This is a genomic window from Pandoraea cepalis (assembly GCF_902459665.1).
Lineage (GTDB): Bacteria > Pseudomonadota > Gammaproteobacteria > Burkholderiales > Burkholderiaceae > Pandoraea > Pandoraea cepalis.
Map to the genome: position 1 here is coordinate 280741 of NZ_CABPSL010000002.1, position 57671 is coordinate 338411.

The window sequence follows — 57671 nt, forward strand, 5'->3', positions numbered from 1 at the left end:
CGTTGAGCACCATCATCATCAGGCAGGCGAAGCTCACGAGCGACGCGCGATAGCCATAGATCACGAGCATCGACAGACCGAACGTCAGGGTCAGCGACGTGATCCAGAGCTGCCACGGTTGCGCGGCGGTGGCCATGCCGGTGATCAGTACCGTAAGGGCGCCGAGCAGAGTGCAACTGAGCAGCTCCGCGTGCTTGTGACGCAGCGGTCCGTTGATGTCGACCACGCTCGCGCACAGCGCCCCCGAGGCGACCTCAATGCCGAGCAGGTGCTGGTCCATCCCCCAGAACAGCACGAGCGCCGGCAACACGACCCCCAACGCCTGACGGGTGCCGGTGAAAAAATAATGGCTGAAGAGGAATTTCTTGATATCGGTCTGGTAGTCCATGCGTCGGGTGCGAGGGTTCCGCAGCAAAGCCGGCCGCGCGGCGGGGGGAGGGCGCGGTGCAGACAGAGTCTAGCCGAAGCCCCGCGTGGCGCGAAGAGGGGATGCCGCCGGTGACGGCCCCCATGCCGACGGACTGGTAACGGCGCCTGACGCTGCCGTCACTCATGTCGGGGCAAGTTTTCGGATCTGCCCGATGGGCTTCGCGAGGAGGCTTTTGTTATGCTTGCGAACAGACTCGCTCAGCCGCCACGCCCGCATGCTCCACCTATTCTTTTCCAACCGGTTCACCACCCTTGAAGCCGCCCTGTTGCGCGATCTCGCCCAGGCGCCCGGCAGCACGGGGAAAGCCGGTCATCCGTTCGAGACGGAAACCATCGTCGTGCCAAGTGTGGCCGTGCGGCGCCGGCTCGAACTGGACTATGCCGATGTGTTCGGCGTGTGTGCCAACGTTCGTCTGACCTATCTCGCCCAGTGGCTGTGGGACATGGCGGGGCAACTGGTCACGGTGCCCGAGAGTTCGCCGTTTGCGCCGGACCGGCTTGTCTGGCCGCTGTATCAGTGCCTCGCCCAGCCGTGGGGGGACGCCTCGCCGCGACTGGCGGGCTATCTGACGGGCGCGGACGATGTCATGCGCTTCGAATTGGCCGACCGACTGGCGCATCTCTACGACCAATATCTGACCTATCGGCCGAACTGGCTTGAGCGGTGGCAATCCGGGGAGACGATCGACCCGGGCGCCGCCACGGGCTGGGGTGAGACGCAGCGTGCCGACGAAGTGTGGCAGAGCACCTTGTGGCGGCAGGTGTTGGCGCATCTGGAGATTCGCGAGCGTCACCCGACGTTGCGGGCCATCGACCGGATCGAGGCATTGACGCCGCAGACGGTGCCTGCCGGATGGCCGTCACGTGTGTCGGTGTTCGCGCTGTCGTCGATGCCGCCGCTTTCGATGGCGCTGCTCAAGGCGATGTCTCGTCTGATCGAGGTGCACCTGTACGTCCTGAATCCGTGTGAGAGCTATTGGTTTGACATCGTGCCGCCGTCACGGCTGTCGTATCTGGCGCGGCGCGATGGGGGGGCGCATCGGGAAGTGGGGCATCCGTTGCTCGCCGAATGGGGGCGCCAGACGCAATCGCATATCGATGCGCTGTATGCCGACCTCGCACCGCAGGCGGTGGAGGACCGGGCGCTTTTCCAGCCCAATCCCGCACCGACGCTGCTCGCCGCCCTGCAAAACGGCATTCTCACGTTGGACGATGGCCGTCACGGCGCGCCCGATGGCGTGAGCGTCGACGGGTCGGTGCAGGTGCATGTGTGCCACAGCCTGGCGCGTCAGATCGAAGTGCTGCATGACCGGTTGTTGGCGTGCTTCGACGAGATTCCCGATTTGCGTCCCGATGATGTGCTCGTGACCGTGCCGGATCTGGGGCGCGCGGCCCCGCTGATCGACGCCGTGTTTGGTACCGCGACACCTCGCATTCCTTATCTGGTGACGGGGTTGCCGCCGACGCGGACCAACCCCGTCGCGCGGGCGTTCGCCGCCATCCTGGCCTTGGCGCAGCAGCGGGTGGCGGTGTCGAGTCTGGTGGAACTGGCACGCACGGAGGCCATCGCACAACGCTACGATCTCGGCGGCAATGCGCTCGACACCGTTCAAAACTGGTTGCATGCCGCCGGTGCACGACGCGGCTGGCGCGGTGATGCCCTGCTGCGGCTCGACGCGCCGCAGGCGTACGCGCCGACCGGGGCCGATGTCTCGCCGGCGTTGGAGCGGCACACCCTGGGCGATGCGATGATGCGGCTGTTTCTCGGCTACGCCTTGCCTGATGACGCCTTGCCGGTCGACGATTGGCTACCGGTTGGGGGAATCGAGGGCGGCCGTGCCGAATGGCTCGGGCAGCTGGCGCGGCTCGTCGACGATCTCGATGCCACCGCCGTCACGCTGCAAACGATGCGCACGGGGCTCGCGTGGCGCGATCAGCTGCTGGCGATGCTGGAACAGTTCTTTTCCGACGAGCCTCGTTTTGCCGACGATGTTGCCGAGGTGCGCGTGGCCATCGAACAGATCGGCTCGGCTATCGCTGATGGAGCGCCCGAAGTGCGGGTACCGGTTGACGTGGTGGCGCGCGTGCTGGCCAATGCCCTCGACGATCCGACGCGTGGCGGCGTGCCATCGGGGCGTGTGACGTTTGCGGCGATCCCCAGCCTGCGCCTGCTGCCGTACCGCGTGGTGTGCATGATCGGCATGGACGACGGGGTGCTGCCGGGACGCGTGCGCGCCGACGAATTCGACCTCATGCGCGCGTTGCCGCAACGTGGCGATCGCCAGCGGCGCGACGACGAGCGCAATCTTTTCCTCGATCTGATGTTGAGTGCGCAGGACCGGTTCCTGGTCACCTACACGGGCCGAAGCGTGCGCGACAATGCGCCGCTGCCGCCATCGACGGCTGTGGACGAATTGCTCGACTTCGCCGGGCAGTTGCTCGCACCGGTGTCCCAGGGGTACTGCCTCGACGATCAGCGCGAAGCCCGCGAGCGGCTTGCGGTGTCGCATCCGCTTCAACCGTTTTCTCCTGCGTATTTCGATGGGCACGACCCGTCGCTCTATAGCTACGACGTGGCCAATGCCGAGGCGGCGCAGCAATTGGCGGATCAACTGGCGTCCCCCACACCGAATGCCCGCGCCGCGCCATTCGTGCGTGAACCGTTGCCCGCTGTCGTACAAACCCATTTGACGTTGGACGACCTGCTGCGTTTCTGGCGTCATCCCGGCAGAGCGTGGGCGCGTGACCGGCTGGGACTCTCGCTCGGCGAACTGCTCACGGAGGTCGACGACGAAGAGCCGTTCGTGCTCGACTGGGCCGGACGCGATGCGCTGGCGGCGCGTCTGCTGCCGCGCCTGATGCGCCACGACGCACGCGACGCCCGCGCGCATGCCGACGCCATTGAGCGTATTGCGAAGGTCAGTCACGAGTTGCCGGGCGGGGCGACCGGTGCCGTCTGGCGCCGCAGAGCGTTGGGCGGCCTGCGCGCGCTGGCGTCGCAGGTGCGAGACGCGCAGGCGGAAGGCACGCAGGAGCTGCTGGTGACGCTGCCTTTGACGCCGGCGCTGCCGCCGTCATGGCGCGAATCGACGCAGGCCGCCTGGCATGGCGATGCCACGTTGCGCGCAGCCTGCCTGTTGCAGGGACGCTTGGCCCCGGTGTCGCGCTATGGACTGGTCATGTATCGATTCGGCAGCCAGCGTCCGAGCGATCTGCTTGCCGCATGGCTGGCCCATCTGGCGCTTTGTGCGCATCTCCAGCAGCCCGAGCACGCAGGACTGGACGTAGCCGCCAGAACGCTCTGGTACGGCGAAGACGAGACATTCGCGTTGCGGCCGGTGGAAGACGCGGCGACGCTGTTGGGGCAATGGGTGGCGCTGTACCGCCTCGGGCAGACGCGGCCGTTGCCATTCTTTACGCGAAGCGCGTGGAAGTTGGCGAGCACCGGCAAGCCGGGCGAGGCGCAAGGTGCGTGGCTCGGTTCGGCATTCGCTCGGGGCGACGCGGACGACCCGTACACGCGACTGATCTGGCGCGGCGTGGACGATCCGCTGGCGCCGCCGTTCGATGCGCTCGCCAATCTACTGCTCGGCCCTCTGGTGCAACACCTTGACGTGGCGGAGGGCGCATGACGCAGCTCATCGACCTCGACGTCTTCAGTTGCGATCTCGACGGCGTTTGCCTGATCGAAGCGTCGGCTGGCACTGGCAAGACCTGGAACATCTGCGCGCTGTACGTGCGGTTGCTGCTCGAGAAGCGATTGACGGTCGAGCAGATTCTTGTCGTCACCTTCACCAACGCGGCCACGGCCGAGCTGCGTGAGCGGATTCGCGCGCGGCTGGCTGCGTTGGTGGCTGCGATGGCGCCGGTCTTCGAGGAGGAGGACGAGAACGACGATATCGTCGACTTCGATCCGGACGCCAGCGACGATCCGTTGTTCAACGTCATGATCGCGGGGTTGATCGAGCGCGGTGACATGACACCGAAGGCCATTCGCGATTGCTTGCAAACGGCATTGCGCGGCTTCGATCAGGCCTCGATTCACACCATTCACGGGTTTTGCCAACGTGCTCTGGCGGAGGTGCCGTTTGCGGCCGGATTGCCGTTCGCCTATGAGCTGGTGCCGGACGACAATGGCGTGCGGCACGATCTCGCGGTCGAATTCTGGCGCCGTGTGGTCGAACCGCTGGCAGCGCAGGACGACGGCTTCGCCGCGTGGCTGGTCGATGCGAAGCGCTCGCCCGGCACGCTCACCGACCAGTTGGCGCGTCGGCTGAAGAAACCCATGTCGGAATTGCGCTGGCCGTCGTCGGTCGAGTCAGACGCTCAAGCGTCGTCGGACCCGGGATGGTTCGCGACCTACGCAGCGGCCTGCGAGTGCTGGGACGCCGAGGCCGCGGCAATTACCGATCTGATGCGCGCGGCGTTGCCGTCGTACAAGAAAAACATTTACGACGCGGTATCGCTTGCGCAAGCCGTATCGGCCTGGGCACGCTATCTTGGCGCGCGCGATGCCGGGGCGCCGTTGAGTTCGAAGGCGGAATTGCTGACCACCACGCGCCTCGCCAAGGACATCAAAAAGGGCGAAACGCCGCCCGATCACCGGTTTTTCGGCATGGCCGATGCGCTGGTGCAAGCGCGCGCCGACGCGCACGAGCGTTACGCGATGCAGTGGCTGCGGATGCTGCGCGAGTGGCTGATGCAAGCCCCGGACCAGTTGGCGCTTCGCAAGCGCGAGTTGCGGGTGGTGTCGTTCGACGACCTGCTTGGCAATATTGCACGGGCACTGAACCAGCACCCCGATCTGGCCGAGGCCCTGCGCGAGCGATACCCCTGCGCACTGATCGACGAGTTCCAGGACACGGATCCGCTGCAGTTCGACATTTTCAGTGCCGTGTACGGTCGGCGGGAGACGGCCGCATCGAACGTCGGGCGGGGGCCGATGTTCATGGTGGGTGACCCGAAGCAGGCGATCTACAGCTTCCGGGCGGCGGATCTGCATACGTATCTGGCCGCGCGCGAGAACGCCGACGCGGCGTACACACTGGCGGTGAATCAACGCTCGACACCGGCCATCATCGAGGCGGGCAATCGCCTGTTCGGGGCCAACGACCGGGCGTTCGTGCTCGACGGGCTCGAGTACCCGCCGGTGCGCCCGGGGGCGCGGCAGCGAGCGCCGTTCACCGACGCTCGCGAAGTGGCCGACTTCACTGTCTGGTGGCTTCCGGACGATGACGAGCCGCTGTCGAAGGACGACGCGCAGCAGGCGTGTGCGCGGGCGACGGCGGCCGAGGTGGCGCGCTTGCTCGCGGGCGCGGCGCGCGGTGACGTGCGCGTGGGCGAGCGACCGCTCGCGCCGGGCGATATTGCCGTGATCGTGCAGACGCACCGGCAGGGCGCGCTGATGAAATCGATGCTTGCCGAGCACGCGGTGGGCAGCGTGGAGCTGACGCAGGACTCGGTGTTTGCCAGTGACGAGGCACAAACGCTGTTGCGGGTGTTGCGTGCAGTGGAGTCTCCCGGCGACGTGCGGGCGCTGCGCGCTGCGCTGGCGACCGAGCTGTTCGGGCTCGATGCCACGGCGTTGTATCGCATGCAGACCAGCGAAGCCTCCGATGCCGAGGCGATCGCGTGGATCGAGCGACTACAACGCTATCGTCAGTTATGGATCGACCGCGGCTTCTCGGCGATGTGGCGCACGTTGATGCGCGAGTTGGGCCTCGCGGCACGTCTGGTCGCTCAGGCCGGCGGCGAGCGGCGTCTGACGAACTTCATGCACTTGGCAGAGCTTGCACAGGCCCGCTGGGCCGAGCAGCCCGGCATGCCGGCGCTGCTGCGCTGGCTGGCCTCGCAGCGCAATGCGAGCGGCGGTGAAGACGCGCAGTTGCGTCTCGAGTCGGATCAGAATCTGGTGCAGATCGTGACCGTTCACAAGTCGAAGGGGCTTGAGTATGGCGTGGTGTTCTGCCCGTTTCTTTGGGACGGCGCAGTGCGCGACGGTGGGCGTCTCGACGGACTCGAGTATCACGATGGTTCCACGGCCGTCATCGACTTCACCGATGCGGCGGGCAAGGGGTCGCCCGCCGCCGCCGCGCTGCGGCAGGAGCAATCGGCAGAGCAGGCACGACTGCTGTACGTAGCGCTGACGCGCGCGGTCTACCGTTGCTACCTGGCGGCCGGCATTTATGCGTCGCGACGCAGCGTGAAGGAAGCGTGCGGCGGCATGCTCAACTGGCTCGCGGCAGGGCAAGGCAATACGTTCGATACGTGGGTTTCGTCGACGCTCGATACCGACGAGCGGGTGGCCACGATCCGGTCGGCATGGAAGGCGCTGGTCGGTGGCCCACTGGCGGTGGTGCCGTTGCCAATGGGCGATGCGTTGGATGCCGACATGCGTGTCGTCCACGACGCGGCGCCGCAACTCACCCCGCGCGCGAGTGCTCGCGCGTTGCGCGAAGTCTGGCGGATCGGGAGCTTCTCGGGGCTGTTGGCGGGGATGCACGCCGGTCCGCAACTGGGCGGCGGCCAACTCAGTGCGCCGGAGCGTACGCGTCCCGATTACGACGCGCAGGCCAATGCCGGGCCGACGTTCGCCCTGCCGCCGGAGGGAGACGATGCCTGGCCGCCCGCCGATGACATTCTTCGTTTTCCGCGCGGACCGGCGGCCGGCGAGAGTTTGCACCGTGTGTTCGAACTGGCTGATTTTCGGGCGCGCGCGCAATGGCCACATGCGGTCGCTAGAGCCTTGCGCGAACGACCGCCCGGGCGCGGAGCCGAGCACAACGATACGTGGCGCGCCATGATGATGAGCATGCTGGCCGATACGCTCGCTACACCGTTGCGACCGGGTATGCAACTGGCTGACGTGGCGATGACCGAACGGCTCACCGAAATGGAATTCACGTATCCGGCCGATGCCGTGTCGCTCGAGGCGCTGCGCGGCGTGTTGCGCCAGTTCGGTTACCCGGACTTGCCGCTCGACGCCACGGTGCTGCGCGGCTACCTCAAGGGGTTCATCGATCTGGTGTTCCGGCACGGCGGCCAGTGGTGGATCCTCGACTGGAAGTCGAACTATCTCGGCACTGCCCCGGAAAACTACGGCGCCGACGGCCTGCGCGAAGCGATGGCCGAGCACGGCTATCACCTCCAATACCTCCTCTACACATTGGCGTTGCATCGCTACTTGCAACGCCGATTACCCGACTACCGATACGACCGCGATATGGGCGGCAGCCTCTACTTGTTTGTCCGGGGCGTTCGGCCCGACTGGGCGCGTGCGCATCTGGCCGGTGACGATGTGCCGGGTGTCTTCTTCGACAAGCCGTCGCGTGAGATGGTCGACGCGCTCGATCGGCTCTTCGCCTCGGGCGACAACGCTGCGCTGGCGCAAGCGTTGTCGCCGGACGTTCAAGGTGACGACGCGGGCGCTGCCGACCGGGAGGGCGCATGAGCGATCGACGAGATCGGGGGGACGTGGCCGGGGCACCGTTGGCCGACAGCGGCGTGGTGCGATTGGCGCAGGGGTTCGCGCGTCGAATGGCACTGCTCGCGCGCGGTCACGGGGCGGACGAGCCAACGTGCCGCTATGTGTGGCGTGCCGCCCTCGCGGTGAGCCTCGCCACGGCCGAGGGGCACGTCTGCGTGCCGCTCGATAACCTGCTCGACGGGCAAGCCAGCGGCGAACTGTTTCCGGGTGACGCCCCCGCCTTGTCCGTCTGGCGCGAGGCACTCTTTGCCAGCGGCTTGTGTGCCCCCGCCAGCTTGGCGCTGGCGCGCACCGGCGACGTGCAGGCCGACGCCTTCCCGCTTTTGCTCGACGACCACGATCGCCTCTATCTCGCACGTTATTACAGCTATGAGGCGCGGCTGGCGACGGCGCTCGGACGTAAGTTGTCGCTGACCGAACGCACACCGGTCACCGCGGCGGATCGCGCTCGTCTGCATCGTTACTTTGGCGAAGGCGCGCTTGTGTCGTCCGAGGGGCAGCAGGAACCGAACTGGCAGATGGCGGCGGCGGCGCTGGCGCTGCAACGCTCGTTGGTTGTGCTCAGCGGCGGTCCCGGCACCGGCAAGACGACCACCGTGGTGGGCTTGCTCGCCTGTCTGCTCGAGCGAGACGCCAACCTGCGCGTGGCGCTGGCCGCGCCCACGGGGAAGGCGGCGCAGCGCATGCAGGAGGCGTTGACGGCCCGTCGGGATCTCCCGGAAGCGGTGCGCAGGGCATTGCCCGAGGCGGCGGTCACGTTGCATCGCCTGCTGGGTGTCTTGCCGGAGTCGGCCGAGCAAGCGGGGCGGCGTTTTCGACATCACGCGGCCAACCCGCTGCCCTACGATCTGATCGTCGTGGACGAGGCGTCGATGATCGATCTGTCGATGGCGACACAATTGCTCGAAGCCGTGCCGGAAAGCGCACGCCTGATCCTGTTGGGCGACAAGGATCAGTTGGCGGCGGTTGAAGCGGGGGCCGTCTTCGGAGAGTTGAGCGCGCAACGCAGGTTCTCACCGGACATGCGTAGGCGATTGTTGTCCGCGCTCGAATGGCCCGTCGATGCGCCGCCCCGGTCGGGACCGTTGGCGGCCGCCGTAGGGAACGGCGCGCCGGATGCCGCCGCAGGAAGCGCCCGAGTGTCGCAAGGGCTGGAAGACACCGTCGTCTGGTTGGAGCGTACTTATCGCTTCGGAGAGAATTCTGCGATTGGTCGCCTGGCAACCGCCATCAAGTCGGGCAAAGTGATTGAGGCGCGCAAGGCCTGCACCCTTGCGGACGACGGGGCGTTCGCCGGCATCGGTTCGACTTCAGCACCAGCGGCAAGCGACGCCGACCGCGTGATGTTCAGTGAGGACGGCGGCGTGCAGTTGTCGCCCGTCAGTCTGCACGCGCTGGCGGACGGGTATTCGGCCTATCTCGCCGCGCTGGCCGAAGCGGTCGCGACGATCGAGCAACTGGGCGATCCGGCGACGGTAACCGCCGCCGATGTCGCCATGGTCGCGCAGCCGGTATTTGCGGCGTTCGGTCAGTTTCGCGTGCTGTGCGCGACACGTGGCGGGCGACGCGGCGTCGAGTTGCTCGGCGCGCAACTGACGGCGGTACTTGCGCGTCGAGCCGGTATGGCGCTCGGGGCTGGCGGGGGCGCCTGGTTTGCCGGGCGCCCGGTGTTGGTCACGCAGAACGAATACGCACTGAACCTGTTCAACGGCGACATTGGCATCGCGTTGCCGCTCGGACCGTCCGGCACACTACGCGTCGCGTTTGCCACGCCGGATGGGGGATACCGCCTTTATTCCCCGGCCAGTCTGCCGGCGCACGAGACCGCATTTGCCATGACGATCCACAAGTCGCAGGGATCGGAATTCGAACGCGTGGCGATGGTGCTGCCAGAACAGGCGAGCCGGGTGCTGTCGAGGGAGCTGATCTATACGGGGGTGACGCGAGCGCGCCGTCAGGTATGGCTTTACGCGCCGTGGCAGGTCGTCGCGTCGGCCATCGCGCGGCCCACGCAGCGCGACGGCGGCTTGACCGACCGGTTGATGGAGGTGCTGGCTACGATGCCTCCTTCGGTGCCTGCGCCGCCGCCGTCGCTGCCGCGATAGCGGCCTCGGCCACCGAGCCCAGCCGCGTGACGAGCAACTGGTCGATCTTGTAGTTGTCGATGTCGACCACTTCGAACTTGTAGCCCGCGGCCTCGGTGGCTTCCGATTTCTTCGGAATGCGCTTGAGCTGATAGATCATGAATCCCGCAATGGTCTCGAACTCGCCTTCACCAGGAAGCTCGTCGATATCGAGTGCTTTCTTCACGTCTTCGACGGACGTGACACCGTCCACGAGCCATGAGTGCTCGTCGCGCTGCACGATCTGATCTTCGTCCGCCGGGTGAATCACGTTGCCCATGAGCGCGCCCACAATGTCGTTGAGCGTCACCACACCGACCACCAGACCGTACTCGTTGATGATGACGGCAAAGCCTTCGCGGGTTTCCTTGAAGCGGGCCAGCGCTTCCGAAAGATTCAGGGTGTCGGGGATCACCAGCAGCTTCTTCGCATACAGGCGGTCGAGATTGCGAATCACGCTCGACAGGTCTTCGCTCGCAATGCGCTGGAGCAAATCTTTCGAGTCGACGTAGCCGAGCACGTTGTCGATTTCGTCCCGGCACACGAGATACTTCGAATGCGGGCTTTGGATGATCTTTTCGCGAATACTGCGCTCGTCCTCGGCGATGGTGAAGTACACCACGTCGTCGCGAAAGGTCATGACCGAGCCGACGGTGCGCGATTCCAGCTCGAAAACGTTCTCGATCAAATGGAGTTCCTGCTTGCGCACCACGCCGGCTTGCGCGCCCGCGCCGACCATCGCCGCGACATCTTCGGACGTAATGTTCTCGATGGCATGCGTCGGCAGCTTGAACAGACGCAGAAACAGGTTCGCCACGCCGTTGAAGAGGTAGACGAGGGGCCGAAGCACCTTCAGGCACAGCAGCATCGGATCGATGATGGCCATGGCAACGCGCTCGGGGTTGACCATTGCGAGACGCTTGGGAATCAGGTCGGCGAACTGAATGAAAGCGATCGTGATGAACAGGAACGAGCCAATGCCTGCCAGGCGCAACGCCAGCGCCTGATCGGTGAGCGGCGAGAGCCACGCGAACAGATAGCCGGTCAGGAAACTCTCGCCAAGCACGCCGCCGAGCACGGCGACCGCGTTCACGCCGATCTGCACAACGGTGAAGAAATTGCCTGGCTGCCCCTTGAGGGCGAGCACCTTGATTGCCTGCGGGTTGCCCTTTTCCATGAGCACGTGCAGCTTGGTGCGCTTGGCGGCGGTCAACGAGATTTCGGCGGCGGAGAAGAATGCGCTGGCCAGAACCAGCACGAAGATACTGAAAAGAAAGCCGTAACCACTCATGTTGTCATCCCTGTAAATGCGAAGGCGGGTACACAGCCGCGACGCTGGCCGGACCGATGAGCTAGGGAGCGGGTCCGGTGGGCAGGGAGACATTTCAAAACAAGCCCGGCGGGCCGTCATTTTGAGATGCCTTCAGGCGGGTGCGCGGAAGGCGCGTACCCGGTGCGGTGTCATCTGCGAGCCAAAAATGCCGCCGACGCCATTTTTGCGGGCCGCGTCAGCCGCGTAGGCTGTGCCGCTGTCCGATAGCATGCCATAAGTTCGGGGCTTGCCGACACCCATGCCCCAACGATTGGGCGAGCGCTGGGGCGCCGTTGTCTACTTTCGGACGGTGGCTTGCGCGAGCTGCGCGACACCGCGTTCAGAACCGACAATGGGCGCACGCCGCCTCGGGCATCGTGAACTTTGCCGCGACACCTTGTCGAGGCCGTGGCGACCGGTCACGTATCTCCCTACTGAGGATCTCACGATGATGAACGGCATCCAGGCATTCCACTATTCGCCGGGGTTGGGCAACGTTGCGGCAGCAGCCCCCATTACGCTGACGCCAGGAGCAGGGCTCGCCAACGCCGCCGGCATTCCGCTGGTGCGCATCGCCAACGCTCGCGCCGACAGCCTGACGCACCCTTGGACCGCGAGCGCGGTGCGTGCCGTGCCAGTGTCCCGCGGCATGGACAAGGCCTTCGGCGGCGATTTCCTGGGCGCATCGGCGGAAGTCGAGGCGTCGGGCGAAGTCGCTGCCGGCCGGTTTATACCCGAGGGGGGCGGCATTGACAGCGGCGAACTGGCCGCACTTGCGCTCGACGTTCCCACGAATGGTGCAACGCGTGGCGCGCAACCGGTCCTGAGCGCTTCCGCCGTGCAAACGCTTCATGTGTGCGCCAGTGCACAGGACACCGGCACACGAGGCGTATCGCCGGACGGTCGCAATCATCCTGTGGTCATGCCCGACGGGCGCAGCGAGCGGGCACAGATCTGCCGGGAGATTGTGAGCGGCTCGCTGCTCGGCACGGGCGGTCGCAACGGAACGGTGGCGTTCGATACCCGTCGCGACAACGTGGCGACGATCGTCGCGGATACCGCGCGCCGATGGACGGGCAAGCCGGCGCTGGCAGGGAGAAAGGAGTGGTCGAAGGCGTGCGAGGAACTGGAGTCGCCCGCCACGTTCATCGGGAAAGTGAACGATCGGCTGCACCAGGGATCGCGGGTCCTGCCGTCGCGCGAGAGCACCGAATGGATGCTTCGCGTGGGGTTCGCCGACGGCTTGCCGATGCATCAGGCCATGGTGCGCGCCGATCTGCCGCCGTCCGTCGGACTGGGCACGGACGAGTGGGTCAAACTCGCCCTCGGGGTCGAGCAACTGGGCGAGCGTCACTGGGCGCTTCGTCACACGGAGGTGATGAACGCGGCGGCGCTGCCCGCGACGAACACGAAGGCCTTCACGGCACTGGCGACGACGCTGTCGTCGCGGCCACCGCATATCGCGACGCAGCGCCTGCGCAATCAACTGGCGATGCGCGGTGTGCCGACGGTTCCGGCCAGCACCACGATCGACCCGTCTGCGCACGGCTAAGCGCGCTCGCCGCCTGATGGCCAGGCGTCATCCATGAAAAAACGCGCCCGGTTTGACCCGGGCGCGTTAGCGGCCATCGTTGACGACGGGCAACCGTGCGGCGGCGCGAGGCGAAATCCTTGCCGCCGCGTGCGTATCGTCAGGTACGACGATAGATTTCGGCGCCGTTCTTGACGAACTCCACGGCCTTGACTTCCATGCCTTGCTTGAGGGCCGCTTCGTCGGAAATGCCTTGCTTCGCGGCGTAATCGCGCACGTCCTGCGTGATCTTCATCGAGCAGAAGTGCGGTCCGCACATCGAGCAGAAGTGGGCAACCTTGGCGGAGTCCTTCGGCAGCGTTTCGTCGTGGAATTCGCGCGCCTTGTCCGGATCGAGACCCAGATTGAACTGGTCTTCCCAACGGAACTCGAAACGCGCCTTCGACAATGCATTGTCGCGAATCTGCGCGCCGGGGTGGCCCTTGGCGAGATCGGCGGCGTGCGCGGCGAGCTTGTACGTGATGATGCCTTCCTTCACGTCGTCCTTGTTCGGCAAGCCGAGGTGTTCCTTCGGCGTGACGTAGCACAGCATGGCGGTGCCGTACCAGCCGATGGTCGCCGCCCCGATGCCCGACGTAATGTGGTCGTAGCCGGGGGCGATGTCCGTCGTCAGCGGTCCGAGCGTGTAGAACGGGGCTTCGTCGCAATACTCGAGCTGGAGATCCATGTTCTCCTTGATGAGCTGCATCGGCACGTGGCCCGGGCCTTCGATCATCACCTGGACATCGTGCTTCCACGCGATCTGTGTCAACTCGCCCAGCGTCTTCAGCTCGGAGAGTTGTGCTTCGTCGTTGGCGTCGTAGATCGAGCCCGGACGCAGGCCGTCGCCCAGCGAGAACGCGACGTCATAGGCCTTCATGATTTCGCAGATCTCTTCGAAGTGCGTGTACAGGAAGCTTTCCTTATGGTGCGCGAGGCACCACTTGGCCATGATCGAGCCGCCGCGGCTCACGATGCCAGTCATGCGGTTGGCGGTCATCGGTACGTACGCGAGGCGCACGCCGGCGTGAATCGTGAAGTAGTCGACGCCTTGCTCGGCCTGCTCGATGAGCGTGTCGCGGAACATTTCCCACGTCAGGTCTTCGGCCTTGCCATTCACCTTCTCGAGCGCCTGATAGATCGGCACCGTGCCGATGGGTACCGGGCTGTTGCGCAGGATCCATTCACGCGTCTCGTGGATGTGCTTGCCGGTCGACAGATCCATCACCGTGTCGCCGCCCCAGCGGATCGCCCACGTCATCTTGTCCACTTCCTCGCCGATCGACGAGGTCACGGCCGAGTTGCCGATGTTCGCGTTGATCTTCACGAGGAAGTTGCGGCCGATGATCATCGGCTCCGATTCCGGGTGGTTGATGTTGTTCGGGATGATGGCGCGACCGCGTGCGATTTCGCTGCGCACGAATTCCGGCGTGATTTCGGCGGGGAGGCTCGCGCCGAAATGCTGACCCGGATGCTGGCGCGAGAGCAGCTTGGCCAGACGCTCGCCCTGCGGGCCGGCGTTGCGCACGCTCTCGATGTATTCCTGACGGCGCAGGTTTTCGCGAATGGCGATGTATTCCATCTCGGGCGTGATGATGCCCTGACGCGCGTAGTGCATCTGCGTCACGTTCTTGCCGGCCTTGGCGCGGCGCGGCGTGCGATGCAGGCCCGGGAAACGCAGCTCGGCGGTGGCGTCGTCGGCGGCGCGCTCGCGGCCGTAGGCGGACGTCATGCCCGGCAGCGCTTCGGTGTCGCCGCGCTCCTCGATCCATGCCGCGCGCAGGGCGGGCAGGCCCGAGCGGATGTCGATTTGGGCGTCCGGATCGGTGTACGGACCGGAGGTGTCGTATACGAAGATCGGCGGATTCTTTTCACCGCCAAAGCTTGTCGGCGTGTCGGCTTGCGAGATTTCGCGCATCGGGACACGGAGGTCGGGGCGCGAGCCTTCGACGTAGATCTTGCGGGAATTCGGCAGCGGTGCGATCGCGGCTTCGTCCACGCGCGCATTGGCTGAGAGGAACTTCGGATTGGCGTTCATGCAATGTCTCCTGGCGGGGCACGTGTTGACGCCGACAATTTCGGCGAAAAGCGGCTCAGGAGCATGAACGGGGGCGAGGAATTTCTACGCTCCCTGCGCTGGCATTATCCAGATCAGGTTCTAAGGGTATTTCTCACCCACAACTCACGTTGCAGGACCCCTGCGCTAGCTTTGCGGCAACAATACACTGACATGCCCGGCAAACACAAGCACGATACGTCCCGAAAAACGTGAACGGCCAATGCTGCGATGCGGCATAACACATGCGGGCGGACGCAAACGCTGGTTGGGCGGCGGCGTCAGGCGAGGGCGAGGGCGCTGACGTCGCCGAGCGTGCGCGCCAGTCGTTGTGCGATGTCACCGGCCGGCGCCTTGGGCACCGCATTCCCAAATGTGCGGCTTGGCTCACTTTGGCCTGACAATTTTCGCCGGTCTTGGCCCTTCCGGGGGCGACAAGGGGTGCGTATCGTCGAAGGCGTGGAGGCATGGCAAGCGTGACAACGGCATGCCACCGGTGGGTGAAGCCTATTCTGAACGGAATTGAACGGAACGGAGAATCGATTCATGCTACGACTGAACTACATCAAGGCCGCGCCGCGCCCCTACGAACAAATGAGCGTGCTGAGCCAGTATTTCCATGACTGCGGCCTGCCGGGCGGCCTGGTCGAGCTGGTTTGGCTGCGAGCTTCGCAACTCAACGGCTGCGCGTTCTGCATCGACATGCACGTGGTCGACGCCCTGAAAACGGGCATCGAACCGCGCCGTCTGCATTTGCTCGACGCCTGGCGTGAAACCGAGCTGTACTCGCCGGCCGAGCGTGCGGCGCTGGCATGGACGGAAGCCGTCACCAACGTCCAGGACGGGCATGTGCCGGACCCCCTGTTCGCCGAGCTGCGTGCGCATTACGACGACAAGCAGATCGCCGATCTGACGTTCGCCGTCGCCACCATCAATGCGTGGAACCGTATGGCGATCGCGTTTCGCGCGCCGCTGCCCAAGACGCCGCACGGCGTGCGGTGAGGGCGGGCCCGGCGCCACGTACGTCCTGACGCCATCGCTACTGCGCCAGGCGCACTTCGCGCTGAAACTCGCGCGGCATCAGCCGTAACGCGTCGCGGAAGAACCGCCGGTCGGGCGGGGGCAGGAGTGGCAGCACGCGGCCCAGCGACTGGGCGGCATGCACCGCCTGCGGCGAGTCGCCGTCCTGGTGCAGCGCGAACCACAACATCTCGAACCACAAGTTGGCGAGCTGCAACGGCTCGAAGCAGACGCGCCCCTCTTCATGATCGGCGAGCGTCGTCGCCAGGACATCGGTCCAGCGCTGGAAACCCTTCGCCCGCGAGAAGGGCGCGCCGAATGGCTGCACGGCGTCGAGAAAGGCGTCGACAGTCAACGGCGTGCTCGCGCGCAGCGTCGCCAGATCGGGATCGCGCCGCGCCGGCACGGCACCGCGCGCAATGCGTAACAGGAAGACTGTGTTCCAGACGGAATTGCCACCGACACCGAACCGGTCGCAGATCCACTCCGAGAGGCCGATCCAGCGCAGCGCCTGCCGCTGAACGTCCGTGGCGGCGAGCCGTCGGCCGGGATCGATGAGCGCGCCTTGCCAAAACAGCCACAACGACAGCCCGATGTTGGCCGCGACATGCTGCGCGAGTTCAATGGAGTCGGCTTCGAACGCGGCTTGCAGGGCGTCGGAAAAGGCGGCCAGCGCGTTCGCCGCCGACTGCTCCCGCGCGGGCATCGGGCCGCCGCGCGCGGCGTGCGACTTGTGCAGCAACGCCTGCAGGTTGCGGCTCTCGAAGCGAATGCGCGGGTTGTAGACGAGGCAGGGGGCGAGCGAGGCATCGTCGGCGATGCGTTGCAGGTGGGCGAACGCGCCGGCCTCGTCGCGTGACCCGTAGGCTTGCCAAGCTTGCACGATCCAGTGCATGGCGCGCAACGTGGGCGAGCCCGGCGGGTTCGCGCCAAAGGTCGCGGCGAGCGTTGCCAGCGTTCGATTCGTGCGTGCCGCGTCGCCCATGCGACGCCAGGCGATCGTCTCGGCAAGCAGGGCGATGCCGCGTTGCACGTCGTCAACGGCACACACCTGCGCTGCATGAAACGATGGAATCGCGCCGGTGCGCGGCTGGCGGCGTACCTCGCTCTGCGATGGCGCTTGGGGCGGCGCGAAGAACACGCCATCCTGCATATCGCGCTTGCCCAGCGTCAGGTGATGCCAGAACGCAATGTCCTGCATGACGTAATCGAGCGCCGGCGATGGGGTATCCGACGCCGCATCCTGTGCAAGCCCGAGAAACGAGGCGATCGCGCGACGCGGGTCGGCGGGCGTCGAGTCCCCGATCGTCACGGCGATACGCGACATCTCATCGCGGGCGAGCCAGAATGGCCCTTTGCCCCGTCCGCGCGTCGGCAGCAGACGCGCATCGGCGAGTACATCGTCGCCCCAGCCCACGGCAACGCCCCAACGTGCAAAGTCGGAGAACGCGCGGCTGACCAGCATACGCAGATCGCCCGCCGCGCCGGCTTGACTGAACCGGATCTTCAACGAGGCAAGCGAGACCGACGACATCTCGTAATGCGCCGCATAGTAGACCCGCATTAACAACCAGAGGCTCTGATATCGCACCGGTTGGCCGTCGATATGCTGGGGGGCGTCGAGGCGGACGACGAGCGTAGGTGCGCCCGTGGCGCAGGCCGACGTGACGGGCGTTGTGCTGCGCGAGGGAGGGGTGTCGGACATGGCGTCGAGGCGAGTCGAGTGGCGTCGGGCCACGGACGACGGCCGCACACGCGACGGAATCTACGAATGGGGTGCACCGATGATACGGCGGTTACGACGGTTACGGTAGCGTTGCTTTGTGCCTGCCGAAACGCAGACTATGCTGCAAACGCTCCCGGAAGCGGGCGCCTGGCCGGCGCCACCGAAGTTCTTCCTACCACCCAGATGGCACGCATTGAAATCAGGACAACGAAATGAAAATGAAGATCTCTCGCTGGCGACGCGGTGTTGTTGCCCTACCGGCGGCTGCGGCTGCGGCTGCCGCACTCGTCTCGGCGACTTTGTTCACCCCGCCGGCACAGGCAGAGGAAACCAAGGCATCGGCGCAGGCGGCACCGGTGCGCATTATCGAGCGTGCCGACTGGGGCGAACGTTTCGCGGCGGAAGGCGTGAAGGGCACGATCATCGTGCTCGACGGTGACACGCGAACGTATCAGGCGTTCGATACCGCGCGTGCCGAGCGACGGGTGTCGCCCGCATCAACTTACAAGGTCTTCAACAGTCTGCTCGCGCTGGAGTCGGGCGCGCTCGAGAACGAGCGCGAGATCATTCCCTGGGATGGCAAGCCGCGTCAGGTGAAGACCTGGAATGCCGCGATGGATCTGCGCAGTGCGTTCCGGGTGTCGTGTCTGCCGTGCTATCAGGTCGTCTCACACAAGATCGCGCGTGAATACGCGCAGGCAAAGCTGGACGAAACCGGCTACGGCAATCGCACCATCGGCCGCGCCGCCGACGCCTACTGGGTCGACGACAGCCTGCGGATCTCGGCCCGCGAACAGGTCGACTTCTTGCAACGGCTCGCACGCGGCACACTGCCGTTTTCGGCGCACACGCAGGACGTCGTGCGTCAGATCTCGATTGTCGAAGCCACGCCGGACTATGTGCTGCACGCCAAGACGGGCTGGTTCGACGAGAAGACGCCCAATATCGGCTGGTGGGTCGGCTGGATCGAGCGCGAAGGCAATATCACGAGCGTGGCGCTGCACATCGATATGGCGGGGGCCGCGGATGCGCCGAAGCGCGCGCGCATCGTGCGGGCCGTGTTGCAGGATCTGAAGCTGATCTGAGGACGGCGGGCGCCGTGGTAAGCCTCGCGCGGTGCGTACGCCAACCGGCGGCGCGCCGCGCGACGAAAGCGGGCTACAGCGCGCGTCCGTGCTTAAGTGCGGACGCGATTTCCGCCACGTGACGGCCTTGGGTCCTCGCGATCTTCAACTCGTTCTCGCTGGGTTTGCGAGACCCATCGGCCGCGGCGAGCGTGGTCGCCCCGTAAGGCGTGCCGCCGGTGATTTCGCCCATGTTGGTGAGGCCAGGCTCGGTGTAGGGCACGCCGACGATGACCATGCCGTGGTGGAGCAGCGTGGTGTGAAAGCTCGTGATCGTCGTTTCCTGTCCGCCATGCTGCGTGCCTGTGCTGGCGAACACGCTGCCGACCTTGCCGACGAGCGCGCCCTTGGCCCATAGGCCACCGGTCTGATCCAGGAAGTTGCGCATCTGTGCGGTCATGTTGCCGAAGCGGGTCGGGGTGCCGAACAGGATCGCGTCGTAGTCGGCCAGTTGGTCGACGCGGGCGACGGGCACGTTCGCGAAGGCGGCGCGTGCCGCTTTCGCGCCGCTCTTTTCGAGCACTTCGTCGGGTACCAGCTCAGGGACTTGCATGACGGTGACATCGGTGCCGGCGACGCTGCGTGCGCCGTCGGCGACAGCTTCGGCCATCGTGTGGATATGCCCGAACATGCTGTAGAACACCACCAGGATCTTGGCGTTGGCCATGTGAATCTCCTTAGGGGTCGAGAGAGGCCGGCGTCACGGGCAATTCGCCGCGCGAGGCGAGCCGTTCCATGATAGTCGACGCTCGGGACGAAACACTGAATTCGTTGGGGCCAGCCGCGCTTAACGCAGGCGTGCGCCGATGAGGCAACCGAGCGCGAGCGCCGCGATGAGCACGGTCACGCTCGCCGATACCCCGCCCGCCAGCGCGAGCCCAGTGGCCGCCATGCCATGCGCCATGACTGCGGCCGGCACGAGCAACATGGCGCTCACGACACACCAACGCATCACATATCGCCACATGAAGCGACTGATGACATGCATGCGCGCGTCGAGTTGATGCCGTTGCCAGAATGACAGATCGGCCGCCGCGTGGAAGAGCCACAGCGGACTGAAGTATTTGATGAACAAGTCCATGACGCCATACCGGAAACATAATGCCCGCAGGGCGCGGGCATGTCGTCGAGGCACGATGGCGGGGCAAACGCCGGATGGCACAGTCATGCGCTTTGTGGGAGTCGACGCTCGATAATTGTAGCAGGCACTCACTCACTTTGTGGCACCGGCGTGCGGTGGGATAAGAGAAAATTTCCCCGAAGTTCGCGTAATTCTGCTCGAAATCTCGGCATCATGTCGCATCTCCCATCATGTCAGGGTCAAGCTGGGCTGTCGTGTGCCTCCCCACGTTTTCCCGGCGGGGCAGTCAGCGCGTGCGACGTCTTGGCCGTGATTTCCTGGATCAACGCCCAGACCGACTGGGCGGCGGGCGAGAGCGTGCGGTTCTTGCGGCGCACGAGCATGATGGTGCGGTCGAGTTGCGGCACGAGCGGCAGGGCGACAAGGCGGTCCCCATGCGCCGGTAGTCCCGGCATCGCGGGAAGTGCCAGGGCCGGCATGATGCTGATGCCGATGCCCGCTTCGATCATTCGGAAGACCGTGATCGCATGCCCGACTTCCTGCGCCACCTGGCAATAGGCGCCATGTTCGGCCAACGCCCGGTCGATCAGCGGCCGGCTACCCGACGCGTAGTCGAGCAGTACGAGCTTTTCGCCATTGAGTTCCTCCCACGTCACCTGTGTCTGTGTCGCAAAACGATGTGAGCGGTCGCACACGACGAGAAACGGTTCCACCATGATGGGCTCGCCGACCAGATCCTCGGTTCCTTCCGACGCGACGATGACGCCGAAATCCACTTCACCGTGTCGCACGCTGTCGCTCGCGAGCGTCTGCACCTGATCGCGCAGCAAGAGCGTGATGTCCGGGTAGCGGGCCGCACAGGCGGAGATGCATTCGGGCATCAGATTCGCGGAAATCGTGGGCGCGCTGGCGACACGTACCCGGCCTCGCCGCTCTTCGGCCAAACCATGGGTGTCGCGCAGGGCACTCTCCAGCTCGTCGAGCACCCGGGCGAGCGTTGCCGAGAGGCTAGCGCCCACTTCGGTCAGGGTGACCTCCCGCGTGGTCCGGTCCACCAACTTGAGTCCGAGTTCTTGCTCCAATTCACGGATACATCGGCTGACGGCAGGCTGGGTCAGGCCGATGTCCTCGCCGGCACGGCTGAAACTCCCGTGGTTGGCCACTGCGAGGAACACTTTGAGCTGGCGCAGCGAAATATTCATGCGTGTTTGGTATGAATAATTTTTTTAAATGAATTTGTATTTTAACTGCCCTTGCGCTCTAATACGTAAAAACCCGTATCGCGAGCGCACACTTCCGGTCATCCTCGATCGTTTGTCGATCGACTGACCGACGATCGCTGGCGGCCGCCGCGCCGTCGCGTCCTGTGTGCTGGCGGACGGGCTTTGTCTTTTCCGACGGATTCGAGATCGACGATGGCCAGACCGCGTTACCTTCCCGACAATTTCACGCTGATGCTTGTGGCGACTGTCGCGCTTGCCAGCTTCCTGCCAGCACACGGCGAAGGGCGAGTCGCTTTCAACCTGCTCACCAACGTGGCGATTGCCGCCCTGTTCTTCCTGCACGGCGCCAAGCTCTCGCGCGAGGCGGTGCTCGCCGGTGCGACGCACTGGCGTCTGCACCTGCTGGTGTTCGCCAGCACGTTCGCCGTCTTCCCGATCGTCGGCCTGGCGCTCAAGCCGATGCTCTCGTGGATGGTGACGCCGGATCTGTATCTGGGCATCCTCTTTCTGTGTACGCTGCCGGCAACGGTGCAGTCCGCCATCGCATTCACCTCGATCGCCCGGGGCAATGTACCGGCGGCGGTGTGCAGCGCGTCGGCGTCGAGCCTGTTCGGTATATTCATCACGCCAGTGCTCGTCGGCCTGGTGGTCATCCATCACAACGGTGCGAACGGCGCGTCGCCGTTCGCCTCCATCGGCAACATCATGTTGCAACTGCTCGCGCCATTCATCGCGGGGCAAGTGTCACGCAAGGCCATCGGCAAGTGGGTCGAGCGCAATCGCGGATTGCTCAAGATCGTCGATCAGGGCTCGATTCTGCTGGTGGTCTACACGGCGTTCAGCGAAGCGGTGAACACGGGCTTGTGGCACCAGGTTTCGCCGCTGGCGTTGCTTGGCCTGCTGGGTTGCTGCGCGGTGATTCTGGCGATCATGCTCGCCTTCACCACCTATTCCGCCCGCTGGCTCGGGTTCTCCCGCGAGGACGAGATCACTATTGTCTTCTGCGGATCGAAGAAGAGCCTTGCGAGCGGTATTCCGATGGCAAAGGTGCTGTTCGCGACCGGGCCGCTCGGTGCCATCGTGTTGCCGCTGATGCTGTTTCACCAGATGCAGCTGATGGTGTGCGCCGTACTCGCGCAGCGCTACGCCAATCGCCAGCGCGCGGCCCAGGCGGGCAGGACGATCAAGGCAGGCGCGGCGAAGCCGGCCTTGCGTGACGGCAAGTCCGACAATAGCGCCAACGCCGGCGCGGGCCGCTGAGCGCGGAATCCGGGCAGAACACAGCCCGTCAACGGCGACTGTCACACGTTGGTCGTGCGCAAGTGCTAGAATTGCGCTTGTTTTGCTTCTTCATGACCTCCCTGGTCCGGCGGCGCCCGACGCATCTGTCCCTCGACAGGCCCCTCTCGCGCCAGCCCCGAGCATGGCGCGCAGCGCCCCTTGAATCTTCGCGAGTGAGCTTTGATGCGGAATCCTTCCGCGTGGCGGCCCCCGTTTTTTAAAAGAGATGTCCCTCCACCATGGCTGATGTAAATGCTGTTCCGACCCCCGGCTTCGATAGCTTTGGGCTGCATGCGGACATCTTGCGGGCCATCGCCGAGCAGGGCTACACCCAGCCGACGCCGATCCAGGCGCAGGCCATCCCGGTGGTGCTGTCCGGACGTGACGTCATGGGCGCCGCGCAAACGGGAACGGGCAAGACCGCCAGCTTTTCGCTGCCGATCATCCAGCGCTTGCTGCCCGAAGCCAACACGAGTGCATCGCCTGCCCGTCACCCGGTGCGTGCGCTGATTCTTACGCCGACGCGCGAACTTGCCGATCAGGTTGCCGAGAACGTGCGCGCGTACGCGGGGCACACGCCGTTGCGCAATACGGTGGTGTTCGGCGGCGTCGACATGAATCCGCAGAAGGATGCGTTGCGACGCGGCGTTGAGATCCTGATCGCCACGCCAGGTCGCTTGCTCGATCACGTCGAACAAAAGACGGTGAATCTGAGCCAGGTGAAGATGCTCGTGCTCGACGAGGCCGACCGCATGCTGGACATGGGCTTCCTGCCCGACCTTCAGCGCATTCTGAATTTGCTGCCGAAGCAGCGCCAGACGCTACTGTTTTCGGCCACGTTCTCGAACGAGATCAAAAAACTCGCGTCGAGCTATCTCACGAATCCGCTCACGATCGAAGTCGCCCGCCGCAATGCCACGGCCGACAATGTCGAGCAGGTTGTCTATCAAGTGGATGAAGACGACAAGCGCGCCGCCGTGGTGCAGATTCTGAAGGAGCGCGATCTCAAGCAGGTCATCGTGTTCGTCAACAGCAAGGTCGGTGCGAGCCGACTGGCGCGCCAGTTGGAGCGCGAGGGCATCGTAACGGCCGCGATTCACGGCGACAAGTCGCAGAACGAGCGTATGCAAGCGCTCGAAGCGTTCAAGCAAGGCGGTATTCAGGCGCTTGTGGCCACCGACGTTGCAGCGCGCGGGCTGGACATCTCGGATCTGCCGGGCGTGATCAACTACGATTTGCCGTACAACCCGGAAGACTATGTGCACCGTATCGGTCGCACGGGCCGCGCGGGTGCGTCGGGTGAGGCAATCTCGCTGTGCGCCCCCGACGAACGCAAGCAAATCGTGGAAATCGAAAAGCTGATCAAGCACGAACTCAAGCGTGGAGAGTTGGTGCTGGAGCGTCGTAGCCGGTCGCGCGACGACCGCAGCGAGCGCGTTGTTGACCGCGGCGATCGCGGTGACCGTAGTGAGCGCGGTGAGCGTAGTGACCGTAGCGAGCGCCACAGTCGCCACGACGGCCTGCGGGCCAGCCGTAGCGGCGGCAGTGCCGCACCGCGCCGTGTTCGTCCGGAAGACGAGTTCTTCTACAAGCCGTACGAGCCGTCGCCGTCGGCGAGTGAGCCGCAGCATGATGCTCGTTCGTCGCAGGAGTCCGCTGTGCCGACGTCGTTTGGTGGGTTGCCTGACAAGGCGCCGAAGCGTCAGGTGGCGGCGTTGCTTGCCGGCTTCCCGCGCAAGGCGAGCCACTGAGCCGATGATGGATGGCGGCGCGCATTGACGATGCGTGTTGAAGTTGAAAAGCCAGCGTAGTTGCGCTGGCTTTTTTCATGTTGGGGAACGGTAACGAAGGCGGGTGCGGGATTCATTGCCCGTGCTGAACCCGCCAAGCCTGTGTCGCTGCGGCGTAGAAGTCTTCACGATGGGACACGTGGGCGAGCGTCGCCGGTAATCCCAGATGTGCCGCGGCGTCCTTGAGCGCGCAGAGCGTCGCGTCTGCCGTGTCGAGGACAAGCGGGGCCGCGCCATTCTGTTTGCTCAGCTTTTCGCCGTCGTCGGCCATGACCAACGGTACGTGCAGATAGCGCGGCGTGGGGGCATCGAGACACGCCTGCAGATAGATCTGGCGCGCCGTCGAATCCAGCAAATCCGCGCCGCGCACGATATCGGTCATGCCTTGTGTCTGATCGTCGACGACCACGGCCAACTGATAGGCCCATTGGCCGTCGGCACGTTTGAGCACGAAGTCGCCGACCTCGGTCGCCAGATCCTGCGTCTGCGGGCCCATCCAGCGATCCTCGAAACGGATGCGAGCGGCCCCGCCGTCCGGGACTCGCAAGCGCCAGGCGCGCGGCGTTTTGCCGTGAAGGCCGTGGCGGCACGTGCCCGGATACGCGAGCGTGCTGTGGCGCGCGTGCACGCGAGTGAGCGAATCGGCGATTTCGCGTCGCGTGCAGCCGCAGGGGTAAACGAGTCCGCGCGCGATGAGCGAGGCGAGCGCCTGTTCATACTGCGCGTGTCGCTGACTTTGCCAGACGACCGGCTCGTCCGAATGCAGGCCCAGACGCGTCAGCGTCGCGAGAATGGCGTCGGCCGCCCCCGGCTCACACCGCGGTTCGTCAAGATCTTCCATACGGACGATCCAGACGCCGTCATGCGCGCGGGCATCGAGCCAACTGGCCAGGGCGGTGACGAGCGAGCCACGGTGCAGCGGCCCGGTTGGGGAGGGCGCGAAGCGGCCCCGGTAACGCGTACCCCGGTAGCACGCATCAGGGCTGGCGGGCGGCGCGGCGTCGTGCGGGCAAGCGTGAGCCACCGGCGCGCTCAGGCAGACGGGGCAGATGGCGCTGACGGGGCGGCAGCGATGGCCTTCTCAAGCGTGTTGGCCGCCGTGCGGCTACCCACACACGCAGGACAATGCTCGCCTTCGACGTAAGCCGGGCTGCGCTGATCCTCGGCGGTGACCACGGCGCGACAGGCGAAGCACTGCTGGGTCGTCGACGGCGTGAGGTCGGGCGTGAGCGCCGTGCGGTAATCGAACACGAAGCAGTCGCCTTGATAGTGCGCGCCGCCAACGTCCTCGAAGTATTTGAGAATGCCGCCGTCGAGCTGATAGGTATGCTCGAGGCCGATGTCGCGCATGTAGATCGCGGCCTTTTCGCACCGAATGCCACCGGTGCAGAACGACACGATGGTCTTGCCTTCGAAGTCATCGCGGTGAGCGGCAACGACGTCGGGGAATTCCGAGAATTTGGTCAGACGATAGTCGACGGCGTTGTCGAACGTACCGACATCGACTTCGAAGTCGTTGCGCGTGTCGAGCATTACCACCGGGCGGCCTTCATCGTCCTGGCCGGCGTCGAGCCAGCGCTTGAGCGTGACCGGATCGATGCCGGGCGCCCGGCCGTCCGCCGGCTTGATGACCGGCATTTTCATCGTGATGATCTCTTTCTTCGGGCGCACCAGCATCCGGCGGAACGGCTGCGCCTCGGAGAGGCTTTCCTTGACGGCCAGATCGGCGAACCGGGCGTCGGCGCGCAGTTCGGCGAGGAAGGCGTCGACGGCTTCGCGCGAGCCGGCCAGAAACAGGTTGATGCCCTCCGGCGCGAGCAGGATGGTGCCCTTCAGGTCGAGCGCCTGGCAGCGTGCCTGCAGGGCGGGACGGAGGGTCGCGATGTCGTCGAGCGTGACGAACTTGTACGCAGCGATGTTGACGATAGACATGGCAACGGGATTTCGCAAAAGCGTGAAGCAATAAAGCGCCATTATCGCCGATTCGGCGCGAACGCACTTTGATTTCACCCCGGATTTCGCCGAATCGGACAGCATCCCGGTCACGGCGGGGAGGAATTCCGAGCGCGCGCCCGGTCTCATCCGAAAAGCGCGCCAAAGTGGGACGTTTCGTGACGCGGGGCGCTGTATCCGGGGGCGGCGCGTTACAATACGGCCCATGTCAGAACCTCGCTTCGTCCACCTCCGTCTCCATTCCGAATACTCGATCGCCGATGGCATCGTGCGGCTCGACGACGTCGTCAAGGCCGCCGCCAAGGATGGTCAGGGCGCGCTCGCGCTGACCGACCTCGCGAACATGTTCGGCGCCATCCGTTTTTACAAGGAAGCCCGCGGCAAGGGCGTCAAGCCGATCATTGGCTGCGATGCCTGGATCACGAATCCGGCCGACCGCGACAAGCCGTCGCGGCTGTTGCTGCTCGCACGCGACAGAGAGGGCTATCTGAACCTGTGCCAGTTGCTCTCCAAGGCGTGGCTCGGCAACCAGTGGCGCGGGCGGGCGGAGATCGAATCGCCATGGCTCCAGGCCGACGGTCTGGCGCGCGGTCTGCTGGCACTCTCCGGGGCCCAGATGGGCGATGTCGGTGCGGCGCTGGCGGCCGGCAACCCCGAGCAGGCGCTGCAATGCGCGCAGCACTGGGCGAGCGTTTTCCCCGGTGCGTTTTATATCGAGTTGCAGCGCACCGGCCAGGCGGGCATGGAGATGTACGTGCAGCAGGCGGTGCAGCTGGCGGCGAAAGCGGGCCTGCCGGTCGTTGCCACGCATCCGATTCAGTTCATGACGTCGGACGACTTCACCGCGCACGAGGCGCGCGTGTGTATTTCCGAAGGCGAGATGCTGGGCAACGCGCGCCGTGTGCGGCGGTTCACGCAGGATCAGAGTTTCCGCACGCAGGACGACATGATCGCCGCGTTTGAAGACGTGCCCTCTGCCGTGGCGAATACCGTCGAGATTGCCAAGCGCTGCAACGTGACACTCGAGCTCGGCAAGCCGAAGCTGCCGCTGTTCCCCACGCCGGACGGCATGTCACTCGACGACTATCTCGTACATCTGTCCAAGGAAGGGCTGGAGACGCGTCTCGCCCAACTGTTCCCCGACGAGGCCGAGCGCGACGCGCGGCGTCCCGAGTATTACAAGCGGCTCGACTTCGAGACCGGCACGATCATCAAGATGGGCTTCCCCGGCTACTTCCTGATCGTGGCGGACTTTATCCAGTGGGCGAAGAACAATGGTGTCCCGGTAGGGCCGGGGCGCGGGTCGGGGGCGGGTTCGCTCGTGGCTTATGCGCTTGGCATCACCGACCTCGACCCGCTCAAGTACAACCTGCTGTTCGAGCGCTTCCTGAATCCGGAACGCGTTTCGATGCCCGACTTCGACATCGACTTCTGTCAGGACGGGCGCGATCGCGTCATTCAGTATGTGAAGGACAAATACGGCGCCGACGCCGTCTCGCAGATCGCAACGTTCGGTTCGATGGCCGCGAAGGCGGCGGTGCGCGACGTTGGCCGCGTGCTCGATCTGGGCTACAACTTCGTCGACGGTATCTCCAAGCTGATTCCGTTCAAGCCGGGCAAGCACGTCACCATCGACGACGCGCTCAAAGAAGAGCCGCAACTTGCCGAGCGCTTCCAGACCGAGGACGAAGTCAAGCAGTTGATCGAGCTGGCGCAGCGCGTTGAAGGCCTCACGCGTAACGTCGGCATGCACGCGGGCGGCGTGTTGATCGCACCGGGCAAGCTGACGGATTTCTGTCCCCTGTACACGCAGGGCAGCGGCGAAGATGCCAGCGGCGTGGTGAGCCAGTACGACAAGGACGACGTGGAAGCCGTCGGCTTGGTGAAGTTCGACTTTTTGGGTCTGACCACGCTGACGATCCTGAATTGGGCCGAGCGCTACATCAAGCGGCTGCATCCGGAGATGGCGGACTGGTCGCTCGACCAGGTTTCGCTCACAGATCCGGCCGCCTTCAGCATCCTCAAGAAAGCCAACACGGTGGCGGTGTTCCAGCTGGAAAGCCGCGGCATGCAGGGCATGTTGAAGGACGCCCAGCCGGACCGGTTCGAGGACATTATCGCGCTGGTGGCGTTGTATCGTCCGGGCCCGATGGACCTGATCCCGAGCTTCTGCGCCCGTAAGCACGGCCGCGAGAAGGTAGAGTACCCGGACCCGCGCGTCGAGCCGGTGCTCCAGGAGACCTACGGCATCATGGTCTACCAGGAGCAGGTGATGCAGATGGCGCAGATCATCGGCGGCTACTCGCTCGGTGGCGCCGATTTGTTGCGTCGCGCGATGGGCAAGAAGAAGGCTGAGGAGATGGCCCAGCACCGCGAGATTTTCGCGCAGGGTGCGGCGACGAACGGCCTCACACGCGAAAAGTCGGACGAGATCTTCGACTTGATGGAGAAATTCGCGGGCTATGGTTTCAACAAGTCGCACGCCGCGGCGTACGCGCTGCTGGCCTATTACACCGCGTGGCTGAAAGCACACCATCCCGCCGAATTCATGGCCGCCAATATGAGCTTGGCCATGGACGACACGGACAAGGTCAAGATTCTCTACGAAGACTGCCTGACCAGCGCCAATGGCTTGGGCGTGCTGCCGCCGGATGTGAACGTCTCCGCCTATCGATTCGAGCCGGCCGACGCGAAGACGGTGCGTTACGGCCTGGGCGCGATCAAGGGGAGCGGTCAGTCGGCCATCGAAGAAATTCTGCGGGCGCGCGAAGGGAAACCGTTCACCGATCTGTTTGACTTCTGCGCCCGCATCGATCGTCGTGTGGTGAACCGTCGCACGATCGAAGCGCTCATTCGTGCCGGTGCCTTCGACAGCATTCATGCCAATCGTGCGCAGTTGATGGCGTCGGTGCCGTTGGCGATGGAAGCCGCCGAGCAGGCGAGTGCGGCGGCCAACCAGGTCAGCCTGTTCGATCTTGGTGACGAAAGCCTGCAGGCGCCGCTCGAGCTGGCCGACGAGCCAGCCTGGACCGACAAGCGCAAGTTGCAGGAAGAGAAGCAGGCGCTCGGCTTCTACCTGTCGGGCCACATGTTCGATTCCTACGCGGAGGAAGTGCGGCGCTTCGTCCGGACCCGCATTCGAGATCTGACAGAGGGCCGCGACAGGCTGGTCGCCGGCGTGATTGCCAGCATGCGCACGATGATGACTCAGCGCGGCAAGATGCTGATCGTACAGCTCGACGACGGCACGGCAACGCTCGAAGTCACGATCTTCAACGAGCAGTTCGAGGCGAACAAGCACCTCTTCAAGGAAGACGAACTGCTCATCGTGCAGGGCAACGCACGCCCGGACAGCTTTACCGGTGGCCTGCGCTTCACCGTGGAGAGCTTGATGGATCTCGGCCGTGCGCGGGCGCGTTTCGCGCGTGCGCTCAAGTTGTCGTTCAACGGCAATGCCGATTGGACGCGCCTGCGCGCCACGCTGCAACCGCACTGTACGATGTACCGTGTCGCGGCAACGGCAGGCGCGGGCGGCGGTTCCCGTGGCGGCGGCGGCGGCTTCAACGGCGGCGGAGGCGGAGGCGGCGGTGGCGGTGGCGGTGGCCGGAGCGGTGCCTTCGGACGTCGCAATGACGACGACAACGACAAGCAGAACGGCTTGCCGGTGCACATTGTGTATCGCCGTCCTGATGCCGAATGCGAGTCGCGACTGGGTGACGACTGGAAGGTCCAGCCGGGCGACGAATTGCTCGGCGAGCTTCGCCAGTGGCTCACAACCGATTCGGTGCAAATCATCTATTGAGGCAGGCGGTGCCGCGCGGCGTTGCATGACGCCGCGCGGTGCCGTCCGTCTTTCGATACAACAAGGAAATCCGGATGTTCTCCATCATCGTTCCGACGTGGAACAATCTCGCCTTGCTGCAACTTTGCGTGCGCAGCATTCGCGAGAATTCGAGCCATCCGCATCAGATCATCGTCCACATCAACGACGGCTCCGACGGCTCGCTTGACTGGGTGCGGGCCGAGGGGATCGAACATACGGCGTCGCCGGCCAACATCGGTATCTGCTACGCCGTGAATCAGGCGGCGGCGCTCGCACGGGAAAAGTACATCGTCTACCTGAACGACGACATGTATTGCTGCCCGGGCTGGGATCGTGCGCTGATCGAGCGTGCCGAAGCCATGCCCGACAAGGCCTTCATGCTCTCGGGCACCATGATCGAGCCGGTCGACACCGGCAATCCCTGCGTGCTCGTGCAGGACTTCGGCCGCGACGTCGATACGTTCGATGAGGCGGGGCTGCTCGCTGCCGTGCCGACCTACCGCAAGCCGGACTGGTTCGGCGCCACCTGGCCACCGACGCTCGTGCACCGCGATTGGTGGTTTCTCGTCGGCGGCTACAGCACCGAGCTTAGCCCTGGCATGAGCAGCGACAATGACTTCTCGATGAAGATGTGGGCAGCGGGCGCACGCCGTTTCGTTGGCGTTGGCGCGAGCCTTGTGTACCACTTTCAGTGCAAGAGTACGGGTAAGGTGGTGAAGAACGACGGTCGCACGCAGTTTCTGCGCAAGTGGGGCATGACACAGTCCATTTTCGACCGCTACTACCTGCGCCGTGGCAAGCCGGTGCCGGCAGGTAACGACGGACGGCTGCCCGAGCCGGTCGATGACGGCAAGCTGCGCTGGGAATTGTTCCGCTCGCGTGTGAAGCGGGCGCTCGCCAAGTAATTGGGCCGAGGGTGCGTCAGGCGTCTGCGCGCCGCAGCAGCGCGTACTTCAGAAACGCGCTGCGGGCATTCATCCGCGCAATCGCGGCGCCGGTGGCGCCGTCGAGAAATCCTCTGCGCAGCAAATACGTGCGCACGAACGCCCATCCGCCATTGATCCAAGGTTTCAGCGGCGAGACGCGTTTGCCGCGCAACGCCATCTCCGTCGCCCCCGCGCGCGCATACCGCTGAACCTTGTCTTCGACCTGACGAACCTCGGTATAGCTGTAATGCAGCAGGTGATGCGCAAGGGTGCCGATCTCGCCGTCGACGATCACCCGCTCGTGCACGAGATTGTCGGAGAAGCGTCCGGCCTCGCGCCGAAACAGTCGCAACACGTAGTCCGGGTACCAGCCGCAATGCCGCACCCAGTGTCCGAGGAACTGCGACAGGCGAGGCATGCGGAAGCCCGCGCAGCCGCCGCGGTCACCGCTGGCAATCGCCGCCGCAATCTCGGCCGCCAATTCTGGCGTGACGCGTTCATCGGCGTCGAGCGACAGCACCCAGGGCTGTGTCGCAAGCGACAGCGCGCGATTCTTCTGTGGACCGAAGCCAGGCCAGTCGGCGGTGACGTGCACCTCGGCGCCTGCGGCGCGAGCGATGTCCGTCGTGCCGTCCGTGCTCGCGTTATCGAGCACGACGATCTGCGACGCCAACGACTGCACCGACGCGATGCAATCGGCAATGTTGTGACGCTCGTTGCGCGTGAGAATCGTTACCGTGAGCGGCAGACGTGGCGAACATTCGAGCGAGGTGGCAGGCGATGAAGCTTCAATCATGACAACTCACGAAATGGCGGCGTCCGATTGCCGGACCCGCGCGGTGATCAAGCGTTGGCAACGTCGTTGAGCAACTCGACAAGCGCTTCACCGTAGCGTTCGATCTTGGCTTCGCCGAGTCCGGTGATATCGGCCAACCCCTCGCGATGGCGGGGGCGACGCTGGGCGAGTTCGCGCAGTGTCCGGTCGTGCAGGATAACGTAGGCGGGCACCTGCTGCGTCTTGGCGATCTCCTGCCGCCAGGCCCGCAGCTTTTCGAACAGTTGCTGATCGGCAGTATCCAGCTCGATCGCCTGCGACGACGCATACCCGGCAAAACGGCTCTTCTTTCCGACGGAGGCCCGCTGGCGCCGCAACGACAGTGTCGTTTCCCCCTTGAGCACCGGGCGTGCCGCCGCGTTGAGCGTCAGCGCGCCGTATTGGCTGCTGTCGGGCTCGATGATGCCATGCGCGATCAACTGCCGGAACACCGCGCGCCAGCCTTGATCGTCGAGTTCACCGCCAACGCCGAACGTCGGCAGGGCTTCGTGCCCGAACTGACGAATCTTGTCGGTGCTGCGCCCGCGCAGCAGATCGACCAGATGCCCGGCGCCAAAGCGCTGGCCCGTACGCAGTATGGCCGAGAGGGCCTTCTGGGCGGCGATGGTCCCGTCGAAGACTTCGGGCGGACTCAGGCAGACATCGCAGTTGCCGCACGGCGTGCTCGATTCGCCAAAATACGACAGCAGCACGGTGCGGCGGCAGCGCGGCGCTTCGCAATAGCCGAGCAGGGCATCGAGTTTCTGGCGTTCGATGCGCTTTTGCTGGTCGGGAGCGTTCGACTCGTCGATGCGGCTGCGATGCACCACGACGTCGTTCAGCCCATACGTCATCCAGGCTTCGGCGGGTTCGCCGTCGCGCCCCGCGCGCCCCGTCTCCTGATAGTAGGCTTCGAGGCTCTTGGGCAAATCCAGGTGGGCGACGAAACGCACGTCGGGCTTGTCGATGCCCATGCCGAAGGCAACAGTGGCCGACATCACCAGCCCTTCCTCGCGCAGGAAGCGCTGTTGGTGCGTGCGGCGCACGTCCGCGTCCAGCCCGGCGTGATAGGGCAGGGCCGGAATGCCCTGCGTCTCGAGCCAGGCGGCGGTTTCTTCCACCTTCTTGCGCGACAGGCAATAGACGATGCCCGCTTCGCCCCGATGCCGCCCCAGAAACGCGAGCAACTGCTTGCGGGGATTGTCGCGATCGACGATCTCGTAGCGAATGTTCGGCCGGTCGAAGCTCGAGACGAACAACCGCGCCTCGGTCAGGCCAAGCCGCGTCTGGATGTCCTCGCGCGTCGCGGCGTCCGCCGTGGCGGTCAGCGCGATGCGCGGTACGCGCGGATAACGTTCGTGAAGTGCCGAGAGCTGAATGTATTCGGGACGGAAGTCATGCCCCCATTGCGAGACGCAATGCGCCTCGTCGATGGCGAACAGCGCCAGTTGCCCGCGCGCGTCGAGTCGGTCGAGCAGGTCGAGAAAACGATCGGTCAGCAAGCGCTCGGGCGCCACGTAGAGCAGATCGAGTTCGCCGCGGGCGGCGCGGCGCTCGGTATCGAGCGCTTCGTCGAAGCCGAGACTGGAGTTCAGATAGGCCGCGCGCACCCCGGCTTGCAGCAGCGCATCGACTTGGTCCTGCATGAGCGCGATGAGCGGCGAGACGACGATGCCGATGCCGGGGCGCAGCAACGCGGGGATCTGATAACACAGGGACTTGCCGCCGCCGGTCGGCATCAGCACAAGCGCGTCTCCCCCGTCGGCCACGTGGTCGACGATAGCGGCCTGATCGCCACGGAATGCGTTATAGCCGAATACGGTACGGAGGACTTCGAGTGCGCTTGCCATGGGCGGGAGTATACCGGTTCCCCCCCGGCTGCGGCGCGCATCGGCCCCGAGCGCGGCCATTGTGATGAATTTTGCGGTGATGTCCGAGTCAGGCTCGGACGTGTCCCGGCAAGACCGGCCGGTACGATAGAATAGCGGTTTTTCCGCCGTCCCCCACCTACATGAGCGCACCGCACAAGCCCGTCGGACCGATTCTTCGGCGTCTGCTGGGCTATCTTCAGCCGTATTGGCACATGGGCCTGCTGGCCGTTCTCGCCATGGCGCTCGTGGCCGCGACCGAAGCGGCCATTCCGGCCGTCCTCAAGCCGGTGCTCGACAAGGGGTTCTCGGGCCAGGATCCATGGAATCTGTGGTACGTACCCGCCGCCGTGATCGGGCTGGCCGTGATCCGGGGGGTGGCGCAATATTCGGCCAACTACATGCTCTCGTGGGTGTCCAACCGCGTGCTGCTCGACCTGCGCGTGCGCATGTTCGACCGCCTGCTGCATGCGCCGGCCGTCTTCTATCAACGCGAGACGACGAGCACGCTCATCAATGCGCTTGTCTACGAAGTCAATCAGGTGCTCGGCGTACTGACCACGGTGCTCATCACGCTCGTGCGCGATTCGCTCACTGTCGTCGGCCTGCTGGGCTACCTGTTCTATCTGAACTGGCGCCTTACGCTCGTCGTGGCCGTGATTCTGCCGTTCATCGGCTGGCTCGTCGGCAAGATCAACCGGCGCCTGCGTCGTTTGAACCGCGAGCAGCAAACGCTGACCAATGCACTGTCGTACGTGGTCGAAGAAGCCGTGGGCGGCTACAAGGTGGTGAAGATCCACAACGGCGAAGCGTACGAAAAGTCGCGCTTCGACAAGATGACGAGCACGCTGCGCGGTTATGCCATGCGCGTGACCGTCTCAGGCGGTCTGGCGCAGCCGGTGACGCAGGCCCTCGCCTCGCTGGCACTGGCCATCGTCATTACGGTGGCGATGATCGAGTCGTCGTCGGGCGAGATGACCGTGGGCGGCTTCACGGCCTTTGTCACGGCACTGTTGCTCGTCGTCTCTCCGCTCAAGCATCTGATGGATGTCAATCAGCCGCTGCAGCGCGGCGTGACGGCCGCGGAGCTGATTTTCGAAGTCATGGATGTCGAAGTCGAGCCGACCGGCGGCGAGCGCACGCTCGAGCGCGCCAAGGGGCGCGTGACGTTCGATCAGGTGAGCTTCCACTATGGTGCCAGCGAGCGTCCGACGCTCGATCGGATCTCGCTCGAGGTGGCGCCCGGTGAGATGGTGGCGCTGGTGGGGCCCTCCGGCAGCGGCAAGACCACGCTGGTCAATCTGGTGCCGCGCTTCTACGATCCGACCGGTGGCCGGATTCTGCTCGACGACATTGCGCTGACGGACCTGCGCCTGGCCGATCTGCGTCGTCAAATTGCGTTCGTGAGCCAGGACGTCGTGCTGTTCAACGACACCATCGCCGCAAACGTGGCCTACGGCCAGGAGATCGACGCCGAGCGCGTGCAGGCGGCGCTGCGGGCGGCCAATCTGGCCGATGCGGTCGCGGCCATGCCCGAAGGCGTCGAAACGCTCGTGGGCGACAACGGCATGCGCCTGTCGGGCGGTCAGCGTCAACGTCTGGCCATCGCACGCGCGATCTACAAGGATGCTCCTATCCTGATCCTGGACGAAGCAACGTCCGCGCTGGATTCGGAGTCCGAGCGTCACGTGCAGGCCGCGCTGGAAGTCCTGATGGAAGGGCGCACCACGCTGGTGATCGCGCACCGCCTCTCGACCATTGAGCGCGCCGACCGGATCGTCGTGCTCGAACATGGCCGCATCGTGGAGCAGGGCTCGCACCAGGCGCTGGTGGCGCATAATGGCCTCTACGCGCATCTGCACCGCATTCAGTACGCACAGCAGCAGGACGCCTGACGTCGCCGTCGCGTCGCGAACGTCAGCGCTTATCCGCCCGACCTGGAGAAGATCACGATGAGTCAGCCGCCGATCAGCCGTTTCCCTGTGCCCGACCTTGCCACGTTGCCGGCCGATATTCGGGCACGTATCGACGACGTGCAGGAAAAGGCCGGCTTCATCCCGAACGTGTTCCTCACGCTGGCGCATCGCCCCGCCGAATTCCGCGCTTTTTTTGCGTATCACGATGCGCTGATGGCCAAAGAAGGCAATCTGAGCAAAGGCGAACGCGAGATGATCGTGGTCGCCACGAGCGCGGTGAATCAGTGTCTGTATTGTGTCGTTGCACACGGTGCGCTGGTGCGCATTTATGAAAAGCAGCCGCTGCTCGCCGATCAGGTGGCCGTCAACTATCTGAAGGCGGACCTGAGCGCGCGTCAGCGGGCGATTCTCGACTATGCGATGAAGGTGTGCGAGCGCTCCCACGAAGTCGGCGACGACGATTACGCGGCGCTGCGCCAACACGGTCTCGACGACGAGGACATCTGGGACATCGCCGCGATCACGGCGTTTTTCGGCATGTCCAACCGCATTGCCAACGCCATCTCGATGCGGCCGAATGACGAATTCTTTTTGATGGGACGCGTGCCGCGCGCCCGATAACCCGACTTCTCTTTACCTTTCGATACTTATGATCTTCGTGACTGGCGGCGCCGGTTTCATCGGTGCAAATTTCGTTCTCGATTGGCTTGCGCAGCACGACGAGCCGGTCGTCACCATCGACAAATTGACGTATGCCGGCAATCTGGCAAATCTGGCGAGCCTGGAACGCGATCCCCGTCACCGTTTCGAACAAGTCGATATTTGTGATCGCGCAGCGCTCGACCGCTTGTACGCTGAGCATCGTCCGCGCGCGGTGCTGCACTTCGCGGCGGAAAGTCATGTCGACCGTTCGATCCATGGCCCGGGCGACTTCGTGCAGACGAACATCGTCGGCACGTTCACGATGCTCGAAGCCGCGCGCGCCTATTGGGGAGCGCTCGGCGGAGAGGCGCGCGATGCCTTCCGCTTCCTGCACGTCTCGACGGACGAAGTCTATGGCTCGCTGAGCCCGAGCGATCCGGCCTTCACCGAGACCACGCCGTACGCGCCCAACAGCCCGTACTCAGCGTCGAAGGCCGGTTCCGACCATCTGGTGCGCGCCTACCACCACACCTACGGCCTGCCGGTGCTCACGACCAACTGCTCGAACAACTACGGCCCGTACCAATTCCCCGAAAAGCTTATCCCGCTGGTGATCGCCAATGCGCTGGCCGGCAAGCCGTTGCCGATCTATGGCGACGGCAGCAACGTGCGCGACTGGCTGTATGTCGGGGACCATTGCTCCGCCATTCGCGAGGTGCTCGCCAGAGGTGTCACGGGCGAGGTTTACAACGTGGGCGGCTGGAACGAGCAGAACAACCTGTCGGTCGTGAAGCACCTGTGTGCACTGCTCGATGAACTGTCGCCGCGCACCGACGGAAAGTCGTACGGTGATCAGATCACGTTCGTCACCGACCGCCCAGGCCACGATCGGCGCTATGCGATCGACGCGCGCAAGCTTGAGCGCGAACTGGGCTGGCGCCCAGCCGAGACGTTCGAGACCGGTATGCGCAAAACAGTGCAGTGGTACCTCGCCAACGGGGAGTGGGTGCGCCAAGTGCAGTCGGGCGAATACCAGCGCTGGATCGAAACACACTACCAAAAGAACGGCTGAGGCACGTATGAGTATCAAACGCAAAGGCATCATTCTCGCTGGCGGCTCCGGCACGCGACTGTATCCGGCGACGCTCGCCGTCTCCAAGCAGTTGCTCCCGGTCTACGACAAGCCGATGATCTATTACCCGCTGACGACGCTGATGCTGGCGGGGATTCGTGACGTGCTGATCATCTCGACGCCGCAGGACACGCCGCGCTTCGAGCAACTGCTGGGCGATGGCAGTCAGTGGGGCCTGAACCTGCAATATGCCGTGCAACCGTCGCCGGACGGTCTGGCGCAGGCATTCCTGATTGGCGCGGACTTCATCGGTCGCGACCCATGCGCGCTGGTGCTTGGCGACAATTTGTTCTACGGGCACGATTTCGCGTCACTGCTCTCGGCAGCGAATACCCAGACGGATGGCGCCTCCGTGTTCGCCTACCGCGTGAACGATCCCGAGCGATACGGCGTGGTGACGTTCGATGAAAGCGGCAAAGCCATCGACCTCGTCGAGAAACCCAAGGCGCCGAAGTCGCGCTACGCCGTGACCGGTTTGTACTTTTGCGACAACGACGTCATCGAGATTGCTCGCTCGATCAAGCCGTCGGCGCGTGGTGAGCTGGAAATCACCGACGTCAACAACGAATACCTGCGTCGCGGCAAGCTCAACGTCCAGATCATGGGGCGGGGTTATGCATGGCTGGATACCGGCACGCACGAATCGATGCTCGAGGCGAGCACGTTCATCCAGACGATCGAAAGCCGTCAGGGCCTGAAGGTCGCATGCCCCGAAGAGATCGCATACCGTCGGGGCTGGATCGATGCCGCCGCCATCGAGGCACTCGCGCAACCGCTCGCCAAGACCGGTTACGGCCAATACTTGCTCTCGATGTTGCGCGAGCGGTTGTTCTGAGTCTGGCGCACAGCTCACTTTCGATTCTTAAAGGTATCTCGCTATGCAAGTGACTCCCACCGCCATTCCTGCCGTTCGCGTGATCGAACCGAAGGTCTTTGGCGACGCTCGCGGCCATTTCTTCGAGAGCTTCAACCAGCGCGGCTTCGACAACGCGCTCGGCGAGACGCTCACCTTCGTGCAGGACAACCAGTCGCGCTCGGTCCGTGGCGTACTGCGCGGCCTGCACTACCAGGTCAAGCAACCACAGGGCAAGCTCGTGCGCGTGCTGCACGGCGAAATTTACGACGTAGCGGTCGATATTCGTGAAGGCTCGCCGACCTTCGGCAAGTGGGTCGCGGAAGTGCTGAGCGCCGAAAACAAGAAGCAGCTATGGATCCCGGCAGGCTTCGCCCACGGTTTCGTGGTGACGTCGGAGACGGCCGAAGTGCTGTACAAGACCACGGATTACTGGGCCCCGCAGTTCGAGCGCTGCATTCGCTGGGACGACCCGACGCTTGCGATTCCCTGGCCGCTCGACGGCATCACGCCGATCGTCTCGGACAAGGATCGGCAGGGCATGCTGTTCTCGGAGTACCGGCAGGAAGACTGATGTTGCCTACGGAACACCGTTCCGTAGGGGTACCCTCGGCCGCTGCGGCCCGGTCGTCAATTGACGGCGGGACCGGCGGCCGTTGCTTTTGCGGACGGCGCTGCGCGGTTGGCGACGTCGGCCTCGCCCGGTGCGGCAGACGTGTCGCCCGTCACCCGCAGTACCCTCACGGCGCGCAGGCCAAAGCGCGCGGTGAGCGCATCGGCCACGCTCTGCGACGACGGTTCGATGCCGTCGTCGATGGGCACGCCCTCCGCGCCCGAACTTGCCGGTTCACGCAGCCCTTCGACAATCACGTCGGCTTCCAGCCCGTTGTTCAGATAGTGCAGTTTGACGTCGTGCAGCGCCAGCGCATTGGCGCGGCACAGCGCCTCTGCCGCGCCGACCACGACCGAGCGCGCAGGCCATTGCTGCAATGCGGTGCCCTTGGTGTCGCTCTCCGGATCGACGTGTACGAGTACATCGAGAATCTGCGGCTCCAGCATGACCGTCGCGCGCGCCTGTTCCGCGATGTAGTGTCCCTCCGAGACCGACAGACGCGCATCGACGAGGATGTGCACATCGACGACGATTTCATCGCCCATGCGCCGCGTGCGCAGCATGTCGACGGTGCGCACGCCGGGTGTCGCGAGTAGCCGTTCCCGAATGGTGACAGTCGTGGCGTCGTCCACGCCGCGATCGATGAGGTCCTGCAACGCGTTCCAGCCGAACTTCCACCCGGTGCGTCCGATCATCAGTCCCACGAGGGCGGCGGCCAGCGGGTCGAGAATGCGATAGCCCGCAAGGTTGCCCAGAATGCCGAACGCCACGACGAGCGACGAGAGCGCGTCGGAGCGCGCGTGCCACGCATTGGCCACGAGCATCGCCGAGCGCACGCGCTGCGCGGCGCGCAGCATATAGCGAAAGAGGCCTTCCTTGCTGACCAGCACCAGAACCGCAACGACCAGCGCGATCATGTGCACTTCCGGAATGTCTTCCGGATGCAGCAGCCGCTCGATGCCGCGCCAGAGCATTCCCGCCCCCACCACGAGCAGAATGACGCCGAGAAACAACGACGCCGCGTTTTCGTAGCGGCTATGACCGTAGGGGTGGTCGGCGTCCGGCGCACGGGCGCTACCCCTTGCGGCGGCCAGCACGACGAAGTCCGAGACGATGTCCGAGAGCGAGTGAATGCCGTCGGCAATCAATGCCTGCGAACGGGCGAAGATGCCGATGACGATCTGCGCCGTCGTGAGCACGATATTGACCCAGATGCTGACCCAGGTTGTCTTGCGCGCGACAGCGTGTTTGTCGAGCGCCTCGCTCGATGCCGCCAGATTGTCGTAGTTCGAGTAGGGCATGACGTCGGAACGTGCGAGCGTTGAGTGCGGTTACATCAAAATGATGTCGTACTGTTCCTGATGGAACGACGACTCCACCTGCAGCGAAATCGGCTTGCCGATGAAGTCGATCAGCATCGCGAGATGCTGAGACTCCTCTTCGAGGAACAGATCGACGACTTCCTGCGAGGCGATCAGGCGGAATTCGCGCGGATTGAACTGACGCGATTCGCGCAGAATCTCGCGCAGAATGTCGTAGCACAGCGTGCGCGGCGTCTTGACCTGTCCCTTGCCTTGACAGACGGCACACGGCTCGCACAGCACATGGGCGAGCGACTCGCGCGTGCGCTTGCGGGTCATTTCGACGAGTCCGAGCTGGGAGAAGCCGTTCACGGTAATGCGCGTCCGGTCGCGGGCGAGCGCCTTCTTCAGTTCGGCGAGCACCGAATCGCGATGCTCGGTGTTCTCCATGTCGATGAAGTCGATGATGATGATCCCGCCCAGATTGCGCAGCCGCAACTGGCGCGCGATCATCAAAGCCGCTTCGAGGTTCGTTTTGAAGATCGTGTCGTCGAAGTTGCGTGCGCCGACGTAGCCGCCGGTGTTCACGTCGATGGTCGTCATCGCCTCGGTCTGATCGATCATCAGATACCCGCCGGACTTCAGATCGACGCGACGCGACAACGCCCGCTCGATTTCCGTCTCGACGTTGTACAGGTCGAACAGCGGCCGCTCGCCGGTGTAATGCGTGAGCTTGCCGAGCACCGCCGGTGTATAAGTGGTCGCGAATTCGGCCAGCTTCTGGAACGTCTCGCGCGAGTCGACCAGGATTTTGCCCGTCTCCTCGTGCACGAAATCGCGCAGCACGCGCTGGGCAAGGTTCAGATCCTGATACAGCAGGGCAGGCGCAGGCACGCGCGTGCTCTGCTCGCCGATGGTTTGCCAGGACTTGCGCAGATAGGCGATGTCGTTCGCCAGTTCGGCGTCGGCCGCGTCTTCCGCGATGGTGCGCACGATGAAGCCGCCTTTCTCGTCGGCCGGCACGAGCGCCTGGATCTTGCTGCGCAGCGCCTCGCGCTCCGCTTCGCTCTCGATGCGCTGCGAAATGCCGATGTGGGGCTCCTGCGGTAGGTAGACGAGCGTGCGCCCGGCAATGCTGATCTGCGTCGACAGGCGCGCGCCCTTGGTGCCGATCGGATCCTTGATGACCTGCACCATCAGCGTCTGCCCCTCGAACACCGTTTTCTCGATAGGCGGCTGCGGATGCGGCGTGGAGGTGTCGTTGTTCGTACGCGGATGCCAGATATCGGCCACGTGCAGGAACGCCGCTCGCTCCAGCCCGATATCGATGAACGCCGATTGCATGCCTGGCAGCACGCGCACGACCTTGCCCAGATAGATGTTGCCGACCAGGCCGCGCGAGAGCGTGCGCTCGATGTGCAATTCCTGCACGGCACCGAGCTGCATGAGTGCCACACGGGTTTCCTGTGGCGTGATGTTGACCAGAATGTCTTCGTTCATAGAGTGTCGACCCGACTCAATAAGGCTTGGCAAATTCGGTAAGCGTCAGAAGTCGACGCCGGCCTGGCGCAACAGCGCGGCGGTCTCGCACAGCGGTAGCCCCATGATGCCGGAGTAGCTGCCATCGATGCGCAGCACGAATTCGGCAGCCTTGCCCTGAATACCGTATGCCCCGGCCTTGCCTCTCGGCTCGCCCGAGGCGACGTAACGCTCGATCTCTTCACGGCGCATCGGCCGGAACCAGACGTGCGAGATGTTCACTGCCTGATGGATCTGGCCGTCGGCGCAGACGGCGACGGCGGTCAGCACGCGATGGCGTGTGCCCGACAGACGCGCGAGTACGGCACAGGCGTCGGCGTCGTCGAAAGGCTTGCCGAGGATGGTGCCGTCCAGGCATACCGTCGTGTCGGCCGCCAGAATGGGGGCGCCAGGCAGGCCTGCGCGGGCGAGGCGCGTGAGCGCCGCTTCGGCCTTGGCACGCGTGACGCGCTGCACGTAGTCGTCCGGTGGCTCTCCCGGCAGCACGGCTTCGAGTGCTTCGGCGTCCTCGTGAGCGCCCGGCAGCAGCAGCTCGAAACGAACGCCGAGCTGTTGCAACAGTTCCTGGCGGCGGGGACTTTGCGACGCGAGATAGATGTACGGCATGGCGGCTTGGCTTGAATTCGTCCAGCCCGGCACACGGCTTCGCAACGACTGGCAAGCGCGTGCACCGGGCCGCGGGATGGGCTGGGCGAGGGGGAACGTCCTATTATGCCGCCTTGCGCTCACGCCCGCCAGCGCGCGCGGGGGGCAGACGGCGATGTCGACGGGAAAACGGGCGGATTGCCGCGGATTGCCGAGGACTCCGCGGGGCAAGCGTTCAAGCGTCGGCGAGGAAGTCGGCGCCGATCAGGTCGATGCGGTCGGTGCAGATGGCATCGACACCCCACGCCGCCAGTTCACGTGCACGGGCCGGATCGTTGACCGTGTAGACCAGCATTTGCAGGCCGGCCGCCTTGATCTGTGCGACCTGCGGGCCGTCGAGCGGCTGATGGCTCGCGTGCAGCGAGACGGTGCCGAGCTGGCGGGCGTCCTCGCGCCAATGCGCCGGAATGGCCTCGTACAGCATGCCGCGCGGCAGGTCGGGGACAGCGGCCGCCGCGGCTTCGAGCGCCTCGTACGAGAACGACGAGAGCAGCGGCGGCTGGGCCTGTCCGGCCCACAGCGCCTGCACGGCCTGGGCGACCCGCTTGCCCGTTTCCGCCTCGCGGCCCGGGCACGGTTTGATTTCGACATTCGCCGCCAGCCCCAGCGCAATACAGCGCTCGGCCACCTGGGCGAGGGTCGGCATCGCCTGACCCGCGAAGCGCTCGCCAAACCAACTGCCGGCATCGAGTTTTGCGATGTCGGCGTAGGTCATTTGCGCGGCAGCGCCGTGCCCGTTGCTGGTGCGATCGACCGTGTCGTCGTGCAGCAGGAAGACGGTGTTATCCGCCGAGAGCTTGGCATCGAACTCGACCATGCGCAGGCCGAGCGAGGCCCCCATCTCGAACGCGGCCAACGTGTTTTCCGGGGCCAGCTTACCGCCGCCACGGTGCGCGACGATGCGGGGATAGGGCCAGGCGGGCCACAAACGCGCCGGTGTCGAGGGGGCGGTCATGCTTCGACTCGCTTGCCGGTCGTCGGATCGAACAGGTGCAACGCCTTGGCCGAGATGGCCAGCGGCACCACCGTACCCGCCGCCGGCCGCATCTCGTGCGGCAGACGCACCGTGACGGGCTGCTCGCCCCAGCGGCCATGCGCCAGATTGTCGGCGCCGAGCAGTTCGAGCTGATCGACGAGGATGTTGGTCTGCGCGGCGAAGGCACCCAGGCCGTTGTGCTGCTCGGCGGGCACCAGATGTTCGGGGCGCACGCCGAGCACGAGTTCACGGTTGGCATACGCCATGCTCGTGGGCGGCAGACGCAGGGCCGGCCCGCCACCGTCGACCTCGAACGTACGGCCTTCCGAGTCTACGCGGCCCTTCAGCAGGTTCATGGCGGGCGAGCCCATGAAGCTCGCCACGAACAGCGATGCGGGGCGCTCGTACACATCCGTCGGGGTGCCGATCTGCTCGGCGTAGCCCTTGTTCATGACGATCACGCGATCCGCCAACGTCATCGCCTCGATTTGATCGTGGGTGACATACAGGCTGGTGGTCTTGAGGCGCGCGTGCAGCCGCTGGATTTCCAGACGCATCTGCACACGCAGCTTGGCATCGAGGTTCGAGAGCGGTTCGTCGAACAGGAATACCGCGGGCTCACGCACGATCGCGCGGCCCATGGCCACGCGCTGGCGCTGACCGCCCGAGAGTTCGCGCGGCTTGCGTGCGAGCAGGGGTTCCAGTTCCAGAATGCGTGCGGCGGCGAGCACGCGCTCGTCGATGATCTTCTTGTCGATGCCGCGGATCTTCAAGCCGTACGACATGTTCTGGCGCACATCCATGTGCGGATATAGCGCGTAGTTCTGGAACACCATCGCGATATTGCGATCCTTCGGCTCCAGTTCATTGACGACTTGCGAGCCGATCAGGATGCTGCCTTCGCTGACCGATTCGAGGCCGGCCACCATGCGCAGCAGCGTCGACTTGCCGCAGCCCGAGGGGCCGACGATGACCACGAATTCGCCGTCTTCGATGTCGATGTCGACACCGTGCAGGACATAGTTCTTCCGGTCGTAGGTTTTCTTGACGCGATGGAGTTTGAGATTTGCCATGATTACTTTTCCGAATCGACCAGACCGCGCACGAACCAACGCTGCATGAGCAGGACCACCGCGAGGGGCGGCAACATGGCGAGCAGCGTGGCGCTCATGACGAGTTGCCATTGGGTGGCGGTGTCGCCGCTGCCGATCATGCTCTTGATGCCGACCACGGCCGTCGTCATCGACGGGGCGTTGGTCACCAGAATCGGCCACAGGTACTGATTCCAGCCATAGATGAAGGTGATGACGAACAGCGCCGCGATGTTCGTTTTCGAGAGCGGCAATACCACGTCGACGAAGAAGCGCATCGGGCCGGCGCCGTCGATGCGCGCGGCTTCGACGAGTTCGTCGGGCAGCGTCATGAAGAACTGCCGGAACAGGAACGTGGCCGTGGCCGACGCGATAAGCGGCAGCGTCATGCCCGTGTAGGTGTTGATGAGGCCGAGGGTCGAGATCACCTGTACCGTTGGGAAGATCCGCACTTCGACCGGCAGCATCAGCGTGACGAAGATCAGCCAGAAGAACAGATTGCGCAACGGGAAACGGAAATACACGATGGCGAAGGCCGACAGGATCGACACCGAGATCTTGCCGATGGTGATGACCAGCGCCATGAACAGGCTGTTGCCGAGCATTAGCCCAAACGGCATGGCGGAATCGCCCGTGCCCTGATTCCACACGGTGGCAAGGTTCTGGAGCAGGTGCGTGCTCGGGATGAGCGACAACGGAACGTTGAAGATTTCGCGCTCGTTCATGGTGGCGGCGACGAACGCCACATAGAGCGGGAAGACGACCAACAGCACGCCGATGACCAGCATGACGTGGCAGAAGATATCCAGGCCGCGACGATTCTCGATCATGCGTATTGCACCTTGCGTTCAATGAAACGGAACTGCACGACCGTGAGCACGATGACGATGACCATCAGCACCACCGACTGGGCAGCCGAGCTGCCGAGGTCGAGCCCCTTGAAGCCTTCCGAGTAGATCTTGTAGATCAGCGTCATGGTCGACTGACCCGGCCCGCCGCCGGTCGCGGCATCGATCACCGGGAACGTGTCGAAGAACGAGTACACGAGGTTGACCACGAGCAGGAAGAACGTCGTCGGCGAAATCAGCGGCAACACCAGCCCGAAGAAGCGCCGGATCGGCCCGGCGCCGTCGATGGCCGCCGCTTCCACGAGCGAGCGCGGAATCGCCTGCAAACCCGCGTAGAAGAACAGGAAGTTGTAGCTGATCTGCTTCCAGATCGACGCGAGCACGACGAGGAACATCGCCTGGCCGCCATTGAGCGCGTGATTCCACTCGATGCCGAGCTTCGCCAGGCCGTAGGTGACAAGCCCGATGCTCGGATTGAACAGGAAGGCCCACAGTACGGCCGCGATGGCCGGTGCCACCGCGTACGGCCAGATGAGCAGCGTCTGGTAGGTGCGCTTGCCCCGCGTGACCCGGTCGGCCATGGCCGCGAGCAGCAACGAGATGACCAGTCCGCAGACCGTCACCAACCCGCTGAAGATCATCGTGGTGCGAAACGACGCGAGGTAGAGCGGGTCGCGCCATAGCGAAACGAAGTTGTCCAGGCCGACGAACTCACTGGACAGCCCAAAGGCGTCCTGCGCCGATGTCGATTGCCACAGGGCCTCGCCCGCGGGCCACAGGAAGAACACGACGGTAATGAGGAGCTGCGGGGCGACGAGCGCGTAGGGCAGCCAGCCGGTTCCGAAGCGAGGGCGTTCTCTGGAGTTATGCGCCATAACGTAATGAGCAGAAAAAACCAACCCGGCCCGTGTTGTCGACGGGCCGGGTGGTCATAGTAACGTCGCGACGGTAACGCCGCAATGCGCGCCGCGAACGCTATTCATTCGCCAATTTGCCGGCTTGGCGTGCGCGATCGTGCGTTTTGAGGACGGCTTAGCCGCCTTGTTTCTGGAAGCGACGGAGCAGCTCGTCGCCACGGGCGACGGCCTTGTCCAGCGCGGCTTTGGGCGTTTGCTTGCCGCTCCACACGCCTTCGAGTTCCTCGTCGACCACCGTGCGAATCTGCGGCATGTTGCCCAGGCGCAGACCCCGCGTGAACGGCAGAGGCGGCTTGTTGAGCATCTGCTTGATGGCCACGTCGGCGCCGGGGTTCTTCGCGTAGAAGCCTTGCTTCTCGGTCAGTTCATAGGCGGCCTTCGTCACCGGCAGGTAACCGGTATCCTGGTGCCACTTCGCCGCCACCGCGGGCGACGCGAGGTAGTTCAGGAACTTGGCCACGCCCTTGTACTCGGCGGACGATTTGCCAGCGAGCACCCACAGGCTGGCGCCCCCGATCATGGCATTCTGCGGTGCACCCTTCACGTTGGCATCGTACGGCATCATGCCCACGCCATAGCTGAACTTGGCGTACTTGGCGATGTTGGCGAGGGCGCCCGATGAGGTGATGGCAATGCCGCAGTCGCCGCTGTAGAACTTCGAGGTCACTTCATCCTTGCGGCCCACATACGTGAACGTGCCTTCCTTGGCCATGTCGGCCAGGAACTGGATGTGCTTGATCTGCTGCGGGCCGTTGAAGTTCAGCTTGGCGTCAAGACCGTCGAAGCCGTTGTTCTTCGTGGCGAACGGCAGGGCATGCCAGGCGCTGTAGTTTTCGAGTTGCGTCCAGCCCTGCCAGCCGGTGCTGAAACCGCACGACAGGCCGGCGGCCTTGAGCTTCTCGGCGTCGGTCTTCACGTCGGCCCAGGTCTTCGGCGGGGTATTCGGATCGAGGCCCGCCTTCTTGAAGGCGTCCTTGTTGTAATACAGCACCGGCGTCGAGCTGTTGAACGGCATCGACACGAGATGGTTGGTCTTGCTGTCCGCGTAGTAGCTCGCCACGGTCGGCACGAACGCCGCTTCGTCGAACGGCTCGCCGGCGTCCTTCATGACTTGCCACACCGGCTTGACCGCCTTCTTGGCTTGCATCATCGTGGCCGTACCCACTTCGTACACCTGAAGAATGGCCGGTGCGTTACCGGCGCGGAACGCGGCGATACCGGCGGCCAGTCCCTGCTCGTAGTTGCCCTTGTAGATCGGGACAATCTTGTAGTCGCTTTGCGACGCGTTGAAATCGTTGGCGATCTGATTGACGCGATCGCCGAGGGCCGATTCCATCGAGTGCCAGAACTGAATCTCGGTTGCGGCCAGGGCCGACGTGCTCATGCCGAACGCCATTGCAGCGCCAACGCCGGCCAAAACGATACTTCGCAGGGACGGTTGCTTCATGCCAATCTCCGGTGGTTCACGAGAAGTCTAGTTGTTGTTCGCGGTGCGAACCTTGCAGCGCGGGCTAGACTACCACGTCATTGTGTTTTTTCCACCCGCAGCGCACAACGCGTGTTGCATGGCGGCGTCTAAGGGGATTGACAATCGTCTGGGGATGCCGGGCAGCGAGGCGTTGCGCGCGATTTGGCGTGCGGCGCAACGCGGCGTTGCACTGCACAAGACGAATTGACTTATTTCCGACTTATTTCTGACTTGGTGTGTCGTCAGACGCGGTGATAGGGATGATTGGCATTGATGCTCCACGCGCGGTAGAGCTGCTCGGCGAGCAATACCCGCACCATACCGTGGGGCATCGTCAGGCTGGAGAGCCGGATGAGGGTGTCGGCGCGCGCCTTGAGGGCCGGGTCGAGGCCGTCTGCGCCGCCGATCACGAACGCCACGTCGCGCCCGTCTTGCTGCCAGCCGGTGAGCGATTGGGCCAGGCGCATCGTCGTGAGGTCCTGTCCGCGTTCGTCCAGGCACACGAGGCGGCAGCCACGCGGCAGGGCCGCATCGATGCGCTGCGCTTCGGCCGCCATCACCGTCTCGGCCGTGCGGGAGTTGGAGCGTTGCTCCGGTTTGATTTCCTTGAGTTCGATACGCAGCTCGGGCGGCATGCGTTTGGCGTACTCGGCGAAAGCGGTCTCGATCCAGCCGGGCATCTTGTGCCCGACCGCGAGTATGAACAGACGCATGTCGGCTGAGTTCCGCGCAGTGCCGGCTTACTTTGCGTTGCGGCGTGCGGGGGCCGGCGCGTCGACGGCGTCGTCCTCGTCGTCTTCGTGATCTTCCGCGCTGGCCTTGGCGCCGGCCTTGGTACCGGCCGCTTTCAGGCGCACGGGCTTCTCGCCCCAGATCTCTTCGAGGTTGTAGTACTGGCGCAGGGCCGGCTGCATGATGTGCACGATGACGTCGCCCGTGTCGACCAGCACCCATTCGCCGACGTCTTCGCCTTCCATGCTGACGATGTCGCCGCCGGCGGCCTTGACCTTGTCGCGCACGCTCGCGGCGAGCGCCTTGGTCTGGCGATTGGACGTGCCGCTCGCGATGATCACGCGCTCGAACAGGGCGGTGAGGTGCTCGGTGTTGAACACCTTGATGTCCTGGGCCTTGACGTCTTCGAGGGCGTCGACGATCAGGCGCTGAAGTTTACGAATATCCATAGTGCGTCTTTTTGGTAAAACAGGGAGCGCCGAGGCGGCGACCGGGTAAGGGCCAAGGGCCGTCAGGCGCGATACAGGTGTTGCGCGCGGATGTAATGCCACACGGATTCGGGCAGATTCGCCGGGGGCGTGGCCGCGTCTCGCGCGTGCGCCAGCGTGGCGCGCAACTCGGTGGCGGAGATGTCGACAGCTAGTGAGTTGTCGATCAGTATGCCGCCGCATGGCGTGGATTGTACCCCGAGCGCGGACTTTTCCCGTTCGGCGAAGACTTGGCGCAGTTCTGAGGAGGCGGTGGCCCAGCGGAAACCGGGTCGCGCGGCCGCGCAGACGTGCGCGTAGTCGAACAGCTCGCGCCAGGCGTGCCAGGTATCCAGGCGCACCAGTTGGTCGGAGCCGATAAGCAGCGAGAGCGAGACCTGCGGGCCCAGGTCACGGCGCATCTCGCGCAGCGTATCGACGGTGTAGCTCGGCCCGGCGCGCTCGATCTCGCGCGTGCTGACGCGCAACCGGGTGGACGGTTGCGTGCGCGCGAGCGCTGCGGCGAGTTGCTCCGCGGCGAGGCGTGTCATAGCCAGACGATGTTCGGCCGCGGTGCTGCCTTGCTTTTGCGGCTGCTGGCCGGCTGGCATCAGGATCAGTTCGTCGAGGGCGAGTGTGCGCGCGAACAGTGCGCCGAGCGCGAGGTGCCCGGTGTGAATCGGATCGAACGTGCCGCCGAGCACGCCGATGCGCCGGATCGGACTGGCGGGCGACGGATGCGTGGCGTCGTGCCCAGTAGCGGAGGAGACGGTCATTCGCGGCCGGCCTTCACACCCACTCGCGGCGCACGAGGAAGTCGGTATAGAGCTTCGCTTCCGGGGTGTCCGGCTCGGGTTTCCAGTCGTAGTGCCATTTCACGATCGGCGGCATCGACATCAGGATCGATTCGGTGCGCCCCCCCGATTGCAGGCCGAAATGGGTGCCACGGTCCCAGACCAGGTTGAATTCGACATAGCGGCCGCGCCGGTGAGCCTGGAAATCCCGTTCGCGCTCACCGTAGGGCATGCCGCGACGGCGCTCGACGATCGGGACATAAGCGTCGAGGAAGGCATCGCCCACACTTTGCATGACGGCGAAGCCCGTGTCGAAACCGCCGCCCGAGAAGTCGTCGAAGAAGATGCCGCCGATGCCGCGCGGCTCCTGGCGATGCTTCAGGTAGAAGTACTCGTCGCACCACGTCTTGAAACGCGGATACCACGCGGTGTCGAACGGATCGAGCGCGTCCTTGCAGGTCTGATGAAAGTGCCGGCAGTCCTCTTCGAACGGATAGTACGGCGTGAGATCCATACCGCCGCCGAACCAGAACGCGGGCAACTGGCCGGGAGCCGTGGCGATCAGAATGCGCACGTTGAAGTGCACAGTCGGGCAGTACGGATTGCGCGGATGCAGCACGAGCGAGACACCGAGGGCTTCGAAGCCACGCCCGGCCAGCTCCGGGCGGGAGGCGCTGGCCGAACCTGGCAGCTTGTCGCCAACCACATGAGAGAAGTTCACGCCGCCGCGCTCGAAGAAGTCGCCATCGTCGAGCACGCGGGTGCGGCCGTCGCCGCGCAGCGCGCTATCGGCCGGGCGTTGCCAGTCGTCGGCGAGGAAGCGTTTGCCGTCGAGGCGCCCGAGCGTCTCGACGATGCGGTCCTGAAGCCCGAGCAGATAAGTTCGCACTGCGCCCGTATCCGGCGCCGGTGCGGCGTCTTGCGCTGTCATTCTGTGACGTCCCGATGCGTGGTAATAACCGCGATTGTACCGGCAGCTACGCGGTCGGGGGCAGGCCGACGCGGCAAACGGTCGCGCCGAATGCCGCCCGAATGACCTGCATCAAGCGTTGGCGGTCACGGCGCTGGCGCGTTGGGCAGAGGACTGGCCGCTGGCGCGCCGCCCGCGGGCGCAATGGGCATGCCTTTGCCAAGGTCGCCCGGCGGCGGCATGAGGATCTGACGCGGCGCCGGCACCGGCCATTGAGCCATGCCACCCACCTCGGCGATGGCCCGGTTGGTGTCGAAATACACCTGCCAGTAATCGCGGTTGTGGCAGTACGGACGCACCGCGAGCACCGGCCCGGCGGGATTGAATTCGAGAATCACCACATCGATCGCGGGCGTGCTCATCACGTTCGGGATCTGCGCGATGCGTGCCTTCAGGCGCGCTATCGCGTCCTGCACATCGACCGTGTGGGCGAGCTGCGCCGTCAAGTCGACGCGGCGAAACGCGTTGGCGTCGTACACCGTGATGTTGTCGCCGAAGACCTTCGTGTTGCCGACGTACACCCGCAGATTGTCCGCCGTCGTGAGCGTGGTGACGAACAGGCCGATCTCGTCGACCACCCCGGTCACGCCGCCTGCGCTGATCATGTCGCCGGTCTTGAAGGGGCGCAGCACGATGAGAAAGATGCCGGAGGCGAAATTCGACAGAAGTCCGGACCACGCCGCGCCGATGGCGATGCCGGCGGCGGCGAGCAGCGCGGCGAACGAAGTCGTCTCGATGCCGCAGACACTGAGGATGGAAATGATCAGCGCAATGCGCAAGGCGATGCGCAGCGTCGATTCGGTGTAACGAACGAGGGTGGGATCGATGGCCCGGCGAGTCATGGCGCTGCGCACGAGCCGCGCCACCACATTGATGACGATACCGCCGACAATCCAGATGACGACGGCCATCACAATCTTCAGGCCGAACGGCATCAGATAATCGTTGACCAGCTTGTCGAGATCGAACATGTAAGTCTCCGTCGAGCGAGGGTCTGTCGGGAAAACGGTATGCATTCCGCCGGGGCTGGCCGGACGCGCGGTGGTGACGCACCCGCGCCGTGTCAGCGTGCCAACTTGCTCCGCGCTTGTCAATCGCGACGCCGTGACGGCATTCGCGGTCGTGGTGCCGCCAGAACGGCCGCTAAAACGGCCGCCAAAACGACAACGGCCCGGAGATGACATGACGTCTCCGGGCCGTAGCACAACGATTTGGCGCTTCAAGGTCTGCCTTCAAGCGTGGCCGACCTGACGCCCGTTGCCTGACTTCGGCGGGCTTACTCCGGTTTGCGCGCCAATGCGCGGTTGCCGATATCGTGGCGATACTGCATACCGTCGAAATTGATTTGATTGACGGTCTGGTACGCCACGCTCTGCGCGCCGCGCACGGTGTCGGACAAGCCAACCACGCACAGCACCCGCCCGCCCGTCACCGTCAGCACGTTGTTCTCGAGCTGGGTGCCCGCGTGGAACGTCACGCATTCGGCGGTCTCGGCCGGCACGTCGGAGATCCGGTCGCCCTTGCGCGGGGTGTCCGGATAGCCGTGCGCGGCGAGCACCACGCCCAGGGCATAACGGCGGTCCCAGTCGAGTTCGACCTTGTCGAGCGTGCCCGCAATCGCGTGCTCGACCACGACCGAAAAGTCGCCCTTCAGGCGCGCCATGATCGGCTGCGTTTCGGGGTCGCCCATGCGGCAGTTGAATTCGAGCGTCTTGACGTTGCCTTGTGCGTCGATCATCAGACCGGCGTACAGGAAGCCCGTGAAGCGGATGCCGTCGGTTTCCATGCCGCGCACGGTCGGCAGAATGATCTCGCGCATCACGCGCGCATGGATCTGCGGCGTGACGATCGGTGCGGGCGAATACGCGCCCATGCCGCCGGTATTGGGTCCCTGATCGTTATCGAGCAGGCGCTTGTGATCCTGCGACGTGGCGAGCGGCAGCACGTTCTTGCCGTCGACCATCACGATGAAGCTGGCTTCCTCGCCTTGCAGGAACTCCTCGATCACCACGCGGGCACCGGCGTCGCCGAGCTTGTTGTCCGCGAGCATCATGTCGACGGCGTGATGCGCTTCGTCGAGCGACATCGCCACGACCACGCCCTTGCCTGCGGCGAGGCCATCTGCCTTGATGACGATCGGCGCGCCCTTGGCGTTGATGTAGGCGTGGGCGCTGGCCGCGTCGGAGAACGTTTCGTAATCGGCGGTGGGAATGCCGTGGCGCTTCATGAACGCCTTGGCGAAGTCCTTCGACGATTCGAGCTGCGCCGCTTCCTTCGTCGGGCCGAAAATCTTCAGGCCACGCGCGCGGAAGATGTTGACGATACCGGCGGCGAGCGGCGTTTCGGGGCCGACCACGGTCAGCGCGATGCCTTCGCGCGCGGCGAACTCGGCGAGCACGTTCGGATCGCTGATCGGGACATTGCGCAGGCGCTCGTCGAGCGCCGTGCCGCCGTTACCCGGGGCGACATAAACCAACTGAATACGAGGCGATTGGGCAAGCTTCCACGCCAGCGCGTGTTCGCGGCCGCCCGAGCCGACAACCAGAATCTTCATCTTATTCCTCGATGACGGCGTTGGTGAATACTTCCTGCACGTCGTCGAGGTTTTCGAGCGCGTCGAGCAGCTTTTGCATCTTCACGGCGTCTTCGCCGGTGAAGACCACTTCAGTTTGCGGTTTCATCGTGACTTCCGCGACTTCGGCCTTCAGACCGGCCGCTTCAAGCTTGGCCTTCACGGCCTGGAAGTCGTTCGCCGGGCAGATGACTTCGAAGCTGCCGTCGTCGTTGGTGATCACGTCGTCGGCACCGGCGTCGAGCGCCACGTCCATCAGCTTGTCTTCCGGCGTCTCCGGCGCGAACAGGAACTGGCCGCAGTGGGTGAAGAGGAACGCCACCGAACCGTCGGTGCCCATGTTGCCGCCAAACTTGGAGAAGGCATGACGCACTTCGGCGACGGTGCGCACGCGATTGTCCGTCATGGTATCGACGATCACCGCGGCGCCGTTGATGCCATAGCCTTCGTAGCGGATTTCTTCGTAGTTGGCGCCGTCAAGACCGCCAACGCCGCGATCGATCGCGCGCTTGACGTTGTCCTTGGGCATGTTCGCGTCGGCAGCCTTTTCCACGGCCAGGCGCAGGCGCGGGTTGCTGTCGACGTCGCCGCCGCCCAGGCGTGCGGCCACCGTGATTTCCTTGATCAGGCGTGTCCAGACTTTACCGCGCTTGGCATCTGCCGCCGCTTTCTTGTGTTTGATGTTGGCCCATTTGGAATGACCCGCCATGAATTTCTCCGTCGTGCCGCGCTGTGCGGCGAAGTAGCCTCTGCCGGCCAGCGCAGTGCGGCGCGGCCAACCATTGAAACAGGCGCGCCCGCCACCACTGGGGTCGCGGGCGCGAATTGCCGAATCGCCTCGTTGGCGCCCATGGGTCGTGTCGACCCATCGGTCCCCCCGTCGTTTCGGGGCCAGGGCAGTCCGAGCGGCATCGTGCCGCTATAATCGGAGGCAATTTTATCATGCCGCCGCACCGTGCCACGGGTGTTTGCTGCGCCGTGTCACGAGCCACGCTGCGTCTACCGCCGAGGTCTCTCATGCCCCAGAAGCCCGTGCCGCCGCAAGCCTCGTCGCTTGCCGCTTCCTCAACGGCATCCCCGCCCGCCTCCACCGGGGCTGCGAGCCCTGCCGGCGACCCCGGCGAACGGCTTCTCATCGCACGCAACGACCAGCACGTTCTTGGCCTGCTGCCCGCCATGGGCAATCGTCACGGGTTGATTACCGGGGCCACCGGCACGGGCAAGACCGTCACGCTCCAGGTCATGGCACAGGCCTTCTCCGACATCGGCGTGCCCGTGTTCCTCGCTGACGTGAAAGGCGATCTGACGGGCATCGCGCAGCCCGGCGCCGAAACGCCCAAGCTCAAGGAGCGCATGGCCCAGTTCGGCTTCGAAACGCCCGACTGGCATGGCAGCCCCGCCACACTTTGGGATGTGTTCGGCGAGCAGGGCCACCCGGTGCGCGCAACGGTCTCCGATCTGGGTCCGCTGTTGCTCTCGCGGCTGCTGGGCTTGAACGAGACGCAGACCGGCGTGCTCAATCTCGTCTTCAAGATTGCCGACGACAACGGCCTTCTGCTGCTCGACAGCAAGGACCTGCGCGCGATGCTCCAGCACGTGGGCGAAAACGCCTCGACCTTCACCACGCAGTACGGCAACATCTCGGCCGCGTCGGTCGGCGCGATCCAGCGCGGGCTGCTCACGCTCGAGCAACAAGGCGCCGACAAGTTCTTCGGCGAACCGATGCTCGATATCGACGACTTCATGCAGACCGACGCGCAAGGGCGCGGCATCGTCAACATTCTCGCGGCGGACAAACTGCTGGCCGCGCCGCGCATCTACGCCACCTTCCTGCTGTGGCTGCTCGCCGAGCTATTCGAGCGTCTGCCGGAGGTGGGCGATCCCGACAAGCCCAAGATCGTGTTCTTCTTCGACGAGGCACATTTGTTGTTCAACGAGGCGCCGAAGCCGTTACTCGAGCGGATCGAGCAGATGGTGCGGTTGATTCGTTCGAAGGGCGTTGGCGTGTACTTCGTGACGCAGAATCCGGTCGACGTACCGGACACCGTGCTCGGTCAGTTGGGCAATCGCGTGCAGCATGCGCTGCGGGCGTATTCGCCGCGCGATCAAAAGGCGGTCAAGGTGGCGGCGCAGACAATGCGCGCCAATCCGTCGCTCGATATCGAAACGGTGATCGGCGAGCTGGGCGTGGGCGAAGCGCTGGTGTCGTTGCTCGACGAGAAGGGGCGTCCCGCCGTGACGGAGCGCGCGTACATCGCGCCGCCGGCCTCGCGCATCGGACCGATTACGCCGCAGGAGCGCGCAGCGCTCATCGCCGCGTCGCTCGTGGCCGGCGTGTACGAAAAAACGGTGGATCGCGAGTCGGCTTACGAAGCGCTGGTCGGGCGCACCCGGACGCGCCAGAGCGACGTGCCGCCCGCCTCAGGCGGCGGGGCGGTGCCGCAGGCGCCGGACGCGCCGCCGACCACCGGCGAAACGGCCGGCGGTAGCCTGCTCGACGCGGTCAGGGACTCGCTCGGCGGTTTGCTGGGCGGTGCGGGCGGCTCGCGGCGCAAGGACACGGTCGTCGAAGCGATGGTCAAGAGTACGGCGCGCACCATCGGCAGCCAGTTGGGCCGCGAAATCGTGCGCGGCGTGCTGGGCAGCATTCTCGGCGGCAGCAGGCGGCGATGACCGGGCTTGTCTGCCGCCGCGACAACACCCCCGTCCGACGATCGGTGGCGAGTGGCGTACGCCTTGCCACTGACGTATCGCCGGCACCGCCTCCCCTACATCGAACGCTCGTCCCCTCATGTCGCTGAAATCTTCGCTGGAACCGGTGCGTACCGGTGTCGCCCACGACCCGTTGTGGCTGCGCGCCGCGCCGCTGATTTTTTTGTTTCTCTGGTCGGTCGGCTTTACCGTCGCCAAGATCGGCCTGATCTATGCCGACCCGCTCACGTTCCTCGCGCTTCGCTACGGACTTGTGCTTGTTCTGCTCGCGCCGCTGGCGCTCGTCATGCGCCCGCCATTGCCGAAGACGGCGGCCGCCTGGGGCCATCTCGTCGTCATCGGTCTGCTCATTCAGGCGCTGTACTTCAGCATGACGTATCTGGCGCTACGCCTGGGCGTGTCGGCCGGCAGCGTGGCGCTGATTACCTCGCTGCAACCGATTCTCGTGGCGCTGGCCGTGCCGCACCTGGTGGGCGAGCGCGTGAGCGGGCTGAACTGGGTCGGACTGGTTCTGGGGCTGGCGGGGGCGGCACTGGTCATTGTGGCGCGCTCGGCGGTGGAGGCGACTTCCGCGCTGGGGCTGGTACTGACGTTCGTGGCGCTTGGCGCGATCACGTGCGGCACGCTCTACGAAAAGCGCTTCGGCGTGGGCCAGCACCCGGTTACGTCCAATCTGGTGCAATACGCCGTGGGCTTCGCGGCGACGCTGCCGCTCGCTGCATGGCTGGAGCCGATGCACATCGAATGGACGTGGCAGCTCGGCGCGGCGCTCGTCTACCTCGTGATCGGCAACTCGATCGTCGCGATATCGTTGCTGCTGGCGATGATCCGGCGTGGCGAGGCGTCGCGTGTATCGGCGCTGTTTTTCCTGGTGCCGCCGTCAGCGGCGCTTGCTGCGTGGCTCATGGTCGGGGAGCACATGCCGCCGCTCGCGTGGGGAGGGATGGGGCTGGCAGCCGTTGGCGTGGCGATGGCCACGCGGCGCCCGGGCCCGGGACGCCGGGGAGCGCGGTAGGGCGGGGAGGGTTGCCCCGGCACAGGCGGGCCGGGGCGTGAGAGCCGCCTGCGTCAGTTCTTGGTGCCGAACAGGCGGTCGCCCGCGTCGCCCAGACCCGGAATGATGTAGGCGTGATCGTCCAGACGCTCGTCGAGCGACGCGACATACAGCTTCACGTCCGGATGCGCGTCATGCAGCACCTTCACCCCTTCGGGCGCGGCCACCAGGGCGAGAAACGCGATGTTTTCCGAAGCCACGCCGCGCTTGCGCAGCACGTCCACGGCGTGCACGGCCGAATAGCCGGTCGCCACCATGGGGTCGCACAGGATGAAGCGGCGCTCGGCGATATCCGGCAGGCGCACGAGATATTCGACCGGACGATGCTGCTCGTCGCGATACACGCCAATGTGACCGACGCGTGCCGACGGCACCAGATCGAGCAGGCCGTCGCTCATGCCCACGCCGGCGCGCAGCACCGGCACGATCGCGAGTTTCTTGCCCGCGATGACGGGCGCGTCCATGGCGACCATCGGCGTGTCGATGCGCTCGGTCGTGAGCGGCAGGTCGCGCGTGATCTCGTAGCCCATGAGCAAGGTGATCTCGCGCAGCAGGCCGCGAAACGTGCGCGTCGACGTTTCCTTGTCGCGCATGTGCGAGAGCTTGTGCTGGATCAGCGGGTGATCGCAGATAAAGAGATTCGGGAAGCGGGGATCTTGTTTCATGGCTGGCAATCTGGGGCAGGGCCGGTGTGGCCCGCATGGCCGCGATTTTAGCCGATGCAGGCGCCGTCGGTCCGGGTTTCGCTGTCGGCCCGTGCCGATTGCCCAAGCGATTGCCCCCACAAAGCGGCGCGCGCACGATTCCCTTAGAATCGCTGCAAG

The 57671-nt window shown here is 64.8% G+C and carries 44 protein-coding genes and 1 riboswitch (1 of these 45 running past the window's edge); of the genes, 17 read left to right on the top strand and 27 right to left on the bottom strand.

The genetic code is table 11. From position 1 onward, the window contains the following. Positions 1 to 388 carry the start of an FUSC family protein gene (locus PCE31106_RS05710; RefSeq protein WP_150562659.1) on the bottom strand. The gene continues 1835 nt to the left of window position 1, outside the view, so the window shows 388 of its 2223 coding nt (coding positions 1-388); its start codon is at positions 386 to 388; its stop codon lies off the left edge, out of view. 256 nt (positions 389 to 644) lie between these two features. Here PCE31106_RS05710 and recC point away from each other — a divergent pair, with 256 nt between their 5' ends. Genes recC through recD form a run of 3 tightly spaced genes read left to right on the top strand, consistent with a single transcriptional unit; the run spans position 645 to position 10020 of the window. Then, entirely contained in the window at positions 645 to 4061 is a 3417-nt protein-coding gene (gene recC / locus PCE31106_RS05715; RefSeq protein WP_150562660.1) for an exodeoxyribonuclease V subunit gamma, read from the top strand. Continuing rightward, the gene (gene recB, locus PCE31106_RS05720; protein ID WP_150562661.1) at positions 4058 to 7879 is read left to right on the top strand and encodes an exodeoxyribonuclease V subunit beta; all 3822 of its coding nucleotides are present in this window, start codon (positions 4058 to 4060) and stop codon (positions 7877 to 7879) included. The genes recC and recB overlap by 4 nt, the downstream gene beginning before the upstream one ends. Then, the gene (gene recD, locus PCE31106_RS05725; protein WP_150562662.1) at positions 7876 to 10020 is read left to right on the top strand and encodes an exodeoxyribonuclease V subunit alpha; all 2145 of its coding nucleotides are present in this window, start codon (positions 7876 to 7878) and stop codon (positions 10018 to 10020) included. Before recB ends, recD begins: the two co-directional genes overlap by 4 nt. Here the strand turns inward: recD and paeA are convergent. Further along, a complete protein-coding gene (paeA, locus tag PCE31106_RS05730; RefSeq protein ID WP_150562663.1) occupies positions 9971 to 11329 on the bottom strand; it encodes a polyamine export protein PaeA in 1359 nt (452 codons plus the stop codon). The two genes, recD and paeA, sit on opposite strands and share 50 nt — an antisense overlap. A 469-nt stretch (positions 11330 to 11798) precedes the next feature. Between paeA and PCE31106_RS05735 the strand changes: the two genes are divergently transcribed. Continuing rightward, the gene (locus tag PCE31106_RS05735; RefSeq protein WP_150562664.1) at positions 11799 to 12902 is read left to right on the top strand and encodes a hypothetical protein; all 1104 of its coding nucleotides are present in this window, start codon (positions 11799 to 11801) and stop codon (positions 12900 to 12902) included. 139 nt (positions 12903 to 13041) lie between these two features. Here the strand turns inward: PCE31106_RS05735 and thiC are convergent, their stop codons facing one another. Next, a complete protein-coding gene (gene thiC, locus PCE31106_RS05740) occupies positions 13042 to 14958 on the bottom strand; it encodes a phosphomethylpyrimidine synthase ThiC (protein WP_017232837.1) in 1917 nt (638 codons plus the stop codon). A 73-nt stretch (positions 14959 to 15031) separates the two neighbouring features. Continuing rightward, positions 15032 to 15130: riboswitch (TPP riboswitch) on the bottom strand. Between the two features lie 392 nt (positions 15131 to 15522). Between thiC and PCE31106_RS05745 the strand changes: the two genes are divergently transcribed. Next, complete coding sequence (locus tag PCE31106_RS05745) at positions 15523 to 15978, top strand: carboxymuconolactone decarboxylase family protein (RefSeq protein WP_017232838.1); 456 nt, start codon at positions 15523 to 15525, stop codon at positions 15976 to 15978. Positions 15979 to 16015: 37 nt separating this feature from the next. Here PCE31106_RS05745 and PCE31106_RS05750 read toward each other — a convergent pair whose 3' ends face one another. Then, a complete protein-coding gene (locus PCE31106_RS05750; protein ID WP_150562665.1) occupies positions 16016 to 17701 on the bottom strand; it encodes a hypothetical protein in 1686 nt (561 codons plus the stop codon). 233 nt (positions 17702 to 17934) lie between these two features. On the opposite strand from PCE31106_RS05750, the gene blaOXA reads away from it, so the two are divergent. Next, on the top strand, positions 17935 to 18807 hold the full coding sequence (gene blaOXA, locus PCE31106_RS05755; protein WP_150562666.1) for a class D beta-lactamase: 873 nt from the start codon (positions 17935 to 17937) through the stop codon (positions 18805 to 18807). Between the two features lie 73 nt (positions 18808 to 18880). On the opposite strand, the gene wrbA is transcribed toward blaOXA, so the two are convergent. The 3 genes from wrbA to PCE31106_RS05770 all read right to left on the bottom strand — a co-directional run bounded on the left by wrbA (position 18881) and on the right by PCE31106_RS05770 (position 21129). Next, the gene (gene wrbA / locus PCE31106_RS05760; protein ID WP_017232841.1) at positions 18881 to 19513 is read right to left on the bottom strand and encodes an NAD(P)H:quinone oxidoreductase; all 633 of its coding nucleotides are present in this window, start codon (positions 19511 to 19513) and stop codon (positions 18881 to 18883) included. A 120-nt stretch (positions 19514 to 19633) separates the two neighbouring features. Beyond that, on the bottom strand, positions 19634 to 19927 hold the full coding sequence (locus tag PCE31106_RS05765; RefSeq protein ID WP_017232842.1) for a hypothetical protein: 294 nt from the start codon (positions 19925 to 19927) through the stop codon (positions 19634 to 19636). A 239-nt stretch (positions 19928 to 20166) separates the two neighbouring features. Next, on the bottom strand, positions 20167 to 21129 hold the full coding sequence (locus tag PCE31106_RS05770) for a LysR family transcriptional regulator (RefSeq protein ID WP_150562667.1): 963 nt from the start codon (positions 21127 to 21129) through the stop codon (positions 20167 to 20169). Between the two features lie 213 nt (positions 21130 to 21342). Here PCE31106_RS05770 and PCE31106_RS05775 point away from each other — a divergent pair, with 213 nt between their 5' ends. Together PCE31106_RS05775 and PCE31106_RS05780 are read left to right on the top strand one after the other, a co-directional pair. Further along, a complete protein-coding gene (locus tag PCE31106_RS05775; protein WP_150562668.1) occupies positions 21343 to 22410 on the top strand; it encodes a bile acid:sodium symporter family protein in 1068 nt (355 codons plus the stop codon). A 260-nt stretch (positions 22411 to 22670) separates the two neighbouring features. Continuing rightward, positions 22671 to 24182 carry a DEAD/DEAH box helicase gene (locus tag PCE31106_RS05780; protein WP_017232845.1) on the top strand — a complete coding sequence of 504 codons (1512 nt, stop codon included), beginning with the start codon at positions 22671 to 22673 and terminating at the stop codon, positions 24180 to 24182. A gap of 112 nt (positions 24183 to 24294) precedes the next feature. On the opposite strand, the gene gluQRS is transcribed toward PCE31106_RS05780, so the two are convergent. After that, positions 24295 to 25245: a tRNA glutamyl-Q(34) synthetase GluQRS gene (gene gluQRS, locus PCE31106_RS05785; protein ID WP_302476044.1), complete on the bottom strand. Its 951-nt coding sequence runs from the start codon at positions 25243 to 25245 to the stop codon at positions 24295 to 24297. An 8-nt stretch (positions 25246 to 25253) separates the two neighbouring features. Next, entirely contained in the window at positions 25254 to 26153 is a 900-nt protein-coding gene (locus PCE31106_RS05790) for a sulfurtransferase (protein WP_150562669.1), read from the bottom strand. A 217-nt stretch (positions 26154 to 26370) separates the two neighbouring features. Here PCE31106_RS05790 and dnaE point away from each other — a divergent pair, with 217 nt between their 5' ends. Then, positions 26371 to 29976: a DNA polymerase III subunit alpha gene (gene dnaE, locus PCE31106_RS05795; RefSeq protein ID WP_150562670.1), complete on the top strand. Its 3606-nt coding sequence runs from the start codon at positions 26371 to 26373 to the stop codon at positions 29974 to 29976. 74 nt (positions 29977 to 30050) lie between these two features. Further along, positions 30051 to 30902, top strand: a complete 852-nt coding sequence (locus PCE31106_RS05800; RefSeq protein WP_150562671.1) for a glycosyltransferase family 2 protein — start codon at positions 30051 to 30053, stop codon at positions 30900 to 30902. Positions 30903 to 30918: 16 nt separating this feature from the next. Here the strand turns inward: PCE31106_RS05800 and PCE31106_RS05805 are convergent, their stop codons facing one another. Together PCE31106_RS05805 and recQ are read right to left on the bottom strand one after the other, a co-directional pair. Then, positions 30919 to 31719 (bottom strand): glycosyltransferase family 2 protein, encoded by an 801-nt coding sequence (locus PCE31106_RS05805; RefSeq protein ID WP_437343794.1) that lies wholly within the window; start codon positions 31717 to 31719, stop codon positions 30919 to 30921. A gap of 47 nt (positions 31720 to 31766) precedes the next feature. Further along, positions 31767 to 33587, bottom strand: a complete 1821-nt coding sequence (gene recQ / locus PCE31106_RS05810; protein WP_150562672.1) for a DNA helicase RecQ — start codon at positions 33585 to 33587, stop codon at positions 31767 to 31769. 161 nt (positions 33588 to 33748) lie between these two features. Here recQ and msbA point away from each other — a divergent pair, with 161 nt between their 5' ends. The 5 genes from msbA to rfbC are packed head-to-tail and all read left to right on the top strand — an operon-like array spanning position 33749 to position 38722. After that, positions 33749 to 35500: a lipid A export permease/ATP-binding protein MsbA gene (msbA, locus tag PCE31106_RS05815; protein ID WP_017232852.1), complete on the top strand. Its 1752-nt coding sequence runs from the start codon at positions 33749 to 33751 to the stop codon at positions 35498 to 35500. Between the two features lie 57 nt (positions 35501 to 35557). Then, positions 35558 to 36142 carry a peroxidase-related enzyme gene (locus PCE31106_RS05820; protein WP_150562673.1) on the top strand — a complete coding sequence of 195 codons (585 nt, stop codon included), beginning with the start codon at positions 35558 to 35560 and terminating at the stop codon, positions 36140 to 36142. A gap of 28 nt (positions 36143 to 36170) precedes the next feature. After that, entirely contained in the window at positions 36171 to 37235 is a 1065-nt protein-coding gene (gene rfbB, locus PCE31106_RS05825; RefSeq protein WP_150562674.1) for a dTDP-glucose 4,6-dehydratase, read from the top strand. Between the two features lie 7 nt (positions 37236 to 37242). Beyond that, a complete protein-coding gene (rfbA, locus tag PCE31106_RS05830; RefSeq protein ID WP_150562675.1) occupies positions 37243 to 38130 on the top strand; it encodes a glucose-1-phosphate thymidylyltransferase RfbA in 888 nt (295 codons plus the stop codon). A gap of 43 nt (positions 38131 to 38173) precedes the next feature. Then, complete coding sequence (gene rfbC, locus PCE31106_RS05835) at positions 38174 to 38722, top strand: dTDP-4-dehydrorhamnose 3,5-epimerase (RefSeq protein WP_150562676.1); 549 nt, start codon at positions 38174 to 38176, stop codon at positions 38720 to 38722. Between the two features lie 56 nt (positions 38723 to 38778). Here the strand turns inward: rfbC and PCE31106_RS05840 are convergent, their stop codons facing one another. The 15 genes from PCE31106_RS05840 to PCE31106_RS05910 form a co-directional block, all read right to left on the bottom strand. Beyond that, entirely contained in the window at positions 38779 to 40062 is a 1284-nt protein-coding gene (locus tag PCE31106_RS05840; protein ID WP_150562677.1) for a cation diffusion facilitator family transporter, read from the bottom strand. A 30-nt stretch (positions 40063 to 40092) separates the two neighbouring features. After that, positions 40093 to 41562: a ribonuclease G gene (gene rng, locus PCE31106_RS05845; RefSeq protein ID WP_017232858.1), complete on the bottom strand. Its 1470-nt coding sequence runs from the start codon at positions 41560 to 41562 to the stop codon at positions 40093 to 40095. 45 nt (positions 41563 to 41607) lie between these two features. Further along, positions 41608 to 42207, bottom strand: a complete 600-nt coding sequence (locus PCE31106_RS05850) for a Maf family protein (RefSeq protein WP_017232859.1) — start codon at positions 42205 to 42207, stop codon at positions 41608 to 41610. A 214-nt stretch (positions 42208 to 42421) separates the two neighbouring features. Then, positions 42422 to 43201, bottom strand: coding sequence for a glycerophosphodiester phosphodiesterase (ugpQ, locus tag PCE31106_RS05855; protein WP_150562678.1), 780 nt, complete (start codon positions 43199 to 43201; stop codon positions 42422 to 42424). Next, positions 43198 to 44295, bottom strand: coding sequence for a sn-glycerol-3-phosphate import ATP-binding protein UgpC (locus PCE31106_RS05860; protein ID WP_150562679.1), 1098 nt, complete (start codon positions 44293 to 44295; stop codon positions 43198 to 43200). The genes ugpQ and PCE31106_RS05860 overlap by 4 nt, the downstream gene beginning before the upstream one ends. Before the next feature lie 2 nt (positions 44296 to 44297). Then, positions 44298 to 45143, bottom strand: coding sequence for a sn-glycerol-3-phosphate ABC transporter permease UgpE (gene ugpE / locus PCE31106_RS05865; protein WP_017232862.1), 846 nt, complete (start codon positions 45141 to 45143; stop codon positions 44298 to 44300). Continuing rightward, positions 45140 to 46036, bottom strand: a complete 897-nt coding sequence (gene ugpA, locus PCE31106_RS05870; protein WP_017232863.1) for a sn-glycerol-3-phosphate ABC transporter permease UgpA — start codon at positions 46034 to 46036, stop codon at positions 45140 to 45142. Before ugpA ends, ugpE begins: the two co-directional genes overlap by 4 nt. A 157-nt stretch (positions 46037 to 46193) precedes the next feature. Then, positions 46194 to 47525, bottom strand: coding sequence for a sn-glycerol-3-phosphate ABC transporter substrate-binding protein UgpB (ugpB, locus tag PCE31106_RS05875; RefSeq protein ID WP_017232864.1), 1332 nt, complete (start codon positions 47523 to 47525; stop codon positions 46194 to 46196). A 263-nt stretch (positions 47526 to 47788) separates the two neighbouring features. Continuing rightward, complete coding sequence (gene rlmH, locus PCE31106_RS05880; protein ID WP_017232866.1) at positions 47789 to 48259, bottom strand: 23S rRNA (pseudouridine(1915)-N(3))-methyltransferase RlmH; 471 nt, start codon at positions 48257 to 48259, stop codon at positions 47789 to 47791. A gap of 27 nt (positions 48260 to 48286) precedes the next feature. Then, complete coding sequence (rsfS, locus tag PCE31106_RS05885) at positions 48287 to 48727, bottom strand: ribosome silencing factor (RefSeq protein ID WP_150562680.1); 441 nt, start codon at positions 48725 to 48727, stop codon at positions 48287 to 48289. A 62-nt stretch (positions 48728 to 48789) separates the two neighbouring features. After that, complete coding sequence (locus PCE31106_RS05890; protein WP_017232868.1) at positions 48790 to 49521, bottom strand: nicotinate-nucleotide adenylyltransferase; 732 nt, start codon at positions 49519 to 49521, stop codon at positions 48790 to 48792. Between the two features lie 13 nt (positions 49522 to 49534). Beyond that, the gene (gene hemF, locus PCE31106_RS05895) at positions 49535 to 50470 is read right to left on the bottom strand and encodes an oxygen-dependent coproporphyrinogen oxidase (RefSeq protein ID WP_017232869.1); all 936 of its coding nucleotides are present in this window, start codon (positions 50468 to 50470) and stop codon (positions 49535 to 49537) included. A 125-nt stretch (positions 50471 to 50595) separates the two neighbouring features. Beyond that, positions 50596 to 51480, bottom strand: coding sequence for a mechanosensitive ion channel family protein (locus tag PCE31106_RS05900; RefSeq protein ID WP_150562681.1), 885 nt, complete (start codon positions 51478 to 51480; stop codon positions 50596 to 50598). 305 nt (positions 51481 to 51785) lie between these two features. After that, a complete protein-coding gene (purD, locus tag PCE31106_RS05905) occupies positions 51786 to 53063 on the bottom strand; it encodes a phosphoribosylamine--glycine ligase (protein WP_150562682.1) in 1278 nt (425 codons plus the stop codon). Between the two features lies 1 nt (position 53064). Next, a complete protein-coding gene (locus tag PCE31106_RS05910) occupies positions 53065 to 53790 on the bottom strand; it encodes a YebC/PmpR family DNA-binding transcriptional regulator (protein WP_017232872.1) in 726 nt (241 codons plus the stop codon). Positions 53791 to 54257: 467 nt separating this feature from the next. Between PCE31106_RS05910 and PCE31106_RS05915 the strand changes: the two genes are divergently transcribed. Then, complete coding sequence (locus PCE31106_RS05915) at positions 54258 to 55754, top strand: helicase HerA-like domain-containing protein (protein ID WP_254440933.1); 1497 nt, start codon at positions 54258 to 54260, stop codon at positions 55752 to 55754. Positions 55755 to 55872: 118 nt separating this feature from the next. Continuing rightward, positions 55873 to 56808, top strand: a complete 936-nt coding sequence (locus PCE31106_RS05920) for a DMT family transporter (RefSeq protein WP_150562684.1) — start codon at positions 55873 to 55875, stop codon at positions 56806 to 56808. A gap of 53 nt (positions 56809 to 56861) precedes the next feature. Here PCE31106_RS05920 and upp read toward each other — a convergent pair whose 3' ends face one another. Continuing rightward, positions 56862 to 57512, bottom strand: a complete 651-nt coding sequence (upp, locus tag PCE31106_RS05925) for a uracil phosphoribosyltransferase (protein WP_150552556.1) — start codon at positions 57510 to 57512, stop codon at positions 56862 to 56864. Between the last annotated feature and the right edge of the window lie 159 nt (positions 57513 to 57671).

Coding starts and splice junctions, on each gene's coding strand:
- recC (WP_150562660.1), top strand. CDS start 645: ATGCTCCACCTATTCTTTTCCAACCGGTTCACCACCCTTGAAGCCGCC.
- recB (WP_150562661.1), top strand. CDS start 4,058: ATGACGCAGCTCATCGACCTCGACGTCTTCAGTTGCGATCTCGACGGC.
- recD (WP_150562662.1), top strand. CDS start 7,876: ATGAGCGATCGACGAGATCGGGGGGACGTGGCCGGGGCACCGTTGGCC.
- paeA (WP_150562663.1), bottom strand. CDS start 11,329: ATGAGTGGTTACGGCTTTCTTTTCAGTATCTTCGTGCTGGTTCTGGCC.
- PCE31106_RS05735 (WP_150562664.1), top strand. CDS start 11,799: ATGATGAACGGCATCCAGGCATTCCACTATTCGCCGGGGTTGGGCAAC.
- thiC (WP_017232837.1), bottom strand. CDS start 14,958: ATGAACGCCAATCCGAAGTTCCTCTCAGCCAATGCGCGCGTGGACGAA.
- PCE31106_RS05745 (WP_017232838.1), top strand. CDS start 15,523: ATGCTACGACTGAACTACATCAAGGCCGCGCCGCGCCCCTACGAACAA.
- PCE31106_RS05750 (WP_150562665.1), bottom strand. CDS start 17,701: ATGTCCGACACCCCTCCCTCGCGCAGCACAACGCCCGTCACGTCGGCC.
- blaOXA (WP_150562666.1), top strand. CDS start 17,935: ATGAAAATGAAGATCTCTCGCTGGCGACGCGGTGTTGTTGCCCTACCG.
- wrbA (WP_017232841.1), bottom strand. CDS start 19,513: ATGGCCAACGCCAAGATCCTGGTGGTGTTCTACAGCATGTTCGGGCAT.
- PCE31106_RS05765 (WP_017232842.1), bottom strand. CDS start 19,927: ATGGACTTGTTCATCAAATACTTCAGTCCGCTGTGGCTCTTCCACGCG.
- PCE31106_RS05770 (WP_150562667.1), bottom strand. CDS start 21,129: ATGAATATTTCGCTGCGCCAGCTCAAAGTGTTCCTCGCAGTGGCCAAC.
- PCE31106_RS05775 (WP_150562668.1), top strand. CDS start 21,343: ATGGCCAGACCGCGTTACCTTCCCGACAATTTCACGCTGATGCTTGTG.
- PCE31106_RS05780 (WP_017232845.1), top strand. CDS start 22,671: ATGGCTGATGTAAATGCTGTTCCGACCCCCGGCTTCGATAGCTTTGGG.
- PCE31106_RS05790 (WP_150562669.1), bottom strand. CDS start 26,153: ATGTCTATCGTCAACATCGCTGCGTACAAGTTCGTCACGCTCGACGAC.
- PCE31106_RS05800 (WP_150562671.1), top strand. CDS start 30,051: ATGTTCTCCATCATCGTTCCGACGTGGAACAATCTCGCCTTGCTGCAA.
- PCE31106_RS05805 (WP_437343794.1), bottom strand. CDS start 31,719: ATGATTGAAGCTTCATCGCCTGCCACCTCGCTCGAATGTTCGCCACGT.
- recQ (WP_150562672.1), bottom strand. CDS start 33,587: ATGGCAAGCGCACTCGAAGTCCTCCGTACCGTATTCGGCTATAACGCA.
- msbA (WP_017232852.1), top strand. CDS start 33,749: ATGAGCGCACCGCACAAGCCCGTCGGACCGATTCTTCGGCGTCTGCTG.
- PCE31106_RS05820 (WP_150562673.1), top strand. CDS start 35,558: ATGAGTCAGCCGCCGATCAGCCGTTTCCCTGTGCCCGACCTTGCCACG.
- rfbB (WP_150562674.1), top strand. CDS start 36,171: ATGATCTTCGTGACTGGCGGCGCCGGTTTCATCGGTGCAAATTTCGTT.
- rfbA (WP_150562675.1), top strand. CDS start 37,243: ATGAGTATCAAACGCAAAGGCATCATTCTCGCTGGCGGCTCCGGCACG.
- rfbC (WP_150562676.1), top strand. CDS start 38,174: ATGCAAGTGACTCCCACCGCCATTCCTGCCGTTCGCGTGATCGAACCG.
- PCE31106_RS05840 (WP_150562677.1), bottom strand. CDS start 40,062: ATGCCCTACTCGAACTACGACAATCTGGCGGCATCGAGCGAGGCGCTC.
- rng (WP_017232858.1), bottom strand. CDS start 41,562: ATGAACGAAGACATTCTGGTCAACATCACGCCACAGGAAACCCGTGTG.
- PCE31106_RS05850 (WP_017232859.1), bottom strand. CDS start 42,207: ATGCCGTACATCTATCTCGCGTCGCAAAGTCCCCGCCGCCAGGAACTG.
- ugpQ (WP_150562678.1), bottom strand. CDS start 43,201: ATGACCGCCCCCTCGACACCGGCGCGTTTGTGGCCCGCCTGGCCCTAT.
- PCE31106_RS05860 (WP_150562679.1), bottom strand. CDS start 44,295: ATGGCAAATCTCAAACTCCATCGCGTCAAGAAAACCTACGACCGGAAG.
- ugpE (WP_017232862.1), bottom strand. CDS start 45,143: ATGATCGAGAATCGTCGCGGCCTGGATATCTTCTGCCACGTCATGCTG.
- ugpA (WP_017232863.1), bottom strand. CDS start 46,036: ATGGCGCATAACTCCAGAGAACGCCCTCGCTTCGGAACCGGCTGGCTG.
- ugpB (WP_017232864.1), bottom strand. CDS start 47,525: ATGAAGCAACCGTCCCTGCGAAGTATCGTTTTGGCCGGCGTTGGCGCT.
- rlmH (WP_017232866.1), bottom strand. CDS start 48,259: ATGCGTCTGTTCATACTCGCGGTCGGGCACAAGATGCCCGGCTGGATC.
- rsfS (WP_150562680.1), bottom strand. CDS start 48,727: ATGGATATTCGTAAACTTCAGCGCCTGATCGTCGACGCCCTCGAAGAC.
- PCE31106_RS05890 (WP_017232868.1), bottom strand. CDS start 49,521: ATGACCGTCTCCTCCGCTACTGGGCACGACGCCACGCATCCGTCGCCC.
- hemF (WP_017232869.1), bottom strand. CDS start 50,470: ATGACAGCGCAAGACGCCGCACCGGCGCCGGATACGGGCGCAGTGCGA.
- PCE31106_RS05900 (WP_150562681.1), bottom strand. CDS start 51,480: ATGTTCGATCTCGACAAGCTGGTCAACGATTATCTGATGCCGTTCGGC.
- purD (WP_150562682.1), bottom strand. CDS start 53,063: ATGAAGATTCTGGTTGTCGGCTCGGGCGGCCGCGAACACGCGCTGGCG.
- PCE31106_RS05910 (WP_017232872.1), bottom strand. CDS start 53,790: ATGGCGGGTCATTCCAAATGGGCCAACATCAAACACAAGAAAGCGGCG.
- PCE31106_RS05915 (WP_254440933.1), top strand. CDS start 54,258: ATGGGCAATCGTCACGGGTTGATTACCGGGGCCACCGGCACGGGCAAG.
- PCE31106_RS05920 (WP_150562684.1), top strand. CDS start 55,873: ATGTCGCTGAAATCTTCGCTGGAACCGGTGCGTACCGGTGTCGCCCAC.
- upp (WP_150552556.1), bottom strand. CDS start 57,512: ATGAAACAAGATCCCCGCTTCCCGAATCTCTTTATCTGCGATCACCCG.